We start from the raw sequence: 56,566 nt of genomic DNA on the forward strand, positions 1-56,566 counted from the left end.
CTCGTCAGGCAGCAGCCCGGCTTTCGCCTGCGCATAGGTCCGCGCCATCTGGTCCATGGAAGGGGCGAGATGAACATACGCAAAGCGTTTGAGTTCAGGCGCAGTCCAATTCGGAAGTGCTTCCATCGCCACGTGGATCATCATTGTCCCCGGGGCATGTTGGAACGTGTTCAGCTTCTGATCGTAGCCCACATCGCCGGTGCCACCGGTCAGCCGGACCAACGCTCCGGGGGACACGTTGGCAATCACGGCACGGCTGGCACGGACCTCTCTGCCATCGGCGAGGCGAATGCCGGTGGCAGAGCCGCCCTCATGCAGGATTTCGGCGACATCTGCGTTGCAATGCACCTTGCCCCCATGCGCTTCGATCATGCTCACCATGGCGTTGATCATCGTGTCGGCACCACCAGCGCCGAGAACCATGCCAAAGGCTTGTCCGGCCATGCCTTCGAGATACGGAAACACGGCGCCACCGGCGACATCGGGCGCAAAATCAAGATGCATACCCCAAGCGGCCAGCAACGCCTTTACATGCGGCGACGTGAAGGTCTCGTCGAGCCATGCGCGCGGGGACATCGTCAGAAATCGCGCCAGATCGAGTGCGCCGCTGGTGCCAAGTTTGCGGTGTGCCTTCCAGGAGAAAGATGCAAATGCACGAAACTTCATGGGTGAGCCAAGTAGGCCAAGAATTTGCTCTGCTTGCCCACCGAAAGCTGCGGTCAACTCTGACCAGGCCTTCGCGTCCGCCTCGGAAAAGCCGCGAAGGCGGGCAGTCGTCAGAGCCGCGTTGGCTGACACCCCAAGCCAGCGTCCATCGGGAAATGCAGATGCGAATGGATGGGCCGTTGGTGCGAACTTTAGACCATGCTGGGCCAGTTCGCCTGCATTTGATGTATGAAATTTTGATCCCGCAAAGAGCGAAAGGTTCATTGCCGCCCAGTCATGGCGAAAGCCGGGCACTGTGTATTCACCGGTCTTTACCGCTCCGCCCGGAGTTGCGGCCTGTTCAAACAGCTCGACCGTCCATCCCAGTTTGGCCAGGTGACAAGCACATGCCAGGGCGTTGTGGCCAGTTCCCACAAAAACAGCATCTGGTTGCCTCGTCATACCTTCACCGTCCGATCTCCCTCAAATATAATTGCAAACGCATATAAATTTGTCTAGCTTTGAATCGTTAGGGCCAGGCAGCGTGACGGCTTCGGCATGCAGGGAGATGAAAAATTGAGCGCAACAGACGTAGTAAAGAGCTTGGGCGGGCTGCTTGCCTCGGGCGGCATCAAAGTGGTGGATTGCTCGGGCGTTTTGGGGCCTGAAACGCCGATTTTGCAGCTTCCGCCTGACTTCGCGCGCAACACGCCGAAAGTCGAAATTCACAAGATTTCGGAATATGATGAGGATGGCCCATTCTTTGCGTGGAACTGGATGGTGCTGGGTGAGCATTCAGGCACCCACTTTGACGCGCCGCACCATTGGATCACGGGCAAGGACTATGAGGATGGCTATACAGACAGCCTTGATGTGCAGCGCCTCGTGGCCCCTGTAAACGTGCTCGATTGCTCCAAAGAAGCGGCTGAGAATGAGGATTTCCTATTGACCGCCGACCATGTGAAAGCCTGGGAGGCCGAGCATGGTGAGATTGAGGCGGGTGACTGGGTTGTCATGCGCACCGATTGGGATGCGCGGGTCGGTGATGAGGCGAAGTTCCTGAATGCGGATGACGCCGGGCCGCATTCGCCCGGTCCGACACCTGATTGCATCGAATATCTGTTGAGCAAAAAGATCGTCGGTTGGGGAACGCAGTGCATCGGCACAGATGCCGGGCAGGCCGGGGGCATGGAGCCGCCGTTCCCAGCACACAATCTGCTTCACCGCGACAACTGCTTTGGGCTCGCCTCTTTGGCCAACCTTGACAAGTTGCCCGCCAAAGGCGCGATCCTGATTGCGGCGCCTCTGAAGATCGCAAAGGGCACCGGAAGCCCGATCCGCGCGCTGGCGCTTGTTCCCAAAGGATGACCGAAGACCGTGTTGATCATTTGGTCATCGGGTCGGGCATCAACGGGTTGGTGGCCGCCGCCATGCTGGCCAAGTCCGGTGCGCGGGTTCTGGTGATCGAGCGTGAGGACCGTATCGGAGGGTGTCTTTACACCTCCGATGAGGTGACCTTGCCGGGCTTTCATCATGACGTGATGGCGGCGACCTTTGTGCTGTTCCTGACTGGGCCGGCGCAGGCTGCTCTGGGGGATGATCTGGCCGCCCATGGCATGGCCTATTGCAACGGCGCGCACCCAACGGCCGTACTGCGCCCGGACGGGTCCATGCTGGTGCTGACGACAGATCGCGCCGCAAATGTGGCGGCGTTCAATGCGCGTGCAGACGGCGATGGGGACCGGCATGCGCAGGATGTCGGCGCCGTTGAACAGGATGCCGAATTCCTGTTCGCGCTGTTGGGTCAGCCTTTGTGGTCGCGGCGCATCGCGTGGTTGATGGCGCGCAGGGCATGGAAGGTCGGACTTGGCCCTATGAAGGCGTGGTTTGGTCAGGCATTGCAACCCGCACGCGGATGGTTGGAGGCCAGCTATCGCAGTACGGATGTGCAGGCACTCTGGGCACCCTGGGTTCTGCACACCGGTCTCACGCCAGAGGCGACTTACTCCGGACAGATGGGGCGAGTGATTGCCTTCGCGTTGGAGGCAGCGGGGGCACCGGTCATTAAGGGCGGGGCGGGGCAGGCCGCGGAAGCGCTTCGCAAGGTGATCGAAACCCAGGGCGGAGAGGTCCGAACCGGCGTCGAAGCCCGCCGCGCGATTATCGAGGCGGGCCGCTGTGTGGGTGTCGAGACCGCAGCAGGAGATACGCTGCGTGCGACCAACGTCATTGCCAGCACGTCCCCCGCCCAGCTGTACGATGGCCTTATCTCCCGAGAGGAAGGCGCGCCATCGGCGCGAACATATCGCTATGGCCGCGGGAATTTCCAACTTCACTTCGCCTTAGACGGTCCGATTGACTGGGCAGCCGAGGGTTTGGAGGACGTCGCACTCATCCATCTGGCTGACGGGATCGATTCAGTGTCGAAGTCAGCGAATGAAGCGGAGCGCGGCATGCTGCCCGTAACGCCAACGCTTTGCGTGGGGCAGCCACATAGGCTGGACCCCACTCGGTGCCCCGAGGGTAAGGCAATCCTGTGGGTGCAAGTCCCTGACGCGCCGCGCATGATCAAAGGGGACGCAGCAGACCTCATAGAAACGACGCCCGATTGGACAGATGAACTACGCGAGGCATTTGCGGATCGCGTGGAAGACATGCTCGCGCGGCATATTCGCAACTGGAATGCGATCCGCCTCAAGCGGCGCGCCTATTCTCCGGCGGATCTGGCCAAGATGAATGTCAATCTGGTTGGAGGCGATCCTTACGGCGGGGCGTGCACTCTGGACCAGTCTTTTGTATGGCGCCCTCATGCAGGGCAGTCGAATTACAACACGGGCGTGAAGAACCTTTATCACATAGGCGCGTCCACTCATCCCGGGCCTGGCCTGGGCGGCGGCTCTGGCTTTAATGTGGCAAAGGAGCTGGGCGCGTGAGCAAACAAGATGATACGGATCAATTGGACCTTCCGCTTGGGGAAATCGGTCTTGGCAACTATGCGCCCTATCTGATGAACCGGATCATGGGCCGGTACAACGCATCCCTGCGTGACGAGATGTCGGCCATGGGCCTCACCACGGTCAAGATGCGGACGATCGCCGTTCTGGCCGTAATCGATGGCCCCTTGATCCGCGATCTTGCGGTATATGCTGTTGCCGAGCAATCCACGCTCAGTCGCGCGTTGGACACGTTGGAAGAGAGCGGGTTGATCCGCCGCGAAGCGGACAGCACTGACAACCGCAGCACGCGCATCTTTCTCACGAATGAGGGTCGCGAGGCGTTTGAACGCATCTGGCCACGCATGTCGGCCTCGTACGCGGCCATGTTCAAAGGCATCAGCGACGAGGAGCAGCGCGCCTTTGTTTCAACGCTGCAGACATTGTTGCGAAATATCCGAAAGCACAACTTCTAGGAGGACGTATGGCTGAGAGGTCGTTCAAGGCGGAAGTAGAACATCTGCGCAAGGGCGATGGTGATGTGTTCACCGGTGAGGGTATTCTGGCGATCACCAAGGCTCTGCTGGAAAACGGCGTCGGCTATGTCGGCGGATACCAGGGTGCGCCGATCAGCCATTTGATGGATGTCCTGGCGGATGCCGAGGACCTGATGACCGAACTTGGCGTGCGGTTTGAGGCCAACGCATCGGAGGCCGCTGCGGCGGCGATGCTGGCGGCAAGCGTGCATTATCCGATCCGCGGCGCGGTCACCTTCAAGGGCCCGGTGGGGGTGAATGTCGCCTCGGATGCTTTGGCGAACCTGTGTTCGTCAGGTGTGAACGGCGGGGCGCTGATCATTGTGGGCGAGGATTATGGCGAAGGCTCGTCAATCATGCAGGAGCGCAGCCACGGGTTCGCCATGAAGTCACAGTTCTGGCTGCTCGACCCGCGTCCGAACCTGCCCAGCATCACGAAGGCGGTGAAGGACGGCTTCGAGCTGTCCGAGGCCAGCAATACACCCGTGATGCTGATGATGCGCATCCGGTCCTGCCACGTGACCGGTAGTTTCATGACAAAGGATAACGTGTCCCCGCCGTTGACGGTGAAAGAGGCTATCGCCAACCCGCAATCGGACTTCAAGCGTGTGGTCTTGCCCCCGGCCAGCTACACCCACGAAGTTGAAAAGATCGAAGAGCGCTGGCCTGCAGCAGAAAAGTTCATTGTCGAAAACGAGCTGAACGAAATGTTCGGGCCGCAGGATGCCAAGGTTGGCATCGTGGTGCAGGGCGGGATGTACAACGGGGTGATCCGGGCGCTGCAGCGTCTTGGCCTTGCGGATGTCTTCGGCAGCACGGATATAGCAATCTATTGCCTGAACGTCACCTACCCGCTGGTGCGGTCAGAGTTCGACACCTTTTGCGAGGGCAAGGACCATATTCTGGTGGTCGAGGAAGGTCAGCCCGAGCATATTGAGCAGGCCCTTGGTAACTTCCTCTACAAGGCCGGGCAAACGCTCAAACTGTACGGCAAGGGTGTTCTGCCGATGGCGGGGGAGTACACCGGCCAGGTGATGCTGGATGGGATCACCGATTTTCTGAAAGAGGCGGCACCCGATCTTCTGCCCAGTCAGGTGCGCGCGCCAAATCAGGACGCGCCGCTTATCCCGGATCTGTCACAAACCGTGCCCGGGCGTCCGCCAGGTTTTTGCACAGGCTGCCCAGAGCGTCCGATCTTTGCCGGGCTAAAGCTTGTCGAGCAGGAACTGGGCAAAAGTCAGATCACTGCTGATATCGGCTGCCACCTCTTTGGTTCTCTGCCTCCGTTCGAAATCGGCGGCGCGACCATGGGCTATGGCCTGGGCCCAGCAGCGAATGGCGCCTTTGACGGTGGCGGCGACCGGCGCGCCATCTCGATCCTTGGTGATGGCGGTTTTTGGCACAACGGGTTGAGCTCCTCCATCGGCAACATGGTGTTCAACAAATCCGACAATGTCGTGGTGATCGTGGACAATTACTATTCTGCGGCGACCGGGGGGCAGGACATCCTGTCGTCGCGCGCACAGAACAAGACCAAGGCGACAAACAATCCGATCGGTGATGCGCTCAAAGGCGTTGGTGTCGAATGGATACGTCAGATCGACAACACCTATGACGTTGGTCACGTGCGCGACACGGTGCGGGAGGCGCTGACCACCGATTTCAAGGGCCCCAAAGTCATCGTGGCGTCCTCGGAGTGTATGTTGAACAAGCAGCGCCGTGAGAAACCGATCCGTAACAAGGCGATCAAGGATGGCAGGCGCGTCGAGATCCCGCGCTTTGGCGTAGATGCGGATGTGTGTACGGGCGATCACGCCTGTATTCGTTTGTCGGGCTGCCCTTCGTTATCGCTGAAAAAGCTCGATGATCCGCTGCGCGATGATCCGATTGCGCATATCGACCAGACCTGTGTCGGGTGTGGCAATTGCGGCGAGGTGGCGGATGCCGCGGTTCTCTGTCCATCGTTTTATCGTGCCGATGTGGTCCACAACCCGACCGGATTTGAAAACTGGCGCGCGAGGATGCGCAGCCGTTTGATTGGCTGGCTGCAAACCAGACGGGATGGCAAAAGACTGCGGTTCGAGGATGCGCCCGCATGAACCTCGCTCTTGCTCCGAAACCGTCAGATCCGGCCGTCGATCGTATTCTGAAGATCGCCATCATCGCTGTGGGCGGACAGGGCGGCGGTGTGCTGACCAATTGGATCGAAAGTCTGGCCCGTGCCGAAGGCTATGCCTGTCAGGCGACCTCGGTCGCTGGCGTGGCACAGCGGACAGGTGCCACAATCTATTACATTGAGATGATGCCCGCATCAGATCGGACGCCTGTATTCTCACTCGCCCCGGCGCAGGGTGATGTGGACGTCGTGATTGCCGCAGAAATGATGGAGGTCGGTCGCGCGGTCATGCGCGGTTTCGTGACCCCTGATCGTACTGTTCTCATCGGATCGACGCACAGGGCGCTTGCAGTATCGGAGAAAACCGCACCGGGTGACGGTATTGCAAAATCTGACGAGGTCCGGGCCGCCGCTGAGGTCGCTGCGCAGACATTGATTTTGGCGGATATGGACCGGTTGGCGGTCGAGCAAGGATCAGTTATTTCCTCCAGCCTTTTCGGGGCTTTGGCAGGGGCAGGCGTGTTGCCTTTTGCGCGTGACGCTTTTGAGGAAGCGATCCGGAGAAGCGGTAAGGGTGTGGATGCTTCCTTGCGGGCGTTCAGCGCAGGATTTGACGCGGCAGTTACCGGCGTGCCTGCGGCGGAGGTGCCCTATGCGCCGCCTAAAAGGAAAATGATTGGCCCGCCAGCGCTGATCCGTGAATGGCAGGGTCTCGAAAAACGTCTCGAAAACATGCCAGCGTCAGTACAGTCTATTGCGCAGGCTGGGCTCAAGAAAGTGATCGACTTTCAGGACGTGGCCTACGGCGCGCTTTATCTGGACCGGCTGTCCGAGGTTCACGCGCAAGATAGCTCGGATCACATGTGGGAGCTGACCCAGACAGCCGCCAAATACATCGCCAACGCGATGGTCTACGACGATATTTTTCGTGTTGCCGATCTGAAAACAAGAAGCTCTCGCTTTCAGCGCATTCACGAGGAGATGGGGACGTCTGACGACAAAGTGCTGGAGTTGACGGAGTTCTTTCACCCGCGTGCCGAAGAAGTCGTTAGCCTCTTTCCCGCCAAAATGGGCGCGCGGTGGGAGGCGAGCGCAAGACGGATGGCACTGCTGAACCGTCTCTTTTCCAAGGGGCGTCGATTGAGAACACACAGTCTACGTGCTTTTCTCATGCTGCATATCCTGGGCGGCATGAAGCGCTATCGTTTGCGAACGCTGCGGCACTCGGTTGAAGTGAAACACCTGGAAGATTGGTTTAAGGCTTGCATGCAGGTGCGCGCAGAAGACTACGCGCTCGCGGTCGAATTATTCAAAAACCGGCGGCTGATCAAAGGGTACTCCGACACCCACGCGCGCAGTATTACAAAGTTCGCCAAAGTCATGTCCACCGCGGAGCTTCTTAAAGGTCGCGACGACGCTGCCGAGTGGGTCGCGCGTCTGCGCGAGGCCGCGCTACAGGATCCGGATGAGAAAGCGCTCGACGGGGCGATTGCTACGGTAAAGAGCTTTGTGTGATGGGCGACGACACTGCGGTGGATATGCGCGTCCAACCGAGCAATATCCGTATGTCCGATCTGCTCCGGGCACCGTGCTCGCGACGTCACTTTACATGGTACTGAGAACACTTGCACATTTTCGTTGAATGTAGCCCGATAGGTTTCAATGCTGCAAGCCAGACACTTGATGCCCCGGTTGGGTGTTCGGGTGCGGCTAACGCAGTTATCTCAACACTCGGATACGGAAGCGCTTGAGTTTTTTGGCGTCAGACTGGACCGCGCGGCGGAGCATATCGCCGGCTGGTAAAAGGAGAACTGGGCATGCCCAGCATCACATATGTTTACGATCCCTTGTGCGGGTGGTGCTTCTGCCTTGTGCCTACATTGCGAGCCTTTGCAAAGGCACATCCGGAAATCGAGATCAACGTGTTGCCCGGCGGTCTTGTGACTGGCAGTCGGGTCGGCCCGTACGGGCATATGCTGGATTAGATTACCAACGCCGCGCCGCGCATCACTGCGATCACCGGCCAGGCTTTGGGATAACCGTTCTTTGAGATGATGCTACGAGACCCGAGCCCATTGAGCATTGCCGATTGCGGTGGGCTGGTTGGGTGCGGCTATGATCAGCGCGGCGGTCTCTTTCCTTGTTGGCGCGCTGACATTGCGATTGCGGGCCAACTACCTCGCTATTACCACCTTTGGCATCGCGATTGCCTTGCAGCTGTGTTTCCAGAATGTCGAGGTCCTGACCGGTGGCGTGTTTGGGGTGGGTTTCGTCCCCCGTGCCTTCGGGGACGTGCAGTCCAATGCGCTGCTTTTCAATTATGCAAATCTGGCGCTCGCCGCGACGCTGGTTGTCGCGCTTTATCTGTTGCTTGAGCATCTTGCGTCTTCGCCCTGGGGGCGCGCGATGCGCGAGGACGAGACGGCGGCGCAGTCGTTGGGTAAGAATCCGGCTGCGCTGCGCCTGTAGGCCTTTACGTTGGGTGGTGGCATCATGGGCCTCGCCGGTGCAGTTCAGGCGCATTTCGTTGGCTTCATCTCACCACCAAATTACCTGCCCATGCTGACCTTTCAGGTCTGGGCGATGCTGATCGTGGGCGGATCAGGCAACAACAAGGGCGCGATCCTCGGGGCAGTGCTCGTATGGGCGATCTGGGCGCTGTCAGGCAGCCTGATTTCAGAAGTCTTTCCGGCAGACCAGCAGGCCCGTGCGGCCTCGCTTCAGATCGTAGTGATCGGTGTGATGCTCTGCCTGCTGCTGCTTTGGCGGCCACAGGGGCTGCTGCCCGAACGCCAGACAATCTCGAAACATCTGGGAGCGCGTCATGACACCTGACCGAACGGATTTGACCCAAGAGCTGACGATCTCGCGTGTTCTCACCGGGCTCTGGTAGGTCGCGGATCAGGAGAAAGAGGGTCAGACCTCTGACCTCACCGCCGCTGCTGACGCCTTGCAGGACTATGCCAAGGCGGGCTTTGATACCTTTGACACGGCCGATCACTATGGCAGTGCAGAACTCATTGCCGGTGAGGTTCTCAAACGGGAGCCGGAGGCGCGTGCCTTCACCAAATGGTGCCCGGAGCCCGGCCAGATGACAGCGGATGTCGTGCGGGCAGGCATTCAGGAGCGTTTGGATCGCCTCGGGGTGCAGTCTATCGACCTGCTGCAGTTCCATTAGTGGAGCTTTGAACATCCCGCCTGGCTGGACGCGCTGCAGGAGATGAAAAAGCTGCAGGACGCGGGGTTGATCAAAGCCATCGGCGTGACAGACTTCGACGCGGCTCATCTGGAGCTTGCGCTGGCCGAAGGCATCCCGCTCGTTTCCAACCAAGTGTCATTTTCCCTCATGGATCGCCGCGCCGCCGGTGAAATGGCCGATCTGTGCATGGCAAAGGGGATTAAGCTTCTGGCCTACGGGACGCTTTGCGGTGGCTTTTTGACGGATAAATCGCTGGGTCAGCCGCAGCCTGCGGACATCGCTGACTGGAACCCCACGAAATATATGCGCTTTATCGAAACCGCTGGCGGATGGGACGCCTTTCAGACTGTGCTGCAGGCGGCCGCCCAGGTGGCGCGCAGGCATGGTGTATCGCTTTCGAACGTTGCCTCTCGCTGGGTGCTTGAGCAGCCCCATGTGGCCGGTGTGATCATCGGCGCCCGGCTGGGCGAGGCAGAGCATCGTGCGGACAATCTCAAGCTCTTTCAATTCAGCCTTGATTCCGACGACCACGCGCTGCTCGACGCGGCCTTTGCCCAAACCAAGCCGATCCCCCGGAGATTGCTGCGATGAATACCGCCAGCCACCCTTTCTGACGGCAAGCGGTGATCTGTCCCATCACCTGGAACAGATCCCATCCGTGCTGAAGGTGCAGACAGACGCACGGGGCCGACAATGGGCTTTCTCCGGTTCGAAGTGGGAGCCTATTGCGGGCTACTGTCGTGGAATGCGTGACGGCAACCGCATCGTCGTCTCGGGAACGACTGCGACCCACGCTCATGATCACGATATCGCCCCCGGCAATGCCAGGGCACAAACGACCTATATCCTTGACAAGATCGCGGCCACGCTCACAGCCCTTGGTGCCGGGCTTGAAGATGTGATCCGAACACGAACCTACCTGACCGGGGAAGAAGACGCAGAAGCCGTCAGCCGTGCGCATTGCCGTGTCTTTGGAACGTATCCGCCCACAAATACCACCTATGTCGTTGGCAAGCTGGTTGGCGACTTCCGCGTCGAGATCGAGGCAGAAGCCCTGGTGGCCGACACAGGAGAGACTTGAGATGATCGAGAACCAAGACGAAATGAACGCCGCGCGCGCCACCCTGACTGCATGGTTGGCCGCGTTCAATGGCAAGGACCTCGACGCGCTCTTTGCGCTTTATACACAGGACAGCGTCTACGCGAATGCCAAGGCACCGCTGAAACTGGGGTTGGACGCCGTGAAGCCCTGGTATGCGGGGTCGATCCCGAACCTCAAGGGACGGCTTTTGCACAAGGAAGAAGCGGCCTGGCAGTCCGGCAATCTCGCCGGAATTCTGGGGTCCTACTATTTTGAGCCGCCCACCGCAGAAGCAGGCACTGGCAAGGAAGGGTCCACAGGCCGCGTTTTCCTGCTGTTCCGCAAGGAAGACGGTGCATGGCGCATGGCATTTGACATGGATAACACGCCCGAAGACGTGTCACCTGATTGGTTGAAAGGCGCCTAGCGAACGCTATGTCAGCGCCCTGTCGCGGCGCTGACAGTCTCGCGTGCCTCAGGTTACACGCGCTTTGCGCTTGTATTCGGGTGTATCCCAACGGCGGTTTTTCAGCACGTCCTCAAGCACATCGACTGCCGCAACGACATCATCATCGTCGATATAGAGTGGCGTAAAACCAAACCGCATGATGTTGGGTGCGCGGAAATCTCCGACAACACCGCGTGCGATAAGCGCCTGCATGGCGGCATAGCCATTCCCGAACGCGAAGGACACTTGGCTGCCACGCTCATTCGCGTTGCGTGGGCTGACCAGCGTAAGGTCGGGGCAGCGCGCCTCAACCTCTTTTATGAACAGATCACAAAGCCGGATCGACGCTGCGCGGATGTCGGTCATATCTACGTTGTCCCAAACAGACAGCGCGTGTTCCAGCGCGGTCATTTGCATCACAGGCGGTGTCCCCACACGCATGCGTCCGATCCCGGGGGCAGGGCGGTAGTCGGGTTCGAACGCAAAAGGCGCATCGTGGCCCAGCCAACCGGCAAGGGCTGCGTCCATCGTCTTTGCCACGTCGGTGCTTGCATAGATAAACGCCGGGGCACCCGGGCCGCCGTTGAGATACTTATAGGTGCATCCCACCGCAAATTCGCAGTTTGAGCCGACCAGGTCGACCGGAACCGCGCCTGCACTGTGGGCGAGGTCCCACAGCATCACCGCACCAGCATCGTGTGCTGCCTTGGTGATGGCGTTCATGTCGTGCATGCGGCCCGTGCGGTAGTCAACTTGTGTGATCATGGCGACGGCCACGGTGTCATCCATCGACATCGCGACATCCTCTGGGGCGACCACGCGCAGTTCATAGCCTTGGCCAAGTTGCTGGATGAGCCCTTGCGCCATGTAGAGGTCAGATGGGAAATTGCCGCTGTCGGAAAGGATCACCCGGCGGTTTGGGCGCATCTTCAGCGCGGCAGACAGCGCCTGGTACACCTTGACGGAAAGCGTATCACCCATGGTCACGCTCCCCTCCGGCGCACCGATGAGACGTCCCACCATATTCCCGACCCGTTCTGGCTGCGCCATCCAGCCATCCCGGTTCCAGCCGGTGATCAGGTGACTGCCCCATTCCTCGGAAACCATGGCGGCCAAACGCTCGTTTGTTCCTTTTGGCAGAGGGCCAAGCGAGTTGCCGTCGAGATAGATCATACCCTCGGGCAGGTGGAACTTCTCCTTCACGGGAAGGGTATAAACCGCGTCTTTCATAGCTGACCTCTCAGGTGCCAGAGTTCGGGGAACAGCTCGACCTCGAGCATTTTGCGAAGATATTTGACGCCGGACGTGCCGCCGGTCCCGCGTTTGAAGCCGATGATCCGTTCCACTGTTGTGACGTGGTTAAAGCGCCAACGGCGAAAGTAATCCTCGATATCGACCAGCTTTTCGGCCAGTTCGTAGAGTGACCAATACGTCTCCGGGTTCTCATAGACCGTCGTCCAGGCATCAATGACAGCCTGGTCCGCCTTATGCGGCTGATCCATTTTGTAGATGCCCGGATCAAGGGTTATGCCAAGACCGTTGGCCAGTTGATCGAGTGCCACATGGTACATGGATTTGCGCCGCATCTCTTGACCCAGCATGGTGTACAACTCCGGCCGGTGTTCATGAACCTTCATCATTGCAGCATTGCGGTTGCCGAAGATGAATTCGATCAGTCGGTACTGGTGTGACTGAAAGCCCGACGATTTGCCCAACTCATCGCGGAAGGCGGTGTATTCGCTTGGCGTCATGGTGCGCAGCACGTCCCACGCGCTGTTCAGCTGCTCAAAGATCCGTGCCACGCGTGCGAGTTTTTTGAAGGTGGGCGCGAATTGTCCGGCGGCGAGCTCTTCCCGCGCTATTGCTAACTCATGCAGGGCCAGTCGCATCCACAGCTCCGACGTCTGATGCTGGATGATAAAAAGCATCTCATCGTGGGCATTCGACTGGCGGTGCTGGGCCCCGAGGATCGGATCAAGCGCAAGGTAGTCGATATAAGACATGTCCTTGGCGAAAGACATCTGCGCGCCGTCGGAAGAGGGGTCATAGGCGGTCATAGCTGCATCTCCGGATCTGGGTGTCGCAGGATTTCGGCAACATGTGTGTTGGCGGGGACAAGTGTGCTCAGCTTTTGGAAGGCGTCGATCGACAAATTCACGTGGCGTTCCATGACCCTACGCGCTGACGCGAGATCGCGGGCCATGGCTACGTCATACAGCGTGGTGTGGGGCGCGGCGGCAAGCGCGGCTGCGTAGATCTCGGCCGCTTGCGGTGCAGAGTCGGGATGGCTTTGCGACAGATCGCGCAGTCCGGTCTGGATGAAGGTCTGGTAGCGCAAAAGCTGATCGGTCAGTTGCCTGTGGAAATGTAGCATCCAAGGCGCATCCACATGGGCTATGAGTGCCATGTGGAATGCGGCATGGCGGCGGTTCCAAAGCGCAAGCTCCGCATCAGTGCCAAGAAGGGAAACCGGCTGCAGGGCGGAGAGCTGGTGATAGGCCCCTATGACACCCGCCTCCCACACATCGCTGCCTTGTTCCATGGCGCGCAGGAAAAGATCGCCCTCAATGGTACTTCGGCTCCGCTCCAGATCGAGAAGGTCCGTCAAAGACAATGCCGCGACGCGGAAGCCCTTGTTGTGTTCCATCTCCACGAGTTTCTCGGTGGTGAGCCGGTTGAGGCAGTCACGGATCGGGGTCACCCCGGTATTGTAGCGTTCCGACAAGCCGGGCAGGCGCAGCGCACTTCCCGGTGGTAGTGACAAAGCCAGGATGTCGCCTCGCATTTGCGCATAGAGCGCGTCTGACTTCGATGGTCGCTGATTCATGGCCATGTCTTTCTTCAGTGACACTAGCATCCATGTGTAATTCTGTAAATCATATATGATTATTTGTTTCGTGTTTAAGTTTGACTCTCTTCCAAAACCGTCCGCTACCCGCCTGAGGTCACGGGGTGTGTTAGATCAAAAGGGGTAGCTTGCTAGCGCGATTATAGGCACTGCCGGACCGGCGGAGCGCTTTCGTCTACCCGACAAAGGTTCTCGTCAGATCGCTATCCGGGTCCTTGAGGGCATCCAGCACGGAGAAATGATTATGCTCACCGTCGATCACCAGAGCGGTTTTGACGTCAAGACCTTCCCAAATCAGCGCCAGCAGGCGCGATTGACGCAAGAATTCCGGCCGTTCGCCGCCGCCGACCCAGGCGGTGACATTCGCCTCAGCCCATGGGCGCAGCAGGGCAGGGCTCTCGCGCAGCGCTTCTGCCTCGTCGATCCTGAGATCGTCGTTCATTGCGGTCCACATCAGCGGGCGCAGATCATAAAGACCACTGATCGACAGCACATGTTGCAACCAGTCTAGCGCATCGGGGGAAAGCTGGCTGTCCGCGCAGACCATCCGGGTCACAAGATGTCCGCCCGCCGAGTGACCAGACAACCGGATCGGACCCGAAATCAATATGGCTGCTTTGGAGACGGCCGCCGCCACCTGCCGCGTGATCTGATGTAGACGCGCTTTGGGCGCCAGCGTGTATTGGACAAGTGCGACAGCCCACCCTTTGGAACGCGCGCCTTCGGCGAGATCGGTCCAGTAGCTTTTGTCCATCGTGCGCCAGTATGCGCGGTGAAAAGTTTGCCCGTCGCTATCATCTGTAAAGCCGCCTCCGCAGCAATCAGACGTGTCAGACGAACCGTACCGCCTGCGCCGGGGATGAGGCCCAGTGTCACTTCCGGCAGTCCGAGCTTAGCGTCGGCAAGCGCGATGCAGTGACTACAGCCCAACGCAATTTCAAGCCCGCCGCCAAGCGCTGCTCAATGGATTGCGGTGATCCAGGGTTTCGCCGCGCGTTCCAGTGCCAAGATCACATCCGGAAGATGCGGTTCTACGGGCGGTTTGCCGAATTCTCGCACATCTGCACCCGCCACAAATGTGCGGCCTGCACAGGTCAGTACGACCGCTTGAACCGTTGGATCTGCTTCGGTCGCCGCGACAGCATCCCAAAGACCTTGCGTCACGGCATGCCCGGCGGCGTTCACGGGCGGGTTGTCGACGGTGACTGTTGCAATCCCGGCCGAGACAGTTGTTGTGATAGCAATCAGGCGAAAGCCTGAAGTCCTGTAATACCGCGTCCGAGTATAAGTGCATGAACGTCGTGGGTGCCTTCGTAGGTGTTCACGGCCTCCAGGTTCATAACGTGGCGGATCACGCCGTACTCGTCGCTGATACCGTTGCCGCCATGCATGTCACGCGCGTCTCGGGCCATGGTGAGCGCCTTACCGCAGTTATTGCGCTTCATCAGGCTGATGAGTTCCGCAGGCGCTGTGTGGTCGTCGAGCATCCGGCCAAGTTGCAGGGCACCCTGAAGGCCAAGGGCGATTTCAGTTTGCATATCGGCCAGCTTTTTCTGGATCAGTTGGGTTTGTGCCAGCGGCTTGCCAAACTGCTTGCGGTCAAGAGTATACTGTCGCGCCGCATGGAAACACGCTTCTGCTGCACCCATCGCGCCCCAGGCGATGCCATAGCGCGCCCGGTTCAGACAGCCGAAAGGACCGGCAAGGCCGGACACCTGGGGAAGAAGGTTCTCTTCGGGTACAAAGACGTCATCCATCTGGATCATGCCAGTGATCGAAGCGCGGAGGGAGAATTTGCCTTCGATCTTTGGCGCGTTGAGGCCCTTCATACCTTTTTCAAGAATGAAACCTTTGATTTTGCCATCATGTGCCTCGGACTTCGCCCACACCACGAACACGTCCGCAATCGGCGAATTGGTGATCCAGTTCTTGGCGCCAGAGATGCTGTAACCCCCATCCACGACTTTCGCGCGGGTGTTCATGCTTGCGGGGTCCGAACCGGCATCGGGTTCGGTCAGGCCGAAACAACCAATCCACTCGCCGCTTGCGAGTTTGGGAAGGTATTTCTTGCGCTGGCCCTCGGTCCCGTAAGCATAGATTGGATGCATGACCAAAGAGCTTTGCACCGACATTGCAGAGCGGTAGCCGCTGTCGACGCGCTCCACCTCACGCGCGATCAGGCCGTAGGACACATAGTTGGCGCCGACACCGCCGTACTCCTCCGGGATCGTGGCCCCAAGCATTCCAATTGCGCCCATCTCAGCCATGATGTCGCGATCGAAAACTTCGTGGCGGTTCCCTTCAACCACCCTGCGCATCAGGCCATCCTGCGCGTAGGCATAGGCTGTGTCGCGGATCATACGCTCTTCTTCGGTCAGCTGCTGGTCCAGCAGAAAAGGGTCATCCCATGAAAGCGGCGCGGGCTTGGCGCGGGCCATTTCGGGACCAGTTTTCATAAGTGTCGGCGCATTCATCGGTGCAACTCCTATCCTTGTCTGCGCGCAAACTATCGGCCCACCCATTTATTTCAAGTATAAAATATTTGACCTTGAAATGTTTGGCGCTGAAACATATCGTCCGGATATGACTTCGAACGAGAGGCGTTTGGGATGAGAATAGCTTGTCTTGGTGGCGGTCCGGCCGGGCTCTACTTTGGAATTTCGATGAAGTTGCGCAACCCGTCCGCCGAGGTCGTCGTGTTCGAGCGCAACCGCGCCGACGATACGTTCGGCTGGGGCGTCGTTCTTTCGGACGAAACACTCGATAACCTGGCGCAAAATGACGCGGTGAGTGCGGCGTCCATCCGCAAGCACTTTGCATATTGGGACGATGTCGCATTGATCCATCAGGGCAAGCGCACGGTATCCGGCGGGCACGGCTTCTGTGGCATTGGTCGCAAACGTCTTCTTCTTCTGTTGCAGGAGCGGGCGCTTGAGCTTGGCGTTGAGGTGCGCTTCGAGACTGAAGTCGAAAGCGCCAGCGCCTACAAAGACGACTTTGACGTTGTCATTGCGTCTGATGGCCTGAATTCAAAGACCCGCATCGAGTTTGAAGATGTCTTTAAGCCCGATATCGACCGCCGTCTTTGTCAGTTCGTCTGGCTGGGCACACATCAGAAATTCGACGACGCCTTCACCTTTATTTTTGAGAACACTGAGAAGGGCTGGGTCTGGGCGCATGCCTATCAGTTCGACGATGAGACCGCGACATTCATCGTGGAGTGCACGCAAGAGACGTTCGATGCCTATGGTTTTGGTGAGTTGAGCCAGCAAGAGAGCATCGCGACCTGCGAGGACATCTTCAAGGATCACCTGGGGGGGCATCCCCTGATGACCAATGCCAATCACATCCGTGGTTCTGCCTGGCTGCGCTTTCCGCGTGTGTTGTGCGAACAGTGGCATCACGAAAACATCGTGCTTCTGGGCGACGCCGCCGCGACGGCGCATTTTTCCATCGGTTCGGGGACAAAGCTCGCACTGGAAAGCGCGATCACTCTGGCCGACCTGATCCACACCGAAGACACGCTTGAGGCCGCATTCAAGCGCTACGAAGAGGAGCGTCGCCTCGAAGTGCTTCGCCTTCAGTCGGCCGCACGAAACTCGGTCGAGTGGTTCGAGGATGTGGAGCGTTACCTTGATCTCGATCCCGTGCAGCTTAATTACTCGCTGCTGACGCGCAGCCAGCGGATCAGCCACGAAAACCTGCGCGAGCGTGACGCCAACTGGCTGGGCGAGGCCGAGGCGTGGTTCATGGCTCAAGCAGGGGCAGGCAGCAACACACCGGCACGCGCGCCGATGTTCGCACCATTGCGCTTGCGCGACATGGATTTAAAAAACCGTATCGTCGTCTCGCCTATGGCCCAGTACAAGGCGGTGGATGGCTGCCCTAAAGACTGGCATCTGATCCACTATGGTGAGCGGGCCAAGGGGGGAGCGGGCCTCGTCTATACGGAAATGACCTGCACGTCGCCCGAGGGACGTATCACTCCGGGATGTCCGGGCCTCTATGCACCTGAACATGAAGCGGCGTGGAAGCGGCTGACAGATTTTGTGCATGCTGAGACAGAAGCCAAGATATGCTGCCAGATCGGCCATTCGGGGCGCAAGGGGTCCACGCGCCTCGGGTGGGACGGGATGGACCAGCCGCTGAAAGAGGGGAACTGGCCGCTCGTGTCCGCCTCTGCGATCCCGTGGTCGGATGAAAATGCAACGCCTACTGCGCTCGACCGTGCAGGCATGGACAGGGTGCGCGATGAATTCGTAGCTGCCGCTGAAATGGCTGACCGCGCCGGTTTCGACATGATCGAACTGCATGCGGCCCATGGCTATCTGATCTCTTCCTTCATCTCGCCGCTGTCGAACACCCGGGATGATGACTACGGCGGCCGCCTGGAAAACCGGCTGCGCTTCCCCCTTGAGGTGTTCCGCGCCATGCGTGCCGTTTGGCCTGAGCAAAAGCCGATGTCAGTGCGCATCTCTGCCAGCGACTGGGCCGGTGATGATGGGGTGACGGCGGAAGAGGCGGTTGAAATTGCAGCCAGGTTCGAAGCCGCAGGGGCAGACATCATTGATGTGTCTGCTGGCCAGACCTCGACACAGGCCAAACCGGTCTATGGCCGCATGTTCCAAACGCCGTTTTCTGACCGCATCCGCAACGAACGCGGCATCAAGACAATGGCCGTGGGTAATATCTATGAGCCGGATCACGTCAATTCGATCCTTATGGCCGGACGCGCGGACCTCGTCTGCTTGGCCCGTCCGCATCTGTCTGACCCTTACTGGACATTGCGTGCCGGCGCTGAGATTGGCGACCGTCAGGAAGCTTGGCCCAAGCCCTATGAGGCTGGACGGGATCAGGCCTGGCGCCTTGCCGACCGGGCGGCGGAAGCGGCAGGCAGGGTCTGATCATGCATGTGATTGTCACCGGCGGCGGAACGGGCGTGGGGGCCGAGATCGCGCAGACCCTGTCACGCGAGGGCCATACCGTAACGATCATGGGTCGAACACAAGCGCCTCTGGAAGCGCAAGGTTTGCCATATCAGATCTGCGACGTCACAGATCCGGGCGCCGTCCATGCTGCATTCGAAGCGGCGCGGGCGGATGCTGGGCCCATAGACGCCGTTGTGGCAAATGCCGGGGCCGCTACTTCTGTCCCGTTTCACAAGATGACGGCCGCCGATCTTACCGCCATGACCGACGTCAATCTTGGCGGTGTTTTCAACGTCTGGCAGGCTGGCTTGCTCGATATGCAAGAGGCCAAAGGCGGGCGCTTGGTGGCTGTCGCCTCAACAGCTGGTCTCAAGGGATACCCTTATGTGTCGGGATACTGCGCGGCCAAGCATGGTGTCATCGGATTGACCCGCGCCTTGGCGCTGGAGCTTGCACGTAGCGGGATCACCGTGAATGCCGTTTGTCCGGGTTTTGTCGAAACGCCGATGCTCGACCGCTCCATAGACAACATCGTTGAGAAGACCGGGATGAGCCGAGATGACGCCGCGAAATCACTGGCGGCGAATAACCCGCAAAAACGTTTCGTGCAAACAGGTGAAGTGGCGGACGCCGTGCATTGGCTGCTGTCTGATGCCGCGAAGTCCGTCAACGGTCATGCGCTGAGCCTGTCGGGAGGTGAGATATGACATCGACACCCGCGACAACACCGCTTGAGAGTGCATCAAAAGAGCGTTTGCGCCTGTGGCTGCGCTTTTTGAAAACCAGCCGCGCGATCGAAGCGACGCTGCGCGAAAACTTCAAGACAGAGTTCGATAGCACATTGCCGCGCTTCGATGTACTCGCAGCACTCTCGCGCTACGAAGGTGGGCTGAAGATGAGCCAGATTTCAGGGGTGCTGAAGGTCTCCAATGGCAATGTGACGGGCATCGTGGACCGTTTGGCCGAAGAAGGGCTTCTGGTGCGGGTGCCTGTGCCCGGTGATCGTCGCGCATCATTGGTCCGGCTTACCAAAAATGGGCGAGAAGAATTCGCGCGGCAGGCCGATGCGCATGAGGCGTGGATCGACGAGATGCTCTTAGGCTTTGACGCGCGCGCGGCGCGTGCCTTTGCAGACGACCTTCAGGCCCTGGAAGCAAGCCTACCCGAGGAGCGGAATACCAATGTCTGACACCCCAAAACACTTCTTGTGCCGCATGGAAGGACGTATCGCCCACGTGGCCCTTGATCGGCCAGACCGGAAGAACCCTCTGACATTCGAAAGCTACGCGGAAATGCGCGACTGGTTCCGGGGCCTTGTCTATCGCGATGATTTGGATGTGGTGGTCTTCGGCTCGAATGGCGGCAACTTTTCGTCCGGCGGTGACGTGCACGACATCATCGGGCCGCTGACGCGGATGAATATGAAGGAGCTTCTGACCTTCACCCGCATGACCGGTGACCTTGTGAAAGCCATCGTCAATTGCGGCAAGCCCGTGATTGCGGCGGTTGACGGGGTTTGCGTGGGGGCCGGGGCGATCATTGCCATGGCCTCAGACCTGCGCATTGCCACGCCTGAGGCCAAATGCGCATTCCTGTTTACCCGAGTGGGCCTTGCGGGCTGTGACATGGGGGCCTGCGCAATCTTGCCCCGGATCATCGGTCAGGGGCGGGCGGCTGAGCTACTCTATACCGGGCGCTCAATGTCCGCGGATGAGGGCGAGAGGTGGGGGTTTTACAACAAAATCGTTGCGCCAGACGCGCTGGAAAGCACCGCCAACGAGATGGCAGAGCGCATCGCGGCAGGACCAAACTTTGCCCATATGATGACGAAAACGATGCTGGCGCAGGAATGGTCCATGTCGATTGAGCAAGCGATTGAGGCTGAAGCGCAGGCGCAGGCGATTTGCATGCAGACCGGTGATTTTGAGCGCGCATACAACGCCTTTGTCGCCAAAGAAAAAACTGTCTTCGAGGGAAACTGATGGCAGATCAGAGCTTTCTTTCCTGGCCCTTTTTCTCTCCCGAACACGCGGCTCTTGCAGCCCGCGTTGAAAACGTTGCGCAAAGCCTCACCATCGATCACAGCGACACTAACCGCGCCTGCAAGTCATTGGTCAAGGCACTTGGTGAAGCGGGTCTTCTTGAACATACGGCGAGCATTGAGGGCAGACTGGATGTGCGCAGCCTGTGCCTTTGCCGCGAAATCCTGGCGCGTCATGACGGGCTCGCGGACTTCAGCTTTGCCATGCAAGGGCTTGGAACCGGTGCGATTTCCCTGTTTGGATCGCCAGAGCAGCGGCAGGACTGGCTGCCGAAAACCCGTGCGGGTGACGCCATCTCGGCGTTTGCTCTGACAGAACCCGGTTCGGGGTCGGACGTGGCCAACAACACAATGACCGCGGTGCTCGACGGCAACCATTTTGTTCTGAACGGTGAAAAGACCTGGATCTCGAACGGTGGGATCGCCGATCTTTACACGGTGTTTGCCCGCAGCGAAGACGCGCCCGGCGCTAAGGGCATGTCGGCTTTCATCGTGACGCCGGATTTGCCGGGTTTTGAGGTGGTGGAACGGCTTGATACGATTGCACCGCATCCGCTTGCCACACTTCGGTTTTCGGATGTCCGCGTTCCTGCCACATCCATGATCGGCGCGCCCGGGCAGGGCTTCAAAATCGCGATGTCCGTGCTTGATGTCTTTCGGTCCACCGTTGCTGCAGCCGCGCTGGGGTTTGCCCGCCGCGCGCTCGATGAGGCCCTTGCACGTGTAACCTCCCGACACGTGCAAGGTGCGCCTCTGGCGGATTTGCAACTCGTGCAGGGACACATCGCTGACATGGCACTTGATATCGATGCGAGTGCGCTGCTGATTTACCGGGCTGCCTGGGCCAAGGACAGTGGCGCCCCCCGCGTCACACGCGAAGCCGCGATGGCCAAGCTCTTTGCGACGGATCAGGCCCAACAGGTCATTGACAAGGCCGTGCAGCTTTTTGGTGGAGACGGAGTGCGTGCCGGCAGCACCGTCGAAACGCTCTACCGGGAGATCCGTGCCTTGCGCATCTATGAAGGTGCCTCTGACGTTCAGAAAGTCATCATCGCACGCCAGGCCCTGGCGGCCTATGGGGGAGGTTCCTGATGCTTGGACATACTGCGCATGTAGACACTTTCGCGCGGGACAACCTGCCGCCTGAGACGTTGCAACCTGACTTTCTGCTTGACGGATTTGACTACCCGGAAACGCTGAACGCGGGTTATGAGCTGACCGATGCCATGGTCGAAAGAGGCTTTGGCGACAACACGGCCCTCGTCGGAAACGGCCGGATACGCACCTACAAAGAGTTGAGTGACTGGACCAACCGCATAGCCCATGTGCTGGTAGAGGATATGGGCGTCGTGCCGGGCAATCGTGTGATGGTACGTTCCGCCAACAACCCGGCCATGGTCGCCTGCTGGCTTGCTGCGACGAAGGTTGGTGCGGTGGTGATCAACACGATGCCGATGCTCCGCGCCATTGAGCTTCAGAAATACGTCGAGGTGGCAGAGATTGATTTCGCGCTCTGCGACACACGGCTGATGGAAGAAATGGAGGACTGCGCGGCGCAATGCCCGAACCTGAAAGTCCTCGCATTTGACGGCACCTCAAATCACGATGCCGAACTTGACCGGCTCGCACTGGAAAAACCTGTGAGGTTCGGTGCCGTGGCCACGGGACGCGACGACGTGGCCTTGCTTGGGTTTACCAGCGGTTCAACGGGTGAGCCGAAGGCCACGATGCACTTCCATCGTGATCTGATGATCATCGCAGACGGCTATGCCAAGGAAATTCTGGGTGTGACGCCCGACGACGTCTTTGTCGGCTCGCCTCCGCTGGCCTTCACGTTCGGGTTGGGTGGTCTCGCGCTTTTTCCCCTGCGCTTCGGGGCAACAGCCACGTTGCTTGAGCAGGCAACACCACTCAAAATGGTTGAGATCATTGAGAAATACGGAGCAACGGTCTGCTTCACCGCACCCACCGCTTACCGCGTCATGTTGCGCGCAATGGACGAGGGGGCCGATCTGTCCAGCCTGCGCGCTGCGGTATCGGCGGGGGAAACGCTGCCGCAACCGGTCTACGATGACTGGATGTCAAAGACCGGCAAGCCGATGCTGGATGGCATTGGTGCGACCGAGATGCTGCACATCTTCATCTCCAACCGCTTTGATGATCATCGTCCGGCGTGTACGGGCAAGACGGTAAGTGGGTACGAAGCGAGAGTTCTGGCCGATGATGGATCGGAAGCACCGCGGGGCGAGATTGGGCGGCTCGCTGTGCGCGGGCCCACGGGCTGTCGCTATCTCAGAGGTGATCGGCAGAAGGGCTACGTGATCGATGGCTGGAACATCACTGGCGATACGTTCATGCAGGACGAAGATGGCTATTTCCACTTCGCAGCACGCAATGACGATATGATCGTATCGGCTGGCTACAACATTGCAGGACCCGAGGTCGAGGCAGCGCTGCTGAGCCATGAGGTCGTTGCCGAATGCGCCGTCATTGGCACACCGGATGAGGAGCGGGGGCACATCGTTCAGGCCCATATCGTGCTCGCCGAAGGCGCCGCCCGGGATGACGCGCAGGTCAAGGCGCTGCAGGATCACGTCAAGCTCACTATTGCGCCGTACAAATACCCGCGTTCCATCATTTTCACCGACGCATTGCCAAAGACCCAAACGGGTAAGATCCAGCGCTTCAAGCTCAAAGAGGCGCAGCCGTCATGAGCATCCGCCATCTTGTTCAGGCTTTATGGATCCCGGTCACAATCACGCTCAATGTGTTTTAGGAGAACGGATGCCATGGCGTTCGAGGTTCATCAACGGGTGCTTTTTCGGCACTGCGATCCAGCCGGGATAGTGTTCTATCCGCGATATTTTGAGATGATCAATGACGCGTTGGAGAGCTTTTTTGATCAAGCCATCGGCGCGCCATGGGATCAGATGCACCAAAATGCCGGTGTACCGACAGCGGAAATCAGCGCACGCTTTACCGCGCCAAGCCGTCAGGGGGACGAACTGACCATGCGGCTTGAGGTCAACAGAGTCGGGCGGTCATCCATGGACTACACCATGGGCGCGTCGGCGGCAGGAGAGCTGCGCTTCGAAGCAAAGGGCACCATGGTTTTCGTCAATCACGCCGGTAAGTCGACACCATGGCCGGACAAGATGCGTGCAAAACTGCAAGAACAGAAGGAATTGGCGGCATGAGCCACACGACAATCCATCCAGAAGGTTGGCTGCCGGCAAAGGGCTATGCCAACGGAATGCTCACCAAGGACGGCACGCTCCATATCGGCGGACAGATCGGATGGGATGGGAACAAGAAATTTGTCTCTTCTGACTTTATCGGTCAGATGCGCCAGGCGCTGCAAAACATCAGGGACATCGTCGAAGCCGCGGGTGGGCAGGTCAGTGATGTGACCCGCTTGACTTGGTTTGTCACGGACAAGGAAGAATACGCGCGCAGACAGGCCGAGGTTGGCGCTGCATATCGCGAGGTTTTTGGCCGCCACTTCCCGGCCATGTCTATGGTCGTTGTCTCCGCTCTTGTCGAAGACGAAGCAGTGGTTGAAATCGAAGCGACCGCGCATCTTGCATGAGCCTTTCGCGCGTTTTTATCTGCGATTACTAGCGCACACCCATCGGACGCTACGGAGGCGCGTTGTCGTCGGTCCGCACGGATGATCTGGCCGCTTTGCCGATCACGGCGCTGATGGACCGAAACGCCAGTATAGATTGGTCAGCACTCGATGAGGTTGTACTTGGCTGCGCCAACCAAGCTGGAGAGGACAATCGCAACGTCGCGCGCATGGCGGTGCTTTTGTCCGGCTTGCCGGATACGGTCCCGCCGGTCACGGTTAATCGGCGCTGCGCCAGCGGCATGGACGCGGTGATCGCTGCGGCGCGACGCATCCAGGTGGGCGAGGCCGAGCTTGTCATCGCGGGTGGGATCGAAAGCATGTCCCGTTCGCCGTTGGTGATGCCCAAGGCTGATACCCCGTTCTCGCGCCGGGCAGAGATCTTTGACACGACCATCGGGTGGCGCTTTGTGAACCCAAGGATCGAAGCCGACTTTGGCACTGACTCGATGCCCGAAACCGCAGAAAATGTCGCAGCGCAGTGGGATGTGACGCGCGAGGACCAAGATGCGCTTGCATTGTCCAGCCAAACTCGCGCCTTTGCCGCGCGTGCCGCGGGGCGGTTTGCCCAGGAAATCACGCCTGTCACGGTACGAAACGGGCGAAGAGGCGAGGCTGTGATCTCTGACGATGAGCATATCCGACACACGACGATTGAAACGCTCGCTTCGCTTCCCACGCCCTTCCGAGAGAACGGAACGGTTACCGCCGGCAATGCGTCTGGCGTCAACGACGGTGCCGCCGCATTGCTGTTGGCAAGCGAACGAGCCGTCGAAAGATGTGGCCTGACACCGTTGGCGGAGTATGAATGTGCAGCCCATGTTGGCGTTGCCCCGTGTGTCATGGGGATTGGCCCGGTGGATGCCATGCGCCAGGCTGCTGCGCGTGCCGGGCGTGATCTCAACGACTACCACCTCATCGAGTTGAACGAGGCCTTTGCCGCGCAGGCAATTGCAGTATGCAGGGAACTCTCCCTTGACCCAATGGATGCTCATATCAACCCCAATGGCGGCGCGATTGCCTTGGGCCATCCTCTGGGAATGACTGGCGCGCGTCTCATCGGAACCGCTGCGCGCGAGCTTAAGATCACAGGCAAAGACAGCGCTCTTTGTTCACTCTGCGTTGGCGTGGGGCAAGGCGTGGCTGTGTCACTGCGTTGCGCATAGGCTTCGGTTCAGCGCCTCATAGAGCTTTAAACTGCTGTTCAGTTCGACACATCTAAATGCTCTAAACAAAGATCCCAGCTGCACCTGATGCCAATAGGTGTCTGATCTCATGCACTCTGGCAGCGCATGCAAAATGACCATGTCCTTATGACACGCTCTTTTTCCGATTGACCTTCGACGCGGCACCGACACGGTAGGGCAGCAGGTACAACGTGACATGAGCGATGAAGACTGACCTTTCCTTCCCCAAGATGAACCGGGCTTACAATGCCACGTTCCAACCCGGTCGCCTGAGTATCGGGCTGTTTCTGCCCATTGAGGAATACGGACCCGAAGACGTCCCCACCTTGCAGCGGCACATCGAGCGGGTGCAATTGGCAGAGAGCCTTGGCTTTTCTGCTGTCTGGCTGCGCGATGTTCCATTCAACGTGCCTGCATTTGGGGATGTCGGCCAGATCTTTGATCCGTTTGTCTATCTCGGGGCATTAGCGGCATGTACGTCATGGATTGGCCTGGGCGTGGGCAGCGTCATCCTGCCCTTGCGCCACCCTGCGCATGTGGCGAAAGCTGCCGCTTCTGCGGACGTTTTGTCCGGAGGGCGGGTCATGTTGGGCATCGCCTCCGGGGACCGGCCCGAGGAATACCCGGCGCTCAACATGAGCTATGACAACCGCGGGGCGCGGTTCCGGGACAGTGTGAGCTACATTCGGACGTGTTTTGAGCATTTCCCCAAACTTGATGCAGCTCAGGGGAGGTTGAACGGGCACTTAGATATGTTGCCGAAGCCCATCGCGGGCCAGGTGCCGTTGCTGATCACTGGGGGCAGCCAACAAACGCCGGAATGGGGGGCGGAACACGGGGACGGCTGGATCACCTATCCTCGAAATGCCGAGAACCAAAGGGATCTGATAAGCTCATATCGCCGCCACGTGGCGGCGGTGTGTGGCGCGGACAAGCCTGTAATGCAATCGCTCTATGTCGATGTGGTAGACAGGCCCGCTGCCCCCACGCGCCCCATTGTTCTGGGGTATCAAACGGGCACGCCCTTTCTGCGGGACCATCTACACAGTTTGCAAGAGATGGGCGTGAACCACGTGGCTCTCAACCTGCGCTACAATTTCGATGATGTCGAAGATACGTTGAAGCGGATCGCGGACGATCTGCTCCCGCATTTCCACACGACCTAGCCGTCGGGTTTGATCAGACCAAGACCGCGTAAATAAATCCCGATCCCGGTTTCCAAAAGATCATCCGGCGGGAAGGGGGACGCCTTTCCGGGTGAGTTGCGCGCGAACAGTTCCACCACGCCGTGGCTCAATGCCCAGATATGTGCCGAGAACATGGACGCCGGTGGCCGTTTGTCTTCCGGAATATGCTCGGACAAGTCGCCGGCTGCCTTTTCCAAAACCACGTTGGCGCGGCTGACCACATCGGCAAGTTCAGGCGTCCGGTTGGTGGAAATGCCGCTTTCGAACATAGCGATGTAATGACCCGGGAAGCGACGGGCAAATGCGAGATAGGCCCGCCCCGTGGCCTCGAACGCCGCGAGGGCCGAAGGTTGCCCGGATTCGTAGGCATGCTCCATCAGATCCGCAAAGATACCGTAGCCTTGCCGCGCGCATTCTGCGATCAGGTCCTCGCGCCCCTCGTAGTGCCGGTAGACCGCCGCAGGGGTCACGCCCGCCTGCTTGGCCGCTTCGGACAGGGTGAACCCTGTCGGGCCCTTTTCCTCGATCAGCTTCAGCGCGGCTTCGATGAGGGCCTGACGCAGATTGCCGTGGTGGTAGCCGCGTTTAGGCATCCCAGATATCCGGTCCGCCACAGATGGATTTGCTTATTTTGCCAATGGCTTGCGGGTCTTTGTTCGTGTAATCAAGCCCGTGCAGCAGCGTGCGGATGGCGTTCAGACGCGCACGTCTTTTGTCGTCCGAGCGCACGATTGTCCACGGCGCATGGGGGGAATGGGTCCGATCCAGGGTTTCGCGGATTGCATCGGTGTAGGCGTCCCACCTCTTTAAGCCTTCAACGTCGATCCAACTCAGCTTCCACTGTTTCAGGGGATCGTTCTCGCGGGCGAGGATGCGGCGCAGCTGTTCCGCCCGGCAGACGTTCAGCCAGAATTTGAATACGTGCACGCCATCGTCGATTAACATAGATTCAAATGGGTTCACCTGGACAAAAAAGTGCTCGCGCTGTTGCGGTTTGCAAAATCCGAACACATGCTCGACCACACCACGGTTATACCAACTTCGGTCAAAGAACGTGATCTGACCGGCTGTCGGCAAATGCCTGATATAGCGTTGAAAATACCACTCAGCGGCCTCTTTCTCCGTAGGCTTCGAAAGAGCGACAACACGTGCGCCGCGCGGGTTCAGGTTCTCGCGGAACCGCTTGATCGTGCCGCCTTTGCCAGCCGCATCGCGCCCCTCGAAGACGCAGACAATGCGCGCGCCGGTCTCGGCCGCCCATTTCTGCATTTTGACCAGCTCGATCTGCAGCGCCTCAATCTGCGGCTCATAGTCCTTGCGCCGCATCCGCTCGGCATAAGGGTATGTCGGGGTCAGGATATCACCCTTGTCTGCGCTGCTGATCTTGTCACGAATATCATCCGGCGCGCCGGTCTCGTAGAATTCCGTGATCGCGCCGTCAAAGGGAAGGCTCATGGTCTTAGCCTCAAGTTACTGCTCTTAACATCAATATGGGTCAGAGAAGCGCTTAACGCAAACCCGCACGTGCAGCGACACGGTCGATCGCTTCAATAACGTCCTGAGGATGCGTGTGTTGTGGCATATGACCAACGCCCGGTAGCACGGTTACGTTGGCGCCCTCGATCTGGCCCGGCAGTTTGGCCGAATGCACGTCGAGCGGCACAATGGTGTCTGCATCCCCATGCACGACTTCAACCGGGACGGTGATATTGCCGTAACTCTTTGACATCTCGACCACATGAGGACGCAGCCAGTTTACCTGCCGCGCATTGGCCCGCATGGACGCCCGGCGCAGGATCAGGGCAGGGCCGACGTGATCGGTGTAGCCTTGGGGTGCCGTCTGCGGGGCAAAGATGCTGGACACCGCGTTGTCGATGTAGCTGTCCGGGACAAAGGCGGCCAGAACCGGCACCATCAGCCCGCCACCCCAGGCCGAGCCATTGACCTGATAGGTCCAATCAAGCTCTCCCGGCCACGGATTGGCAACACCAGCGACGGACACGATCCCGGCAAGCTCATCGAATTCCAGCGCCCATGCCAGCGCAACAATGCCGCCAAAGGAATGGCCCAATACTATAGGCCGCTTGACCCCCAGCTGATCCGTCGCCGACTTGAGCAGGCGGGCCTGCTCGGTTGGATTAGCGTGTGTCGTGGTCCAGGCTGATCGGTGCTGCGGCAAGATCTGGTCCGTCCAGCCCAGCCCGGGCCGATCAAGGATCGTCACCCGGTAGCGGTCCTTGACACGGTCGGCAAAGGCAAAGGTGAAATCGCGTGTGTTGCCGGATGCCCCATGGATCAGCACCAGATCGGGGCCTTCGCCCATCTGCTCGACATGCACGCTAACGCCGTCCACGTCGATGATCTGCCCCGTCGGAGGAAAGGCGGCAGCCGCGTCCCGCTCGCGCTTGGCTGCCAGAACCTGCACTACCACAAGGCCCAGGGCAACGAGGCCCAGAACCACGTAAAACGCTGTTTTCATTCCCTTACCCCCGAAGGTCGGTGCGGTCCTGCCCGATCCGTTCCATGTCGTACGGGGTGGTGAGATAAATCTCGCTCAGCCAATTGCCATAGAGAAGATGCGCATGGCTGCGCCACCGGTTGGTGGGGGTCTGCGTCGGATCGTCGCTTGGGAAGTAGCCGACGGGCAGAGCAATCTCGGCCCCTTCGACCTGCACCGAGGCGAGGTCGCGGTCATATTCCTGTTTCAGCGTGTCGCTGTCGTATTCAAAGTGGTTGAGGATGTAGAGCGCGCGGTGGTCCGGGTCTTCGATCAGGCAGGGCCCGGTTACGTCCGAGCCCAAGAGGATCGGTAGACCCGCCGCTTCGACCTCGGGCGCGCGCACTTCTGTCCAGCGAGAAACAGGCACCACGCAGTCGTCCGAAAACCCGCGCAGATAGGGCGATGCGGGTGACAGGTTTGCGTGCCGATACGTACCAAATTGCTTCGATTCCAGAAGATGTTTGGGCACCTTATGGAAGTGGTGCAGCATCGCCATGCCGCCCCAGCACACGCCAAAGGTCGAATGCACGTTGGTCTGGGTCCAGTCCATGACCTCCTGCAGCTCACCCCAATAGTAAACGTCTTCGAAATCGAGATGTTCGATGGGCGCACCGGTGATGATCAAGCCGTCGAACTTCTCGGCCTTCACGTCCTGAAACGGACGGTAGAAGCTCTCCATGTGCTCGGCGGCAGTGTTCTTGGTCTCATGCTCTGACATGCGGATCAGGCTCAGCTCGATCTGCAAGGGCGTCGCACCGATCAGCCGGGCAAACTGAGTTTCGGTCTGTATCTTCTTGGGCATCAGATTGAGCAGCCCGATCTTGAGCGGGCGGATGTCCTGATGCGCGGCCAGTTCCTCGTCCATGACCATCACACCCTCGTTCGTCAGAACGTCATAGGCGGGCAGGGTGGATGGCAATTTGATGGGCATAGGTCTGGTCCGAATGAAGTTTGAAGGCCGGACTTAGGCCGACACAGCCCGACGCTCAAGGGCCGTGGCAACAAGTTGGATGAAATCCGCTTCACCTTTGAGCGAGGCAACCCCGTCCGCTGTGACCGTCACGCCCCAGCGCGCCATCGCCTCGTATCGCGGTTGGCGGTGCGCGAGCGCGCGGGCATAGGTCCAGCGCACAAAGGCATCGGGGTCGACCTTGCCCTCGGCCAAACCTGTTTCGGCCAAATAGTCGGTCCAGCAGGACAGCAGGAATTCCGGCTGATAGGCCATCGGCTTCGGCGCTTTGTCGAACCGTGCGATCAGGGCTGCCGTGTGCGCCTCATCTCCCTTGATCCAGATCGGTAGTGCAACGGCGCTGAGCGTTGTCATGAGCGGATCGTGGTCATTCGCCGGATCAACCCATTCACAGATTGAACCGCCGGTGTCGCAGATGAAATGCGGATAACCGTAAAGCTGTTGCGCCCGCTCCGCGAAATGTCCGGTGTCGTTTAAGGCCGCGATCTCTGATTGGCGGAACTGTTCCTGCCGCTTGCGGTATTCGGCGATGGGCAGACCGCCCTTGGCCGGATCACCGGGCTTTCCAAGATAGGTCGAAACCGGGCTGAGATTGTGGAACGTGATGTTCGAGCCGATGTAGATGCTGTCGGACATCAAAAGGTCGCGTAAAAACGGCACCTTCATCGCCTCAGCCTTGGCGTTGTCGGTGATGCGCTCGCCCATATAGCGGGTGCCGATGCGGTAATCGATCGAGTAGTGAAACCAGTTACCACTGTCGCGCACTGTGGTGGACATATGTGTCTTGCCCAGGCCCGACATGCCAAAGACGAGCACACGCTTGGCTGGTGCTGCGCGCCACGCATCCGCATCGCGATAGAGCAAAGTATTCATGGTCCCCATGTCCCCGTTTTTCGGGCTGTCCTAGCGGCGCCGGGTAGGGCGGTCAACGCTCGCCCGTCTGAGAACTGTCAGGATGCGGCCATCAAGGATGACCAGCCCCAGCGCCAGGAGGGCAAAGCCGACAAAGGCGTTGGGTGACAGGGCCTCGTCCCGAACCAAGGCGCCGAGGACAATGGCAACCGGCGGGATGACAAGTGTGACCAGCATCAGGTTTCCCGAACCCGCCATGGCCAGCACGCGGTAGTACAAGAGATAGGCGCCAGCCGTGGCGACAAGTGCGTAGTAAGCGATGGCAACGATTGTATCGCTTTGGAGGTTAAGGACGATTGGCCCGTCTACAAACCATGCGAGGGGTACCGTGATGATCGTCGATCCGGTCAGCATCCCAGCCGCGGCCACTTGCGGTGGCAAGTCACCTAAAAACCGCCGTGCCCATACGCCGGCCAGCGCATAGCTGATTGTCCCCGCGACCACGGCCAGTTGCGCGAGGCTGCGCAAGTCAAAGGATCGGAAGTTGTCGAGCCCAATTGCTGTTGCGACACCGAAAAAGCCCAACAAGACCCCGAGAGCCTTGCGCAGAGTGATGCGCTCGTCCGCAAAGAACAGAGCTGCCGCAATGACGCCAAAGATGGCGGTCGCCGCATTCAGGATTGAGGTCAGGCCGGTTTCAATATGCAGCTGACCCCAGGCCATCAGGCCAAATGGGATGACGTTGTTCAAAAGCCCCATACCGATGAACGCCGCCCAGATGCGCGGATCGCGTTGGATCGTAAGGCGCGAGGCCAGCACAATAATCCAAAGCGCGCACATGGCCCAGAACGTGCGGTGTGCAACGCTCGTCAGGGGATCGACCTCATCCAGCGCGATGCGAATGGACAGGAACGACGCGCCCCAAATCGTGCCGAGCAGGATCAACTCGACCCAAGCGCGACCGGACAATGTTTTTTGCGATGTCATGCCAGTACCCTGTCAGGCTTGACCGTTCCAAGCCACCCGGAACCTGCGCAAAGAAAAACCCCGCCCGGTGAGGGGCGGGGTTTCCATGATCTGTCCCCGCGGGGACAAAGATCAGAACTTGTATGTGAACTTGATCCCGAAAGACATAGCACTGTTGTCTTCGAATATTGCTGCCGGGCGGCCCCCAGGAGCCGAAAATGCATCACCCAGCATGGTGTAACGAACACCGCCAGAAATGGCGAAGTCATCATTCACATCGTATTGCGCACCCACTGCAACGTGCCGCGATCCATTGTTTGGCCCTAAAGGTGATACGATGTTGTCGTCGCCAACGGTCGAAAAGCCAACAGCTACTGAACCGGACCATTTTTCGTTAAAGCGGCGACCGATACCGATTTCGAAATCATATCCATCTTCAAGATCGGTCAACGCGGACCCATTTGTCAGGAGTGCAAAGCCGGCGGGGCGGACGACGGTGTCGCTATAACGGGCATAACGAAGGCTACCGAAAACGAGCGTGTTGGCAGCGATGCCTGTTTGGAAATCCAGATTGATGGTTTCAGGTGTGTCAACGGTGGTTGTAGTCAGATCAGCAACAGCGCCGCGGGTTGCAAGCGAAATAGGGATACCGCGAATTGTTTCTGTCGTCGGCAAATCGTGTGTTGTTCCTGAGTTGTACGTCAGAGCTACGCGAAGCGCTATCGCCGGGATCTCATAGGCAGCGCCAACCACGTATCCGAAGTCGCCATCGGATGAAAAGTTGCTCTCGTATCCATTTACGCCGCTTGTCGTAAGTGGCGAAGCTGATGAGTTAAAAGCGACACCACCCAGCGTAACATTGGCAGAGACTTCTTGGTAGCGCAGGCCGCCATGTACCGACCAGTTGTCATTGAACTTATACCGAAGCAATGCGGTGACCGCGTTGCTGTCAACAGTTGCACCAGTGCCGCCAAGAATTGTGGTGGCGTTCGAGCCAGGATACAGCACATCAGAACCGTAGGGCTCATCCGATATTACTGCAAAGGACAGCTTGTCTGTCAGATCGTATTTCAGACCCAGATTCCAGATCAGAAAATCTTCGCCGACATTGTCAATCGGTTGGCCTGACAGTGGGCCAAGGGCCGGGCTGGTGATTGCTGCGCCGTCAAGCGACGGTTCGCTGTAGCCAAAGCTTAGCTCAACGCGGTTGCCTTCCTCAAACAGAATGCCAATCCGTTGACCGGAGCGGTCGAGGCCGACTGCGTGTGCGGAGACTGTGGATGCGAGCAAAGCCGCAACCGTCAGTAGACGGGTTTTCATGATGTTTCCTCCCAAAAGCGCGCGGCGTGAATGTCGAGTGGATGCGCCTTGGGCTCTTATAAGCCGGTTTCAAGGGGGGTGCGTCAATATTGACGCTAGGGCACATCAGGTCATGTGACGGAGCGTCATAAGCCTGTGACATTCAGGTCACAGCGCTTTGGACGCCCGCGATTCCGCCCAGATGTTCACATAGTTTCCGGCAAAGATGATCGCCGCACCGACGAAAACCCAGATGTCGATCACTTCTCCGTAGACCAGCATGCCGATCACGGCGATGGTCGGCAACCGTATGAAATCAATGGGCACGACCACTGTCGCAGGCGCAATCGCAAGTGCATTGGTCAGGCAGTAATGTGCCAACAGACCGGCGCATCCGATCAGGAACACCCACGGCCCGGTTTGCCAGTCGGGCAGGGCGATGTCTCCGTCATAGCCTGCCATGACCACCCCCATGACCAACTGCATCGTGGTAAGCCAAAAGAGGATAGAGGCGATTCCCTCGTGCCGCGTCAGCCGCTTGGTCAGCATGATTGTCAGCGCAAAGAAGATTGCCGACGACGCTGCGGTGATGACACCGGCATTCAGGCCCGCCATGTCAGGTCGTGCCACGATCAGGATACCGATGAACCCCATGATCGCCGCGAACGCGCGTACGGCGGTCAGGCGCTCGCCCAGGACAAGCGGGCTTAGAACGATCACCCAGATCGGCGAAGTGAACTCAAGGGCAAAGACCTGCGCCAGCGGGATGACGGTGACCGCGTAGAACCATAGGTTTTGTCCAGTGAAATGCGCCAGGTTGCGCACCACATGAGTGCCCAACCGGTCGGTGCGGATGCTGCGCCATGCGCCCGTCATTGCGACCAGGGCACAGACCACAACCACGCCAACCAGGCTGCGGTACATCATGATTTCAAATGTATCGAGGCTGTCTGACACCTCGCGCCCGGCCACGGCCATGGCCGAGAAGGACGCGATAGAGCCTGTCATCCAAAGGGCCGCCTTCAGAACTGGGCTCATTCCATGCCCTTGATCGTGTAGTCGCGGGCAATCCCGGCGGTCTGTTGCGCCCAATCGGACGCGCCCGCGCGCGCTTGATGTGCCTCGAACGCAGCTTGGTCGGTAAACGCCTCTGACACCGTCCAAACCAGAGGATCATCGGTCGGCACAACGTCGAAGCGGATGCAACCCGGTTCAGCGCGGGTCAGGCGCATATGCTCGGGCAGGGCGGCGCGCACCCGAGCAGCCTCTTCTTCCGACGCGCAGCGCAGAAACCCGTCCAGCGTCACTCCCATTCGATGGTGCCTGGAGGTTTCGAGGTGATATCATAGGTCACGCGATTGATTCCCGGCACCTCGTTGATGATCCGGGTTGCAGTCTCGCCCAGGAACTCATGGCTGAATGGATAGTAGTCGGCCGTCATCCCATCCACAGACGTCACCGCACGCAGGGCGCAGGCATAGTCGTAGGTCCGGCCATCCCCCATCACGCCGACTGTGCGCACGGGCAGGATGGCACAGAAGGCTTGCCAGATGTCGTCATAGAGCCCGTGCTTGCGGATCTGGTCGATATACACTGCGTCGGCTTCGCGCAGAATGTCGAGCTTGGCGCGCGTGATCTCTCCGGGGCAGCGGATGGCAAGGCCCGGGCCAGGGAAGGGGTGACGCCCGATGAAATGGTCCGGTAGACCCAGTTCGCGACCCAAGGCGCGGACCTCATCCTTGAAGAGCTCGCGCAGCGGTTCGACCAGTTTCAGCCCCATTTTTTCCGGTAGGCCGCCGACATTGTGGTGCGACTTGATGGTCACCGACGGTCCGCCGGAAAAGCTGACGCTTTCGATGACATCGGGATAAAGCGTCCCTTGCGCCAGGAACTCCGCCCCTTCGATCTGGTCTGCGTATTTCTGGAACACGTCGATGAAGAGGCGACCTATGATCTTGCGTTTGGTTTCAGGGTCGGATTGGCCCTCAAGCTCGCCTAGGAAGAGTTCCGTTTCATCCGCGTGGATGACTTGCAGGTTCATATTGTCGCGGAACATGCCCACAACTTCTTCCGCCTCATTCTTGCGCAGGAGGCCATGATCCACGAACACGCAAGTCAGCTGATCTCCAACCGCTTCGTGGATCAGGGCAGCAGCGACGGAGCTATCGACACCGCCCGACAGCGCACAGATCACTTTTTTGTCGCCGACCTGCTCACGGATGCGTTGCACCGCTTCTTCGCGATAGGCGCCCATGGTCCAGTCGCCACTGAACCCTGCCAGCCTCACGAAGTTTTCGTAAAGCTTCGCGCCCTTGGGTGTGTGATGCACCTCGGGGTGGAACTGTACCGCGTAGAAGTTGCGCGACGTGTCTGCTGTGATCGCGTATGGCGCATTGGGGGAGGTGCCATAGACCTCGAACCCCGGGGCCAGCTTCGACACGTGGTCGCCGTGGCTCATCCACACTTGCTCGCGCCCGTCGTCAAACCAGCCCTGGAGCAGGTCAAGTTGCCCCTCCGGTGTGACGAAGGCCCGGCCAAATTCGGCCGTCCCGCCGCCGCCCGAGATCTTGCCGCCGTCCACCTGGCCACCGAGCTGCTGCATCATCGCCTGCTGACCGTAGCAGATGCCCAGTACAGGAACGCCCATCTCCCACAGCGCTTCGGGTGCACGGGGTGAGCCAGGGCGCGTCACGCTATCCGGGCCGCCGGACAGGATCACGGCCTTGGGCGCTATTTCTGCAAGGCTTACGCCGGTGATGTTCTGGTAGGGGTGGATTTCGCAATACACATCCAGCTCGCGCAGGCGACGCGCGATGAGCTGCGTTACCTGGCTGCCGAAGTCGATGATGAGGAGGCGGTCGTGGCTCTGATCGGTCATGTCGCTGCAATAGGCGTGCGTGCGGGTGGTGGCAAGCGTTGGACTGGGGCGCTGCCCCAGACCCCGTGGTATTTTTGGTCAGAAGAAACGGACATGTCGCTTTTTTCTCTCGGGGGGCGCTATGAGCCTGCCTGCGATGCTGCGATGCGGTAATCACAGGTGCACCCAGTGATATGAAAAGGGGGATAGGTCATGGCCGAGGCAGCGATACGCAGACGGGGACGCGGGGGCGGTGGAGCCGCGCGCCGGGCCGAGCGCAGTGCGGTGTCCTTCGAGACGGCCCGCTTTATTGAGCGCAATATTCCCAACTTCGAGGTGCTGAATGAAGAGGCGCTCGAGATCATCGAGTACAACGCAGAGACGGTGCTCGAAGAGATCGGTGTGAACTTTCCCGACAATCCGGCAGCCTTGCAACGTTGGCGTGACGCTGGTGCCGATGTGGACGGCGACCGCGTGCGCATCCCGCGTGGTCTGGCGCGCACTTTGTGCAAGACCGCACCTTCATCCTACACCCAGCACGCCCGCAACCCGGCCCGGTCGGTTGAGGTGGGTGGCAAGAACCTTGTCCTCGCACCCGTGTATGGTCCGCCCTTTGTGCGTGATGCTGATGGCGGGCGTCGCTATGCGACGATGGAGGATTTCCGCAACTTCGTTAAGCTTGGCTATATGTCGAAATGGCTGCACCACTCGGGTGGGACCGTTTGCGAGCCGACCGATGTTGCCGTGAACAAGCGACACCTCGACATGCTGCATGCCCATATGACCCTGTCGGACAAGCCTTTTATGGGATCGGTCACCGAACCCAGCCGTGCGAGCGATTCGGTCGAAATGGCCGAGATCGTGTTTGGCAAAGATTTCGTACAGCGCAAGACGGTGATGACATCGCTCATCAACATCAACTCGCCCATGACCTTTGACGATGTGATGATGGGCGCGCTTGAGGTCTATGCCCAGGCGAACCAGGCGTGCATCATCTCTCCGTTCATCGTCGGTGGGGCAATGGCGCCCGTGTCTGTCGCCGGTACGCTGACGCAGGTGCTGGCCGAGGTGCTTGCCGGGATCGCCTATTCCCAACTGTGCCGCGCAGGCGCACCGGTGATCATTGGGGCGTTTGTGACGTCCATCGACATGAATTCGGGTGCGCCGACATTTGGCACGCCGGAAGCGGCACACATCACGTATGGCGCTGGCCAATTGGCACGCCGGTTGGGCTTGCCTTACCGGTCCGCGGGATCGTTCTGTGGATCCAAACTGCCCGACGCGCAAGCGGCCTACGAGACGGCGAACTCGCTCAATATGGGGCTGCTTGCTGGTGTGAACTTCATGTTGCACGCCTGTGGCTGGCTCGAAGGCGGCTTGGTCAGTTCCTATGAGAAGTTCGTGATGGATGCCGACCAGCTGGGCACGCTGCACCATCTGGCGGCAGGCGTGCAGGTGGACGAGAACGCGCAGGCGCTTGATGCCATACGTGAGGTTGGTCCGGGCGGACACTACCTGGGGTGCGCCCATACGCAGGCGAATTTCAAGGAGGCGTTCTGGAAGTCCGACCTGCTCGACTACAAACCGTTCGAGACCTGGGAAGACGAGGGCGCGCGTGACACAACGCAGCTTGCCACGCTTCGGGTCAAAAAGCTGCTGGCGGACTATCAGCAACCGGCCATGGACCCCGCGATACGCGAGGCCCTGGACGCCTACGTGGCCGAAAAGAAGGCGGCAGAGCCCGACAGCTTCATGTGATCAGGTCGCCATTTCGGTCTGTGCCGCGCGTAGGATGCGGGCTTCGCCGACGATGGCGATCAGAATATCGATGTGGCGCAACAGGCTGTAGGACGAATCGTCCGTCATGCGTTGCGCGTTCAGCTCGCCTTCGATCTCGATCAGGCGCATGAGTGCTGCGCCGTGGCGCGGCAGCTGGCCATAGCCCAATAGGCGCGGCAGGTGCGCGCCGCGGCGATAGTCCTCGGCCCCGATTCGTGCCGCGCGCATCAACAGGCGTGGGCGGCGTAGGGTGCTGAGCATGGTCAGAATATCTTGCATTTCCGGTCTCCTTTTTGGCCCGTCGCTCGTTCCCCGAGAGCGGCGTTGCAAGAACCATTGCACAACCTGAAGATGTGTTGCGCGTCTCCGGAGACGCCCGAACGTTCGTTTAGCAACTGTTTATCTTTTAGAAACAATGCTGCTCATCACGACGAATGTTAACGATCCGGTAATCAATGCAGCTTTAGGTTGTGTGGAAAATTCTGTGGACAACCCGCTGCGAATATCACGACACGCGGGGCCCCAAAGGGAAGAAGGACGGACACTACCGATGCGCAACAGCAATGCATTCTGCGCCACGGACCTGAACCTGCCTGCTTGGGTTCCGGACGCGGCCGTACACTATCTGGCTCATACCGAAGCGGGGCTGCCAATTCGCGAACTGGCGCGCAAGTCGGGGTGTCACGCTTCGACTGTGTTGCGTCAGATCAGGCGGTTCGAGACCCGGCGGGACGATCCCCTAGTGGACGCGGTGTTGCGCAAACTGGGTGCCTCTGTGGGTCGTGCGCGTTCGTCGGCTGACCATCGGCCCAAAAAGGATGACGCTGATATGCAAACTGCTTTCGCACTTGATCACGACACGCCCCCCGAAACCGCCGCCATGACCCAGGACATGGTGCGCATCCTGCGCCGTCTTTGCGAAACCGGCGCTGTTCTGGCCGTCGCGGTCGATATGCAAAAGGCGGTCGTGGTGCGCGATGGCGTCACGGGCAGCAGCACCCGAACAGCGGTGGTGGACCGCAAGGTCGCAGAAGCAATGGCGCTGCAGGACTGGATTGCTGCTGACCAGACCGGGCGCATCACCCGTTACAAGATCACTCCGGCAGGGCGTACAGCGCTGGCCGATATGATGGGCGAGGTGGAGCAGGAACAGCCCGGCTTTGCCGAGGCAGCAACGCCGTTCGCCGATCAGCACCGCCAATGGGGCGAACGCACCATACGGGACACCGATACAGGCCAGCCGCGCAAGGTGCGTTACAACCTTGCTGAATCACCACTCACGGCGCTGGCCCGGCGGCGAGACAAGGGCGGGCAGCCCTTTTTGTCGGACGATCTTGTTACCGCAGGGGAACGGCTGCGCGAGGATTTTGAGCTGGCCCAAATGGGCCCGCGTGTCGCCCAGAACTGGGACCGTTTCCTGACCGGTGGCGGACGTGGAAGCTTTGCCATGGACAGTGGTGTCGGCAACGGGCCAGAGGGCGCGCGCAATCGGGTCGCCGCGGCGCTTCGCGATCTGGGACCCGGTCTGTCCGATGTCGTTCTGCGCTGCTGCTGCTACCTTGAAGGGCTCGAAAGCGCCGAAAAGCAACTGGGGTGGTCGGCCAGGTCGGGCAAGATCGTACTGCGCATCGCGCTGATGCGGCTCAAGCAGCACTATGATGAAACAACAGGACCAGGCGGCGGTATGATCGGCTGATTGCCCCGCCTGGTGACTGCGAATGGCGTCGCGCTCCTCCCGCGGCGCCATTTTTTGTGCGGGGTTGACAGAAAGCGGCTCGCATTTGCGCTCGGTCAAAGAGAGCCGCAAATGTGCCGTGCATAAACGGGCAAAGACCAATTCCATTTGAATCAGGCTTTGTTCAAGATGCAGCATTTTCAAGTGCTCACGCGCATGGTTTCAACTGCCTGCCTGCTGATTTGCCAAGCGCCTACCGCTAATGCTGAATGGATCACGCATAGGTCTGTCGTGGTTGGCACGATGACCGAGGGCAGTTGGCACGAAACCGTAAGCCCTGATCGCTTGAGTTTCGCAGGATCACATCTGGTTGGTGTGGCTGTGGGCACCGACCAACCACTCGGCCACAGCCAGTTCAGCCTGGGTGCCGAAGCGCAACTGGTGGCTCATTTCGGTCGGCAGGATCACCTGGAATTGAGCGTACCCATTGTCCTGCGCTACCATCTTGGGAGGCCGACGGGCGTGGCGTCGCTGGCTGCGGGTCTGGGGCTGTCCTACGCCACAAAGGTGCCGCAAGTCGAAATTGACCGCAATGGCGCATCCCAGCGGTGGTTCATACACTGGATGGCAGAGGTTGAATTCGACTTGCCCGATCCGGCGGTTACATCCTTTCTCCGGCTTCATCATCGCTCAGACGGGTATGGCATATTTGAAGTCGATGCCGGATCAACCGGCTTTGTTTTTGGCGTGCGACGGCGGTTTTGATCGGGCGGGATCACCCGAATAACGCCATGTCCGACATGGCGTGTGCATAGCGGCCATGCGCCACGTGGTGTTTTTTGCAGTATCGCTTATGTTAGAAACAAGTTTAACGCTGAACCAATTGGCAGAGACCCATGCGCGACCTGAAGATCCCCGAGCAGAGGCACCCGGAAAAGGCGCGGCGGCCCGACAACCCGCAGCCCAAGAAGCCTGATTGGATTCGGGTCAAGGCACCAGTGAGCGCGGGCTACAAAGACACCCACAAGATCATGCGTGACAACGGCCTTGTCACCGTGTGCGAAGAGGCCGGGTGCCCCAATGTCGGCGAATGCTGGAGCCAGGGGCACGCCACCATGATGATCATGGGCGAAGTCTGCACCCGCGCCTGCACCTTCTGCAACATCGCGACTGGCAAACCACCTGAGGCGCTGGATGCATTCGAGCCTGGCCGCGTGGCTCACGCCGTTGAAAAGCTGGGCCTGAACCACGTTGTGGTGACGTCCGTAGACCGCGATGACATCGAAGATGGCGGGGCGGAGCACTTTGCCCAGACCATCCGCGCCATCCGCCACCGCAGTCCAGGCACGACGATCGAGATCCTGACGCCCGACTTCATCCGTTGCGACCCGTCCGTGCTGGAGGTGGTGGTCGAGGCGCGACCGGATGTGTTCAACCACAACCTTGAAACCGTCCCGGGCCTTTATCCCGAAGTGCGACCGGGCGCGCGCTACTTCCACAGCCTGCGTCTTTTGCAGCGGGTCAAAGAGCTGGACCCGACCATGTTCACCAAGTCAGGGATCATGGTGGGCCTAGGCGAGGATCGCCAATCCGTCATCCAGGTGATGGAAGATATGCGTGCGGCCGACATCGACTTCCTGACTATTGGCCAGTACCTGCAGCCCACACCAAAGCACCACCGCGTCGACCGGTTTGTGCATCCGGATGAATTCGCCTCCTACGAAAAGGCGGCTTATGGCAAAGGGTTCCTGATGGTATCAGCGACGCCGCTGACGCGGTCATCCTACCATGCAGGCGACGATTTCGCGCGTTTGCGAGCGGCCCGCCAGGCAAAATTCGGATAAGAAATCAGTATTCGGTATCGCGCGGTGTCGGGCATTGAGCCTTCGGCCTCTAGATCTTGACCGTGGGTGGCGCAACCTTTGGGTCTTGCATACAAATTCGCGCTGCGCGCTTGCCAGGGGCGCAGATATTTGTCACGAAAACAGTGATCCCGAAAACTGCTAAACCCTTCCTGACTAAAGTTTTAGTACCGTTTTTCGTGTGGCTTTACAAAGGGATACCACCCTAGGGAGAGGCAATTCCGCTTGACAGTCTTGGCACCCGCGGCGCATAGCGAGAATGCGGGATAGACACCAAGGAGTGCGCCCCATGACCGACCCGGCGGAGACCATCACCCTGCTCGAAGCGCTAATTGCAGGGCTTGATCCGCGCAAGAACGAGGTGGCGATTGCGCATCTGCAGGACGCCATCGACGCACTTGATGCAACGTCTCAGGGCGGCGAAACACGCTATGCCAAATCGGGGCGTATCGTGGATGGGCAGGTACAGAAAAAGGGCAAAGTCCGCCTGTTCAAGTGAACCGAACCTTTCCGATAAAAGGCAGGTTGCGATTGCGCTGCGCGTAGTCGATGCCGTAGCCCACGACAAATTCATCCGGTATTTCAAAACCCGTCCAGTCCGCCTTGACCTCGACCTCACGGCGGCTGGGTTTGTCGAGCAACGCAATGGTGCGCAGCTTGGATGGTTTGCGGCCTTTCAGCAGGCGAATGACGTGCCGCATGGTGAACCCGGTATCGACGATGTCTTCGACCACCAACACGTCGCGCCCTTCGATGGCACCGCGCAAGTCCTTGAGAATACGCACTTCCCGGCTACTCTCCATCCCATCGCCATAGGAAGAGGCCTCGAGGAAATCGACCTCGATCGGCAGGTCCAGCTCGCGTACCAGATCGGCAATGAACACGAATGACCCGCGCAGCAGGCCTACGACAACCAGCTTGTCCGTGCCCGCAAACTCGGTCTGGATCTCGCCGCACAAATCCTCGATCCGCGCCGCGATGGCCTTGGCCGAGATCATCTGGTCTATGACATATGGCCGCTCTGACATCTGCGTCCCCTTGATTTCATTGGGCGTTCGGGACACATGCCAGCAACACGTGTTCCTAGGTCACCTCTATCGCAATGCCGACCCACTCCGAAACCCGCTTCCTGCCTTACAGCCCGCAACAGATGTATGATCTGGTGGCGGATGTGGGAAAATACCCTGAATTCCTGCCTTGGTGCGCGGCCGCCCGCGTGCGCAAGGTTACGCCCAAGGGCGACCAAGAGGTGATGGAGGCCGATCTGGTGATCAGCTTCAAAGTGTTTCGCGAACGCTTTGGATCCTGCGTGGTGCTGTACCCTGAGGCGAAGAAGATCGACACGGAGTATCTCGACGGTCCATTTCGTTACATGAAATCCAACTGGTCCTTTGCCGAAGCAGATGGTGGCTGCGATGTGTCGTTTTTCGTGGACTTCGAGTTCAAGAATGCGATCCTGCAGGGCATTATCGGTGTGGTGTTTAACGAGGCTATGCAGCGCATCGTGCGGGCCTTTGAGCGGCGGGCGGCAGCGCTTTACGGATAAAGTGTAGGCTTCGCTGCCAACCGGCCCTTCGGGGAGGATTTTTTGAAACAGGGAAGCATGGACATCACCGCGTTGGTTTTGGCCTATGCGCATGCAGAACCGCCAGAGGATGTGTGCGCCGTCATGCGGCTGTCGGTGCTGGATTGGGCCGCGTGCGGTATTGCGGGGCATCAGGACGGTGCTTTTGACAGTTGGGCCGCGACGCTGACGGGGCAAGGCGCCGCGACGCGATTTGATGGGCGTGGTAGTGCACTGGCCGAAGCGGCGCTCGTCAACGGCACGCTGTCTCATGCGTTGGACTACGACGACACGCACTTTGCCCATATTGGGCACCCCTCTGTCGTTGTCATTCCGGCGGCCTTGGCGGTTGCCGAGGCGCGGGGCCTGCCCCTTGAGCAGATGGTTGACGCGGCGCTTGTTGGCGCAGAAGCATCGGTGGCCGTTGGGCTTTGGCTGGGGCGCGATCACTATCAGGTCGGGTTTCATCAAACTGCGACCGCCGGTGCCTTTGGGGCAACGGTGGCCGCCGGTCGGCTGCTTGGTCTATCGGCAAAGCACATGCGCGCGGCGCTTGGCCTGTGCTCGACCATAGCGTCAGGTTTGAAGTCCCAATTCGGAACCATGGGAAAGCCGCTAAACGCTGGACTTGCGGCACGGACGGGTGTCGAGGCTGCGCTTTGGGCGCAAGCCGGTCTGACATCGGCAGAGGATGGCTTGGCAGGCCCGCTGGCCTTTGGCGCAACGCATCACGGCGCGGGGGCGGATGTGCCATTTGCCTGGCGCATGGGATCGGTCAGCCACAAGTTCCACGCCTGCTGCCACGGTCTGCATGCGGTTTTGGAGGCTGTGCGTGACGTTGACCTGTCTGGTGCGGCGCAGATCACGGTGCACACCCACCCACGCTGGATGACGGTGTGCAACCAGCCCTCCCCAGACACAGGGCTGGGTGCGAAGTTTTCCTACCGGCATGTATTGGCCATGGCGGCGCATGGCCATGACACGGGCGACATCACCGCGTTCTCGGACGCAAATGCGCAGGATGCGGCGCTTGTAGCTTGGCGGGACAGAGTGGGGGTCGAGGCTGATGACACCCTGACCGAAATGCAGGCGCGTGTCGTCGTTGATGGCGTGGTCTACACCCATGATCTCGATGCCCCTTTGCCGTTTGATATGCGACAAGATCGCATCCACGTAAAAGCCCGCGCGCTGGTCGGCGCACGGGCGGATGAGATTGCGCAAGCCATCGAAGACGACGACTTGCCGCGTTTCGCTCAGCTGCTGACGTCGTAGGCGCGCTCGCCATGAACGGCGAGGTCGAGACCGTTGACTTCCGTCTCTTCGTCCACGCGCATCGGTGTCACAGCCCTTACGATCAGGACCAGCACAACCGTGACCACGGTGGTGAAGACGCCAACGATCACCAGTGAACCTAGCTGTGCGGCCCATGACCCAGCACCGAAGGCGGCGATCATGATCGTGCCAAAAATGCCGCCGACGCCGTGCACGGCAAAGACGTCCAGCGTGTCGTCGATTTTCAGCACGTTCCGGATCAGCGTGACCGCTTCCTGGCAGAGCACACCGGCTACCGCACCGATGATCAGTGCTTCAACCGGGCCGACAAAGCCGGAGGCCGGCGTGATCGACGCAAGGCCTGCAATTGTGCCGGTGACCATGCCCACAAGCGACGCCTTGCCGAATTTGATCCGCTCCCACAGCGCCCAGGTCAGCGATGCGGTCGCGGCCGAAATATGCGTGACTGTCAGCGCCATCGCGGCGCCGCCGTCGGCAGCCAGCTGCGATCCGCCATTGAAGCCGAACCAACCGACCCACAGCAAAGCCGCGCCCATCATCACCATGCCGGGATTGTGCGGCGGCGTGGTCTGGTTGTTCCGCGCGCCCAGAAACACAGCAAGGATGAGGGCCGCGATACCCGCGGTCTCGTGCACCACGATGCCGCCCGCGAAATCGCGCACGCCCGTCTCGCCAAAGATACCGCCATCGGCCAGCATCCCGCCGCCCCAGACCCAGTGCACGACCGGCGCGTAGCACAAGAGCATCCACAGGGCCGAGAACAGCAGGACAAAGCCAAAGCCGATCCGTTCGACATATGCGCCGACGATCAGCGCAGGCGTGATGATGGCGAATGTCATCTGAAAGGCGAAGAACAGCACCTCGGGCAACGTGCCCGACAGGCTGTCTGTGTCCACACCGCTCAGCAGCAGCTTGTCCAGACCACCCCAATAGCCCGAGCCGCCGCTGCCAAAAGCGATGGAATAACCTGCCACGAACCACAGCACGCTCATCAGGCAGGCGATGGCATAGCAGTGCATGAAAACGCTCAACACGTTTCGGGCGCGCACCAGGCCCCCGTAAAAAAGTGCAAGGCCCGGCAATGTCATCAGCAGCACCAGTGCGGTTGCCACGATGATCCAGGCGGTATCGGCTCCGTTCATTGTCCCCTCCGGATTTTTATGTGGGTGGGGCTGTGACGGAGGAGGGCTGCCGAAAAAAGAGGCAAGTTACGTCAATACCGCTGATTTGTGCAGCATTTCTGTAAGTGACTAAAAAGTGTGCAGATTTGGGATGTGATTGATCAATTTAAGTGCAAATCGTAAAGCGTTCTATTGCGCCGTTAGGGCCTGTTTCAGCAATTCCAGCGCATGATCCCGGGCCGCTAAACGGACTTTATCGCGGCCCATCGCGCCAAACTCGACGGTTTCGGTGCGTACACCGTGCCCGTCCGCGATGCCAAAACAAACCCGCCCTTCGGGCTTGAACTCCGACCCGCCCGGACCTGCGATGCCAGTGATCGACACGGCAAGCTGAACGGGTGCGTGGTTGAGAGCCCCGCGCGCCATCTCAGCCGCGACCTCTTCGCTGACCGCGCCAAATGCGCCAAGCGTATCCGAACTTACGCCCAGCATCTCCATCTTGGCGCGGTTCGTGTAGGTGACAAAGCCCCGTTCAACGACCGCGGATGATCCCGGTATGTCGGTCAATGCAGCAGCAACCATGCCGCCCGTGCAGCTTTCCGCTGTGGCGATCGTGATCCCGTGTTTTTTCGCGTAATCAAGTACATCCACGGCGAGGTTCATCTCATCAACACCCCATGCGCAAATGCGGCGAGTGCCATAACGCCGACGGCTGCGAACACACCCGCAATCACATCATCCAGCATCACGCCAAGCGCATCTCCGCGTCGGTCCGCCCAGCCCACAAGCCAAGGTTTCCAGATATCGAACAGGCGAAACAGGACAAAGGCAGCCACCCAGCCCGGCCACATGGCTAGGATGTCGATGCCCCGATCCCAAGCCGCGTAGCTGAGGGGGAACAGCGCAATCCACTGACCCACCACCTCATCTGCGACAATCTCTGATGGATCGTGATCAGCGGTGCCAGTTGTCATCTCCTTTGTCGCCCACCACGCGGCGACAAAGTACGCCGCAGCGGCCAGCGCCAGCAGGGGAAAGCCGCCCGCAACATGCAGTACCCAGGCTGCAGGCAGGGCGGCGAGCGATCCCCATGTGCCCGGGGCGGGCCGCAGATAGCCAACAAAACAAGCAGTGCCTAAAACCCGGGCAATCATGGCTTGATCAGCGCCGCAGTCGCGATGCATGCGATCCCTTCGCCGCGCCCGGTAAAGCCCAAACGCTCCGAGGTCGTCGCCTTGACCGACACCCGATCTTGCTCCAGCCCTATAATACTCGCCATCACGGTGCGCATCTCCGTCGCGTGCGGCCCGATCTTGGGTGTTTCGCAAATCAATGTGCAATCCACGTTCGAAATCTCAAACCCCATCTCGGCGGCCAGCGCCACGGCATGACGCAAGAAGATGTCGCTTGCGGCACCCTTCCACTGCGGGTCGCTCGGCGGAAAATGCTGGCCAATATCGCCGCGCGCCAAGGCGCCATAGATGGCGTCGGTCACTGTGTGCATCCCCACATCCGCATCCGAATGGCCCACAAGACCCCTGTCGTGGGGCACGCGCACGCCGCACAGGGTCACATGATCGCCGGGGCCAAAGGCGTGTACGTCAAACCCATTGCCCAGTCTAATGTCCATCGCGCCCTCGCAAGATTCTCTCTGCCCGCGCAAAATCGGCAGGCAGGGTGATTTTGAGATTGTCTTCATCGCCGGGGACGATGGCAACAGCAAGCCCATGGGCGCGGGCGACTTCGACGTCATCGGCCGCACCGCCGGGATGGGCGGCATGAGCCGCGCGGATCGGAGCCAGGTGAAAGCCCTGCGGTGTCTGTGCGCGGTATAGCCCCGTGCGATCCCGTGTGCCGGTCACCTGACCATCTGCGCCCGTCCACAAGGCATCCGTCACAGGCAGGGCGGGCGCGGCGCCTGGTGTTGCGTCCAACGCTGCAATGACCGCGGAAATGGTGGCAGAGGTCACAAGCGGGCGCGCCACATCATGCACCAGCACCCGGTCAGAACCTCGGACTGCAGCCAGCCCGTTGCGCACCGATCCAGCACGATCTTCGCCGCCCTCGACAAGCTTCACACCTTCCGTTCCAAGCTGGTCAATACGGTCGCTGTCGTTGCGATTGATGACCAGCACAATCTCCGCAATTTCTGTATGGCGGGCAAAGACATCCAGCGTATGCGCGATAACGGGCCGCCCCGCCAGCAGTTGCCACTGCTTCGGCACATCTCCACCGGCACGCACCCCGCGCCCTGCGGCCACGATCACGGCAGCGGCACGTCTCATCGCAGTTCATTTCCACTCATGCCCGATCTCTAGGCGCAGATGACCATCCTGTCCATGGCCTGCGGTTGTGCCTATTTTTTGGGCGGATGGTCGCCGTAATCAGCGCAAACCGCTCTGAGAGAATTGAGAAAACTCCTGCGGTGCAGTACCAGAAAGAAACGCACAAGTATTAGGCAACGCGCATGGCCGCTGGCCCCCTCGACATGACTGCTCCTGTGATGCTGGCCCCGATGGCCGGAATCACAGACCTGCCGTTCCGGTCTCTCGTCGCCCGGTTTGGGGCAGGTATGGTGGTGTCCGAAATGGTGGCGAGCCACGATATGCTCAACGCGCGCCCCGGCAGCCGCGAAAAGGCGGAGTTGGGACTTAGCGCAGACGGCACGGCCGTTCAACTCGCGGGTCGGGAAGCGGCCCCGATGGCCGAAGCGGCACGCATGGTCGCGGGGCAGGGCGCGCAGGTGATCGACATCAACATGGGATGTCCGGCAAAGAAAGTCGTGAACGGCTATTCCGGCTCTGCCCTCATGCGTGACCCGGACCACGCGCTGACCCTGATCGAAGCGGTCGTGAACGCTGTCGATATTCCGGTGACATTGAAAACCCGGCTCGGCTGGGACGACGCGATGATGAATGCACCAGACATTGCCGCACGGGCCGAAGCGGCGGGCATTCAGCAGATCGTGATCCACGGTCGCACGCGCTGTCAGTTCTACAAGGGGCAGGCGGACTGGGCGGCGATCCGGGCCGTTGTGGATGCCATCGATATACCCGTGATTGCGAATGGCGACATCGTTGACAGTGCCACCGCGCGCAAAGCGCTCGACCAGTCGGGTGCGCATGGCGTGATGATCGGGCGGGGTGCGCAGGGCAAACCTTGGCTGCTCGCCGACGTAGCGCACGCGCTTTACGGCACGCCTGCACCACATGTGCCGCGCGGCGATGCCTTTGCCGAGATGGTGATGGGGCACTATGACCACATGCTGCGCTTCTATGGCGATGTGCTTGGCCTGCGGGTCGCGCGCAAGCATCTGGGCTGGTTCATGGACACCGCAGGCACGCCCGCTGACCTGCGCCGCGCTGTGCTGACCGCGAAGACGCCCAATGCCACGATGGCGCTTTTGCTGCGCGCCTTGTGCCCGGAAACTGGGATGGCTGCGGCATGACGGGGGCAGGGGATCTCTGGGCGTCGTTGCCCGTACCGGTCATCATTATCGGACCGCAGGACGAGATTGTGGACATCAATTCCGCTGCCGAAGGGTTCTTCAACTCCTCGGTCAAGACGATGAAGGGCCTGCCGCTCTGGGACGAGCTCGCGGTCGATGCTCCGCTCGAAGACAACCTCGCCCGCGCCCGCAAGAACGGCACGCCGCTGTTCGTCAATGACGTGGATGTGGGCCACGGCCAGCGCGCGCCGCTGCAATGCGCGCTGCAGATCGCACCGCTGATCGGCGCGCCGGATCACATGGTCCTGATGATCTCACCCCGCGAGTTGTCGGGCCGCATGACCCAGAACCACTCGGTCAAATCCGCCGCCAAGTCGGCCATCGGCATGGCCGAAATGCTGGCGCATGAGATCAAGAACCCGCTTGCCGGCATCACGGGTGCCGCCCAGTTGCTCAGCATGAACCTCAAGCCCGAGGATCTGGAACTGACCGACCTGATCGTGGAAGAAGGGCGGCGCATCGTCAAACTGCTGGAACAGGTCGAACAGTTCGGCAACTTGTCCCCACCGGACCTCAAAGCCGTGAACATCCACGACGTGCTTGACCGCGCCCGCCGCTCCGCGCTGTTGGGCTTCGGCGCACAGATGAAGATCATTGAGGATTACGACCCCTCCCTGCCGCTGGCCTATGGCGATCCAGACAAGCTGCTGCAAGTCGTCCTCAACCTGCTCAAGAACGCCTCGGAGGCGGCGGGCGACAATGGCGGTTCGATCCGCCTGCACAGCTATTTCGAACACTCCTTCCGCCTGCGCCGCGCCGACGGGTCTGGCCAATCCTTGCCGCTACAGATCGAAATCATAGATAATGGCCCCGGTCTGCCCGAGGCCATCGCCGCCGACATCTTCGATCCGTTTGTCTCGGGCAAGGAGAATGGCACCGGCCTTGGCCTTGCCCTCGTGTCTAAGATCATTTCCGACCATGGCGGTTGGATCTCCGTCACCTCCGCCCCAGGCAAAACCGTTTTCCGTCTTTCACTGCCACGCGCACCAAAATCAGCGCAACTTCATTCCGACCAATCAAAGGACTAGCACATGGATGGCACCGTTCTTGTCGCCGATGACGACCGCACGATCCGCACCGTTCTGACACAGGCGCTCACACGGGCGGGCTGCAAGGTCCACGCCACCTCCAGCCTGACAACGCTCATGCGCTGGGTGGGCGAGGGCAAAGGCGATGTGGTCATCTCGGACGTGATGATGCCCGACGGCAACGGGCTCGAAATGCTGCCCAAAATCTCCGAAGATCGCCCCGGCCTGCCGGTGATCGTCATCAGCGCCCAGAACACCATCATGACGGCCATCCAGGCGGCGGAGGCCGAGGCCTACGACTACTTACCCAAGCCCTTCGATCTGCCCGACCTGATGAAGCGCACGGCCAAGGCGCTGGAACAGAAGGCCCACGCCCCTGCGCGCGAGGAAGAGGTGGACCGCCCCGACGAGCTGCCGCTGGTGGGCCGTACTGCGATCATGCAGGCGCTCTACCGTGTCGTCGCACGGGTGATGAACACCGACCTGCCGGTCTTGATCTGGGGCGAAAGCGGCACCGGCAAGTCGCTGATCGCGCGCGCCATCCACGATTTCTCTGACCGCCGAACGCTGCCGTTTGTCACCGTCACCGCGTCCGAACTCCAAGACCTCGAAGGGCCCGCGCGCGTGCTTGCACGGGTCAAGGGTGGCACACTTCTGATCGACGAAATCGGCGACATCCCCGAGGAAATCCAGGCCCGCATCGTGCGTATGATGGACACACCCGGCGAATACGTCCCACGCTTCCTCGCCACCTCGCAAACCGACCTCACAGCCGCGATGGAGGCGGGGCAGGTGCGCAAGGACCTCTACTACCGCCTGTCCGGCGCCACGCTCAACGTGCCAGCCCTGCGCGAACGGGTGGATGACATCCCGCTGCTCGCCGAACACTTCCTGCTTAAGGGCGAAAAGACAGGCCAGCAGCGTCGCGTGCTTTCGGACGCGGCAGCAGAGATTTTCCGCACCTATTCGTGGCCGGGCAATGTCCGCCAACTTGAAAACGCGGTGCGCCGCCTTGGCCTCACCAGCAGAGCGGTGGAAATCTCCGCCTCCGAAGTCGAACAGGTGCTGGGCAGCCAGCCGGAACTGGAACCGATCCGCAGCGCAGGCGATACCGAAAAGCTGGGTGCCTCCGTCGCCCGCCACCTCAAGCGTTACTTCGACTTGCACGGCAACATGCTGCCGCCCCCGGGCCTCTACCAGCGCATCCTGCGCGAAGTCGAAGCGCCGCTGATCGAGATTGCCCTCGATGCCACCGGCGGGAACCAAGCGAAATGCGCGGACCTGCTGGGCATCAATCGCAATACTTTGCGCAAGAAAATCACCGATCTGGATATTGAGGTGACACGCCGCCGCAAGTTGATGTAATACTGCCACACAACCCGTGGCATCTGCGCCTCAACGGTGCCGAAGATCACGGGATATGGCGGTAAGGCACAGACGTGCCACATCATCGAGGGCGCACTAAAGTGGCATCCGGAACACGCACCAGCTGGTGGATGACGCTGGGTCGATTGCGAAGACGCAGGCGCGTGCGCAACCTTGCGACGCTGGGATTGGTTCTGTTGGCGCCTATTCTGGCGCTTGCAACCTCCCTTGTCCTCGGCCCGCTGGATCAGGGCGCAAACACGCTGTCCCTGCGGCTCGTTTTGCTGGCCGATCTGGTCTATGTGCTGCTGCTTGTCGCGCTGATCCTGTCCCAAATTGCACGGCTGATTGCGGCACGGCGCGCCAAATCTGCGGGCTCCCGCTTGCACCTGAGGCTGACCGGAGTTTTCGCGCTCCTCGCCCTGATTCCTACGGTGACGGTCGCTGTCTTTGCAGGTCTCACGGTGAATATCGGGCTCGAAGGCTGGTTCTCTGACCGCGTCAGCCGCGTGGTGGGCGCGTCACTTGCCGCGGCTGAGGCCTACGAATCCGAACAGCGCGAGGATCTGATCACTGATGCTCGGGCGCTGGCGCGGTACATTGACACCGTCCGGGGTGCCCAGATCGTCAGTGACCGCGAGGTGCTGACCGATGGCCAGTTGCAGGTCCAGCGTGGCCTGCGCGAGGCATACATCATCGACGGCACCGGGGATATCCGGGCGCGCGGCGACCGATCCTATCTCTTTGATTTCGAACAGCCTTCGGCGGATCAAATCAAACAATCCCGCGACATCGGCGGGCTTGTGATCCAGGACTGGGACAACAACGAATTCCGCGCGCTGGTGCCACTCGCCAGCTATGTGGATCGGTTTGTCTATGTCAGCCGCGATGTGGATGGCGAGATTCTGTCACTTCTGGACGAAACCAAGGAAACCGTGCGCCTCTACCAGCAGCTTGAAAGCGAACGCGGCACCGTGCTGTTCCAGTTCGGTCTGCTCTATCTTGGCTTCGCCGTGATCCTGATCCTTGCCGCCATCTGGCTGGGTCTGTGGTTTGCTGAACGCTTGTCAGGCCCCGTCGGGCGTTTGACGGGTGCCGCACAGCGCGTCGGTGCGGGTGACCTCGACGTGCAGGTGCGCGAAGAGGAAGGCGATGATGAAATCGCCATGCTTGGGCGGTACTTCAATCAGATGACCAAGCAGCTCAAGGGCCAGCGCCAGACGTTGCTGGCCAACACCGAACAAATCGAACGCCGCCGTCGCCTGTTCGATTCCGTGCTCAGCTCTGTCACTTCCGGCGTTGTGGGCGTGGACGCGCAGGGCCGTGTCACATTCGCGAACCCTTCTGCCGCGCGTCTGCTCGATTGGCAGGAAGGGCGCGAGGCCGTGCCGCTTGCTGTTGCCGTCCCCGAATTTGCCGCGCTCTTCGCGCTTCTCAAGGCCGGACCGCAAGAGGTGGCAACGGGCGAGGTTAAAGTCACACGCGGCGGTCGCCTTGAAAACCTGCTGGTCCGGATGTCCACCCGCCGCAGCGTCGAAGGTACGCTTGAAGGGTACGTGGTTGCCTTTGACGACGTGACTGACCTTGTGTCGGCACAACGGATGGCCGCGTGGGGCGATGTTGCCCGACGCATCGCGCACGAGATCAAGAACCCGCTCACCCCGATCCAGCTCAGCGCGGAGCGGATCAAGCGCAAATTCAGCCCGAAACTTGGGGAAGAAAGCGACAGCCTCGAACAGATGACCGATGTCATCGTGCGCCAGACAGGCGATCTGCGCCGGATTGTGGACGAGTTTTCAAAGTTCGCGCGCATGCCAGAACCGGAGCGCAAGAGCGAGGACCTGACCCAGCTTGTTCAGGATGCCGTCGTATTGCAGCAGTCAGGCCAGCCTGATGTGCAGATCGTGGCGGATCTGCCAGACATGGCCATACATGCCGAAGTCGATGCGACCATGATCTCCCAAGCGCTCACAAACTTGGTGAAGAACGGTGGCGAAGCCATTGAAACCTTGCAGAAGAAAGGCGCTCCGGAGGGTCATGTACCCCGCATCGAAGTGGCCATGAAGACGGACCCGACCGGCGCAGTGATCGCAATCTCGGACAACGGCATCGGCCTGCCCGAAGATCGTGCGCGCCTGTTCGAACCATACGTGACGACCCGTGACGAGGGCACAGGCCTTGGCCTGCCCATCGTCAAAAAGATCATCGAAGAACACGGGGGCACTTTGACCCTCGAAGACGCGGCCCCGTTCGAGGGCCAGACACATAGCGGCGCCAAGGCGGTCATCACGTTGCCCGTCCTGGCAGTCGCACAGGCAATTGAGGAAGAGGAAGCAGTATGAGCGATATCCTGATCGTAGATGACGAGCGCGACATCCGGGAACTGATCTCGGACATTCTCAAGGACGAGGGGTATGCGACCCGGCTTGCCGGGAACTCCGACGATGCGATGTCGGCCATCAATGATGCCGAACCGGCGCTGATGATCCTCGACATCTGGCTCAAGGACAGCCGAATGGATGGGATCGACATCCTAAAAGCGGTCAAGCGCGACAATCCGGGCGTGCCCGTGGTGATCATCTCGGGACATGGTAACATTGAGATTGCGGTCGCGGCGATCAAGCAGGGTGCCTACGACTTCATTGAAAAGCCGTTCAATATCGACCAGCTGCTGGTCGTCATTCGTCGCGCCATGGAAACCTCTCGCTTGCGACGCGAGAACCAGAGCCTCCGCCGCCCGGAAGTGGCTGAGGCCAAGATGATCGGCGCCTCCGCCAGCTTCCGCGCGCTGATCTCGCAGCTCGATAAGGTCACCAAATCCAACGGTCGGGTGATGCTGACTGGTCCCGCGGGCTGCGGGAAGGAGGTCGCTGCGCGTTACATTCATGCCAATTCGAACCGTTCTGACGCGCCCTTTGTCACCGTGAATTGTGCCGGTGTTGCGCCTGAGAACATGGAAGAGGTTCTGTTCGGCAAGGAAACCGCCGACCGTGGGATTGAGCCAGGGCTGCTGGAGCAGGCCCATGGTGGTGTGATCTATTTCGATGAGGTTGCCGACATGCCCATCGGCACGCAATCCAAGATCCTGCGCGTGCTGGTGGATCAGCAATTCCAGCGGGTTGGCGGGACGGATAAGGTGCGTGTGGATCTGCGTGTCATCTCGTCCACCAACCGCAATCTGGAAGAGGCTATTGCGGCCGAGACCTTCCGGCAGGAATTGTATCACCGCCTCAATGTCGTGCCGATCGCGGTGCCGAGCCTTGAGGATCGGCGCGAGGATATTCCGGTTCTGGCCTCGCATTTCATCTTGGAATGCAACACGGCGCAGGGCTTACCGAAGCGGGAGTTGACCGAGGATGCGGCGGCTTTGATGCAGACGATGGTGTGGCCGGGGAATGTGCGGCAGCTCAAGAATATGGTGGAGCGGGTGCTGATCCTGGGCGACGGGACCGGGCCGATTGATGCCAAGGAATTGCCGGGCTCAGAGGAGCCTGCCAGTGAGGAAGGGCGCGTGGTTCTTTCGGGGGCGCTGGCGACCCTGCCGCTGCGGGAGGCGCGCGAGGCGTTTGAGCGGGAATATTTGCTGACCCAGATCAATCGTTTTGGGGGAAATATCAGCCGGACGGCCAATTTTGTGGGGATGGAGCGGTCGGCTTTGCACCGCAAATTGAAATCTCTGGGGGTGGTGACCTCTTCTAAATCGGGGGCGCGGGTGGCGCATCTGGATGAGGAAGAGGTGGAGGCGTCCTGACGTGTCCCAGCGTGGGACACTTTCCAAAACGCCGCAATCACAAGGGCTTAGCGGGCGCTCAAATCCTTAATTTTGTTAACCTTTGCGCACGTCAAGCTGTGCCAGCACGTCGAGACCTTGCATGTTCAGAAAGTGCAGCATGTCGATGAACACCCAGTTCTCGGCCAGCTTGTCGCCATCGCGGCGATAGATGTCGACCACGCGCAGGTCGGCCTTGCGACCCGAGGGCGGCAGGCCGAGATAGGGACCTGTGCACTCCATCGTCAGGTTCGGCCAGCCGAAGAAGCCGCCATAGGTCCCTTCGGCCATGCGGCAGATATGGCCATTGAACGTCCGCGCGCCCAGTTGGGTGCGGAAGGGGCGCTGGTGCTGTTCGATGTAGCGGTCGATGGTGTAGGTGGCACCGATGCCCGTCGGCCCCCACCACAGCATATCGTCGTGCCAGTGCTGGCGCAGCTCTTCGCGCGGGTCGGGCGGTGTTTCGGTCGCGTTCACGGTCGAGATCATGCCGATCATCGCGTTGATCAGATCAAGCGTCGCGGCACTCTGTGCCGGGTCCTGCGCATCTGACAGCACGCCATCCTGCGTCATCGGACCGGGCTGCACCAGTTGTGCGCCGGTCATGCCAGGCAGCGGATACTGACCGGCCTGTGCCATCAGGTGCAAGAGATCGCAGAAGAAGGCCTGTTCGATGATGCGCCCCTCGGACACGCGGCTGAACTCGGCAAAGCGCAGCATCACGATCTTGCCCGTGGGCTGAATGCCCAGAAACGGCGCGTCAAAGAGCGCGAGGATGTGGCCCATGGCGCAGACCCATGTACCGGGCGCGCCATCAAGGCTGTTGTCCCCGGCAAAGAGCACGTCCACCCGCCGCTGCGGGCTGCGCAGCGCCGCTGTCAAAGGGGTCCAGAACCGGTCTGCCACGGCGGCGATGCCGCGCTGGTCGTGCCAGGGGTGCATGCCGCGCCAATGCACGTCGGGCTCCATGTGCAGGGCGAGGGCCTTGCGCATGTCGCCACCGCGTGCGGCATCACTGATGGCGGCGTGATGGGCCAGCACGATGCTTTTGGCGTCTTGCAGGCGGGTGGCGTTCTCCGACAGGGGGCCTGCGTCGGCCGTGTGTGGTTTGGTTGTGTGGGGCATCGGGGTCTCTTTGAGGGGCCGGGTGGCCCTGGGGCCTGAATTATCCTTGGGTGACAACGCGGAATCTGCCATCGCCGGTGCGGATGGCGCAGCTGCGGGCGTTGAGCCGGGGCAGGGTGGCTGACGGGCCGGGGGGCGCTGCCTTGGACACGCCTTGGGGGCAGGCGGGGATTTCGACGGGCCGGTAGCCCAGATCGCCCATGCATTGCCCTTTGACCCGCGCGCGCAGGTTGGCGTTTACATCGACGGTATAAAC

At 60.0% G+C, this 56,566-nt stretch carries 55 protein-coding genes and 3 pseudogenes (2 of these 58 running past the window's edge); 32 read left to right on the forward strand and 26 right to left on the reverse strand.

Annotated elements, in window-relative coordinates; all coding sequences use genetic code 11:
• A protein-coding gene (locus RA29_RS13195) for an NAD(P)/FAD-dependent oxidoreductase (protein ID WP_039686660.1) crosses the window boundary here: on the reverse strand, nt 1-1,107 show its 5' portion. 462 nt of this gene lie to the left of the window's left edge; the window shows 1,107 of its 1,569 coding nt (coding positions 1-1,107); the start codon lies at nt 1,105-1,107; its stop codon lies off the left edge, out of view.
• Between the two features lie 114 nt (nt 1,108-1,221).
• Here RA29_RS13195 and RA29_RS13200 point away from each other — a divergent pair, with 114 nt between their 5' ends.
• The 10 genes and pseudogenes from RA29_RS13200 (at nt 1,222) to RA29_RS13235 (ending at nt 10,937) form a co-directional block, all read left to right on the forward strand.
• A complete protein-coding gene (locus RA29_RS13200) occupies nt 1,222-2,013 on the forward strand; it encodes a cyclase family protein (protein ID WP_241462609.1) in 792 nt (263 codons plus the stop codon).
• Nucleotides 2,010-3,578: an NAD(P)/FAD-dependent oxidoreductase gene (locus tag RA29_RS13205; protein ID WP_039686664.1), complete on the forward strand. Its 1,569-nt coding sequence runs from the start codon at nt 2,010-2,012 to the stop codon at nt 3,576-3,578. Before RA29_RS13200 ends, RA29_RS13205 begins: the two co-directional genes overlap by 4 nt.
• A complete protein-coding gene (locus tag RA29_RS13210; RefSeq protein ID WP_052249652.1) occupies nt 3,575-4,054 on the forward strand; it encodes a MarR family transcriptional regulator in 480 nt (159 codons plus the stop codon). Before RA29_RS13205 ends, RA29_RS13210 begins: the two co-directional genes overlap by 4 nt.
• An 8-nt stretch (nt 4,055-4,062) precedes the next feature.
• Nucleotides 4,063-6,213: an indolepyruvate ferredoxin oxidoreductase subunit alpha gene (locus RA29_RS13215; protein WP_039686666.1), complete on the forward strand. Its 2,151-nt coding sequence runs from the start codon at nt 4,063-4,065 to the stop codon at nt 6,211-6,213.
• Nucleotides 6,210-7,745, forward strand: a complete 1,536-nt coding sequence (locus RA29_RS13220) for an indolepyruvate oxidoreductase subunit beta family protein (protein WP_039686668.1) — start codon at nt 6,210-6,212, stop codon at nt 7,743-7,745. Before RA29_RS13215 ends, RA29_RS13220 begins: the two co-directional genes overlap by 4 nt.
• A gap of 302 nt (nt 7,746-8,047) precedes the next feature.
• Nucleotides 8,048-8,215 carry a hypothetical protein gene (locus tag RA29_RS23235; protein ID WP_193743528.1) on the forward strand — a complete coding sequence of 56 codons (168 nt, stop codon included), beginning with the start codon at nt 8,048-8,050 and terminating at the stop codon, nt 8,213-8,215.
• Nucleotides 8,216-8,324: 109 nt separating this feature from the next.
• Nucleotides 8,325-9,065: pseudogene (locus RA29_RS23590) on the forward strand (branched-chain amino acid ABC transporter permease).
• Nucleotides 9,066-9,180: 115 nt separating this feature from the next.
• Nucleotides 9,181-10,020, forward strand: a pseudogene (locus RA29_RS23595) (aldo/keto reductase).
• 154 nt (nt 10,021-10,174) lie between these two features.
• Nucleotides 10,175-10,510 carry a Rid family hydrolase gene (locus RA29_RS23600; protein ID WP_241462610.1) on the forward strand — a complete coding sequence of 112 codons (336 nt, stop codon included), beginning with the start codon at nt 10,175-10,177 and terminating at the stop codon, nt 10,508-10,510.
• Between the two features lies 1 nt (nt 10,511).
• The gene (locus RA29_RS13235; protein WP_039686669.1) at nt 10,512-10,937 is read left to right on the forward strand and encodes a nuclear transport factor 2 family protein; all 426 of its coding nucleotides are present in this window, start codon (nt 10,512-10,514) and stop codon (nt 10,935-10,937) included.
• Between the two features lie 48 nt (nt 10,938-10,985).
• Here the strand turns inward: RA29_RS13235 and kynU are convergent, their stop codons facing one another.
• From kynU to RA29_RS13265, 6 genes and pseudogenes are all read right to left on the reverse strand, one after another.
• A complete protein-coding gene (kynU, locus tag RA29_RS13240) occupies nt 10,986-12,188 on the reverse strand; it encodes a kynureninase (protein WP_193743529.1) in 1,203 nt (400 codons plus the stop codon).
• Nucleotides 12,185-13,015 carry a tryptophan 2,3-dioxygenase family protein gene (locus tag RA29_RS13245; protein WP_039686671.1) on the reverse strand — a complete coding sequence of 277 codons (831 nt, stop codon included), beginning with the start codon at nt 13,013-13,015 and terminating at the stop codon, nt 12,185-12,187. Before RA29_RS13245 ends, kynU begins: the two co-directional genes overlap by 4 nt.
• Nucleotides 13,012-13,785 (reverse strand): GntR family transcriptional regulator, encoded by a 774-nt coding sequence (locus RA29_RS13250; RefSeq protein ID WP_052249699.1) that lies wholly within the window; start codon nt 13,783-13,785, stop codon nt 13,012-13,014. Before RA29_RS13250 ends, RA29_RS13245 begins: the two co-directional genes overlap by 4 nt.
• A 196-nt stretch (nt 13,786-13,981) precedes the next feature.
• Nucleotides 13,982-14,560, reverse strand: coding sequence for an alpha/beta hydrolase fold domain-containing protein (locus tag RA29_RS23605; RefSeq protein ID WP_052249655.1), 579 nt, complete (start codon nt 14,558-14,560; stop codon nt 13,982-13,984).
• A gap of 26 nt (nt 14,561-14,586) precedes the next feature.
• A pseudogene (locus tag RA29_RS22450) lies at nt 14,587-15,051 on the reverse strand (enoyl-CoA hydratase-related protein); the annotation flags it as partial.
• Entirely contained in the window at nt 15,051-16,262 is a 1,212-nt protein-coding gene (locus RA29_RS13265) for an acyl-CoA dehydrogenase (RefSeq protein ID WP_052249700.1), read from the reverse strand. The gene RA29_RS13265 and the pseudogene RA29_RS22450, both read right to left, overlap by 1 nt.
• A gap of 153 nt (nt 16,263-16,415) precedes the next feature.
• On the opposite strand from RA29_RS13265, the gene RA29_RS13270 reads away from it, so the two are divergent.
• The 10 genes from RA29_RS13270 to RA29_RS13315 all read left to right on the forward strand — a co-directional run bounded on the left by RA29_RS13270 (nt 16,416) and on the right by RA29_RS13315 (nt 26,756).
• Nucleotides 16,416-18,710, forward strand: a complete 2,295-nt coding sequence (locus tag RA29_RS13270; protein WP_039686674.1) for a bifunctional salicylyl-CoA 5-hydroxylase/oxidoreductase — start codon at nt 16,416-16,418, stop codon at nt 18,708-18,710.
• Between the two features lie 2 nt (nt 18,711-18,712).
• Nucleotides 18,713-19,441 (forward strand): SDR family oxidoreductase, encoded by a 729-nt coding sequence (locus tag RA29_RS13275; RefSeq protein WP_039686676.1) that lies wholly within the window; start codon nt 18,713-18,715, stop codon nt 19,439-19,441.
• Nucleotides 19,438-19,923: a MarR family transcriptional regulator gene (locus RA29_RS13280; RefSeq protein WP_039686678.1), complete on the forward strand. Its 486-nt coding sequence runs from the start codon at nt 19,438-19,440 to the stop codon at nt 19,921-19,923. The genes RA29_RS13275 and RA29_RS13280 overlap by 4 nt, the downstream gene beginning before the upstream one ends.
• Entirely contained in the window at nt 19,916-20,716 is an 801-nt protein-coding gene (locus RA29_RS13285) for an enoyl-CoA hydratase family protein (RefSeq protein WP_039686680.1), read from the forward strand. The genes RA29_RS13280 and RA29_RS13285 overlap by 8 nt, the downstream gene beginning before the upstream one ends.
• Nucleotides 20,716-21,867, forward strand: a complete 1,152-nt coding sequence (locus RA29_RS13290) for an acyl-CoA dehydrogenase family protein (RefSeq protein ID WP_039686681.1) — start codon at nt 20,716-20,718, stop codon at nt 21,865-21,867. The genes RA29_RS13285 and RA29_RS13290 overlap by 1 nt, the downstream gene beginning before the upstream one ends.
• Nucleotides 21,867-23,489: an AMP-binding protein gene (locus tag RA29_RS13295; protein WP_039686684.1), complete on the forward strand. Its 1,623-nt coding sequence runs from the start codon at nt 21,867-21,869 to the stop codon at nt 23,487-23,489. Before RA29_RS13290 ends, RA29_RS13295 begins: the two co-directional genes overlap by 1 nt.
• A 75-nt stretch (nt 23,490-23,564) precedes the next feature.
• The gene (locus tag RA29_RS13300; protein ID WP_039686686.1) at nt 23,565-23,972 is read left to right on the forward strand and encodes an acyl-CoA thioesterase; all 408 of its coding nucleotides are present in this window, start codon (nt 23,565-23,567) and stop codon (nt 23,970-23,972) included.
• A complete protein-coding gene (locus RA29_RS13305) occupies nt 23,969-24,364 on the forward strand; it encodes a RidA family protein (protein WP_039686688.1) in 396 nt (131 codons plus the stop codon). The genes RA29_RS13300 and RA29_RS13305 overlap by 4 nt, the downstream gene beginning before the upstream one ends.
• 41 nt (nt 24,365-24,405) lie before the next feature.
• Nucleotides 24,406-25,569 (forward strand): acetyl-CoA C-acyltransferase, encoded by a 1,164-nt coding sequence (locus RA29_RS13310; protein ID WP_241462625.1) that lies wholly within the window; start codon nt 24,406-24,408, stop codon nt 25,567-25,569.
• 224 nt (nt 25,570-25,793) lie between these two features.
• Nucleotides 25,794-26,756, forward strand: a complete 963-nt coding sequence (locus RA29_RS13315) for an LLM class oxidoreductase (protein ID WP_039686690.1) — start codon at nt 25,794-25,796, stop codon at nt 26,754-26,756.
• Here the strand turns inward: RA29_RS13315 and RA29_RS13320 are convergent.
• From RA29_RS13320 to guaA, 10 genes are all read right to left on the reverse strand, one after another.
• Nucleotides 26,753-27,370, reverse strand: a complete 618-nt coding sequence (locus RA29_RS13320; RefSeq protein ID WP_039686692.1) for a TetR/AcrR family transcriptional regulator — start codon at nt 27,368-27,370, stop codon at nt 26,753-26,755. The two genes, RA29_RS13315 and RA29_RS13320, sit on opposite strands and share 4 nt — an antisense overlap.
• A complete protein-coding gene (gene ppk2, locus RA29_RS13325; RefSeq protein ID WP_039686694.1) occupies nt 27,363-28,232 on the reverse strand; it encodes a polyphosphate kinase 2 in 870 nt (289 codons plus the stop codon). The genes RA29_RS13320 and ppk2 overlap by 8 nt, the downstream gene beginning before the upstream one ends.
• Before the next feature lie 52 nt (nt 28,233-28,284).
• Complete coding sequence (locus RA29_RS13330; RefSeq protein ID WP_039686696.1) at nt 28,285-29,256, reverse strand: alpha/beta hydrolase; 972 nt, start codon at nt 29,254-29,256, stop codon at nt 28,285-28,287.
• A 4-nt stretch (nt 29,257-29,260) separates the two neighbouring features.
• Nucleotides 29,261-30,208, reverse strand: coding sequence for a homoserine O-succinyltransferase (gene metA / locus RA29_RS13335; RefSeq protein ID WP_039686698.1), 948 nt, complete (start codon nt 30,206-30,208; stop codon nt 29,261-29,263).
• Nucleotides 30,209-30,241: 33 nt separating this feature from the next.
• Entirely contained in the window at nt 30,242-31,111 is an 870-nt protein-coding gene (locus tag RA29_RS13340; RefSeq protein WP_039687786.1) for a hypothetical protein, read from the reverse strand.
• A gap of 39 nt (nt 31,112-31,150) precedes the next feature.
• Nucleotides 31,151-32,086, reverse strand: a complete 936-nt coding sequence (locus tag RA29_RS13345; protein WP_039686700.1) for a DMT family transporter — start codon at nt 32,084-32,086, stop codon at nt 31,151-31,153.
• 111 nt (nt 32,087-32,197) lie between these two features.
• A complete protein-coding gene (locus tag RA29_RS13350) occupies nt 32,198-33,385 on the reverse strand; it encodes an outer membrane protein transport protein (RefSeq protein ID WP_039686702.1) in 1,188 nt (395 codons plus the stop codon).
• A 147-nt stretch (nt 33,386-33,532) separates the two neighbouring features.
• Nucleotides 33,533-34,402 (reverse strand): DMT family transporter, encoded by an 870-nt coding sequence (locus RA29_RS13355; RefSeq protein WP_039686705.1) that lies wholly within the window; start codon nt 34,400-34,402, stop codon nt 33,533-33,535.
• Nucleotides 34,399-34,677: a putative quinol monooxygenase gene (locus RA29_RS13360; protein WP_039686707.1), complete on the reverse strand. Its 279-nt coding sequence runs from the start codon at nt 34,675-34,677 to the stop codon at nt 34,399-34,401. The genes RA29_RS13355 and RA29_RS13360 overlap by 4 nt, the downstream gene beginning before the upstream one ends.
• Nucleotides 34,668-36,242: a glutamine-hydrolyzing GMP synthase gene (gene guaA / locus RA29_RS13365; RefSeq protein ID WP_039686709.1), complete on the reverse strand. Its 1,575-nt coding sequence runs from the start codon at nt 36,240-36,242 to the stop codon at nt 34,668-34,670. Before guaA ends, RA29_RS13360 begins: the two co-directional genes overlap by 10 nt.
• Before the next feature lie 192 nt (nt 36,243-36,434).
• On the opposite strand from guaA, the gene RA29_RS13370 reads away from it, so the two are divergent.
• Nucleotides 36,435-37,979 carry a trimethylamine methyltransferase family protein gene (locus RA29_RS13370; protein WP_039686711.1) on the forward strand — a complete coding sequence of 515 codons (1,545 nt, stop codon included), beginning with the start codon at nt 36,435-36,437 and terminating at the stop codon, nt 37,977-37,979.
• Here the strand turns inward: RA29_RS13370 and RA29_RS13375 are convergent, their stop codons facing one another.
• Nucleotides 37,980-38,279, reverse strand: a complete 300-nt coding sequence (locus tag RA29_RS13375; RefSeq protein ID WP_039686712.1) for a DUF6477 family protein — start codon at nt 38,277-38,279, stop codon at nt 37,980-37,982.
• Between the two features lie 271 nt (nt 38,280-38,550).
• Between RA29_RS13375 and RA29_RS13380 the strand changes: the two genes are divergently transcribed.
• From RA29_RS13380 to RA29_RS13395, 4 genes are all read left to right on the forward strand, one after another.
• Entirely contained in the window at nt 38,551-39,696 is a 1,146-nt protein-coding gene (locus RA29_RS13380; protein WP_039686714.1) for a DUF6456 domain-containing protein, read from the forward strand.
• A 282-nt stretch (nt 39,697-39,978) separates the two neighbouring features.
• Nucleotides 39,979-40,440, forward strand: a complete 462-nt coding sequence (locus RA29_RS13385) for a hypothetical protein (RefSeq protein ID WP_193743530.1) — start codon at nt 39,979-39,981, stop codon at nt 40,438-40,440.
• A 131-nt stretch (nt 40,441-40,571) separates the two neighbouring features.
• Entirely contained in the window at nt 40,572-41,519 is a 948-nt protein-coding gene (lipA, locus tag RA29_RS13390; protein ID WP_039686716.1) for a lipoyl synthase, read from the forward strand.
• A gap of 307 nt (nt 41,520-41,826) precedes the next feature.
• Entirely contained in the window at nt 41,827-42,036 is a 210-nt protein-coding gene (locus RA29_RS13395; protein ID WP_039686718.1) for a hypothetical protein, read from the forward strand.
• On the opposite strand, the gene hpt is transcribed toward RA29_RS13395, so the two are convergent.
• Nucleotides 42,029-42,565: a hypoxanthine phosphoribosyltransferase gene (gene hpt / locus RA29_RS13400; protein ID WP_039686721.1), complete on the reverse strand. Its 537-nt coding sequence runs from the start codon at nt 42,563-42,565 to the stop codon at nt 42,029-42,031. The genes RA29_RS13395 and hpt overlap by 8 nt on opposite strands.
• 74 nt (nt 42,566-42,639) lie before the next feature.
• Here hpt and RA29_RS13405 point away from each other — a divergent pair, with 74 nt between their 5' ends.
• Nucleotides 42,640-43,083 carry a type II toxin-antitoxin system RatA family toxin gene (locus RA29_RS13405; RefSeq protein ID WP_039686722.1) on the forward strand — a complete coding sequence of 148 codons (444 nt, stop codon included), beginning with the start codon at nt 42,640-42,642 and terminating at the stop codon, nt 43,081-43,083.
• 42 nt (nt 43,084-43,125) lie between these two features.
• A complete protein-coding gene (locus tag RA29_RS13410; RefSeq protein WP_241462611.1) occupies nt 43,126-44,373 on the forward strand; it encodes an MmgE/PrpD family protein in 1,248 nt (415 codons plus the stop codon).
• On the opposite strand, the gene RA29_RS13415 is transcribed toward RA29_RS13410, so the two are convergent.
• From RA29_RS13415 to ispD, 5 genes are all read right to left on the reverse strand, one after another.
• Entirely contained in the window at nt 44,355-45,536 is a 1,182-nt protein-coding gene (locus tag RA29_RS13415; protein WP_039686726.1) for an ammonium transporter, read from the reverse strand. The two genes, RA29_RS13410 and RA29_RS13415, sit on opposite strands and share 19 nt — an antisense overlap.
• 168 nt (nt 45,537-45,704) lie before the next feature.
• Nucleotides 45,705-46,178, reverse strand: a complete 474-nt coding sequence (locus RA29_RS13420) for a CinA family protein (RefSeq protein ID WP_039686728.1) — start codon at nt 46,176-46,178, stop codon at nt 45,705-45,707.
• Complete coding sequence (locus RA29_RS13425) at nt 46,175-46,669, reverse strand: phosphatidylglycerophosphatase A (protein WP_039687788.1); 495 nt, start codon at nt 46,667-46,669, stop codon at nt 46,175-46,177. Before RA29_RS13425 ends, RA29_RS13420 begins: the two co-directional genes overlap by 4 nt.
• The gene (gene ispF / locus RA29_RS13430) at nt 46,666-47,145 is read right to left on the reverse strand and encodes a 2-C-methyl-D-erythritol 2,4-cyclodiphosphate synthase (RefSeq protein ID WP_039686730.1); all 480 of its coding nucleotides are present in this window, start codon (nt 47,143-47,145) and stop codon (nt 46,666-46,668) included. Before ispF ends, RA29_RS13425 begins: the two co-directional genes overlap by 4 nt.
• On the reverse strand, nt 47,135-47,800 hold the full coding sequence (gene ispD, locus RA29_RS13435) for a 2-C-methyl-D-erythritol 4-phosphate cytidylyltransferase (RefSeq protein WP_039686732.1): 666 nt from the start codon (nt 47,798-47,800) through the stop codon (nt 47,135-47,137). The genes ispF and ispD overlap by 11 nt, the downstream gene beginning before the upstream one ends.
• Before the next feature lie 182 nt (nt 47,801-47,982).
• On the opposite strand from ispD, the gene dusB reads away from it, so the two are divergent.
• From dusB to RA29_RS13460, 5 genes are all read left to right on the forward strand, one after another.
• Nucleotides 47,983-48,963 carry a tRNA dihydrouridine synthase DusB gene (dusB, locus tag RA29_RS13440; protein ID WP_039686734.1) on the forward strand — a complete coding sequence of 327 codons (981 nt, stop codon included), beginning with the start codon at nt 47,983-47,985 and terminating at the stop codon, nt 48,961-48,963.
• Nucleotides 48,960-50,051 carry an ATP-binding protein gene (locus tag RA29_RS13445; protein WP_039686736.1) on the forward strand — a complete coding sequence of 364 codons (1,092 nt, stop codon included), beginning with the start codon at nt 48,960-48,962 and terminating at the stop codon, nt 50,049-50,051. Before dusB ends, RA29_RS13445 begins: the two co-directional genes overlap by 4 nt.
• A gap of 3 nt (nt 50,052-50,054) precedes the next feature.
• Nucleotides 50,055-51,416: a sigma-54-dependent Fis family transcriptional regulator gene (locus RA29_RS13450; protein ID WP_039686738.1), complete on the forward strand. Its 1,362-nt coding sequence runs from the start codon at nt 50,055-50,057 to the stop codon at nt 51,414-51,416.
• Nucleotides 51,417-51,547: 131 nt separating this feature from the next.
• The gene (locus tag RA29_RS13455) at nt 51,548-53,758 is read left to right on the forward strand and encodes a PAS domain-containing sensor histidine kinase (RefSeq protein WP_039686740.1); all 2,211 of its coding nucleotides are present in this window, start codon (nt 51,548-51,550) and stop codon (nt 53,756-53,758) included.
• Nucleotides 53,755-55,167, forward strand: coding sequence for a sigma-54 dependent transcriptional regulator (locus RA29_RS13460; RefSeq protein ID WP_039686742.1), 1,413 nt, complete (start codon nt 53,755-53,757; stop codon nt 55,165-55,167). The genes RA29_RS13455 and RA29_RS13460 overlap by 4 nt, the downstream gene beginning before the upstream one ends.
• A 75-nt stretch (nt 55,168-55,242) precedes the next feature.
• On the opposite strand, the gene RA29_RS13465 is transcribed toward RA29_RS13460, so the two are convergent.
• Both RA29_RS13465 and RA29_RS13470 read right to left on the reverse strand, forming a co-directional pair.
• Nucleotides 55,243-56,310 (reverse strand): ester cyclase, encoded by a 1,068-nt coding sequence (locus RA29_RS13465; RefSeq protein ID WP_082029537.1) that lies wholly within the window; start codon nt 56,308-56,310, stop codon nt 55,243-55,245.
• A gap of 40 nt (nt 56,311-56,350) precedes the next feature.
• Nucleotides 56,351-56,566, reverse strand: partial view of a hypothetical protein gene (locus tag RA29_RS13470; protein WP_039686744.1) — the 3' portion only. The gene runs 249 nt beyond the window's last position; only the last 216 of its 465 coding nucleotides appear in the window; its start codon lies beyond the right edge, outside the window — the gene reads right to left on this strand; its stop codon occupies nt 56,351-56,353.

This window comes from Tateyamaria sp. ANG-S1 (genome assembly GCF_000814025.1).
Classification (GTDB): domain Bacteria; phylum Pseudomonadota; class Alphaproteobacteria; order Rhodobacterales; family Rhodobacteraceae; genus Tateyamaria.

What these genes read in the sequence shown, in the direction of transcription:
- RA29_RS13205 (WP_039686664.1), top strand. Translation starts at nt 2,010, where the DNA reads ATGACCGAAGACCGTGTTGATCATTTGGTCATCGGGTCGGGCATCAAC.
- RA29_RS13215 (WP_039686666.1), top strand. Translation starts at nt 4,063, where the DNA reads ATGGCTGAGAGGTCGTTCAAGGCGGAAGTAGAACATCTGCGCAAGGGC.
- RA29_RS13220 (WP_039686668.1), top strand. Translation starts at nt 6,210, where the DNA reads ATGAACCTCGCTCTTGCTCCGAAACCGTCAGATCCGGCCGTCGATCGT.
- RA29_RS23235 (WP_193743528.1), top strand. Translation starts at nt 8,048, where the DNA reads ATGCCCAGCATCACATATGTTTACGATCCCTTGTGCGGGTGGTGCTTC.
- RA29_RS23600 (WP_241462610.1), top strand. Translation starts at nt 10,175, where the DNA reads ATGCGTGACGGCAACCGCATCGTCGTCTCGGGAACGACTGCGACCCAC.
- RA29_RS13235 (WP_039686669.1), top strand. Translation starts at nt 10,512, where the DNA reads ATGATCGAGAACCAAGACGAAATGAACGCCGCGCGCGCCACCCTGACT.
- kynU (WP_193743529.1), bottom strand. Translation starts at nt 12,188, where the DNA reads ATGAAAGACGCGGTTTATACCCTTCCCGTGAAGGAGAAGTTCCACCTG.
- RA29_RS13245 (WP_039686671.1), bottom strand. Translation starts at nt 13,015, where the DNA reads ATGACCGCCTATGACCCCTCTTCCGACGGCGCGCAGATGTCTTTCGCC.
- RA29_RS13250 (WP_052249699.1), bottom strand. Translation starts at nt 13,785, where the DNA reads ATGAATCAGCGACCATCGAAGTCAGACGCGCTCTATGCGCAAATGCGA.
- RA29_RS23605 (WP_052249655.1), bottom strand. Translation starts at nt 14,560, where the DNA reads ATGGACAAAAGCTACTGGACCGATCTCGCCGAAGGCGCGCGTTCCAAA.
- RA29_RS13265 (WP_052249700.1), bottom strand. Translation starts at nt 16,262, where the DNA reads ATGAAAACTGGTCCCGAAATGGCCCGCGCCAAGCCCGCGCCGCTTTCA.
- RA29_RS13270 (WP_039686674.1), top strand. Translation starts at nt 16,416, where the DNA reads ATGAGAATAGCTTGTCTTGGTGGCGGTCCGGCCGGGCTCTACTTTGGA.
- RA29_RS13275 (WP_039686676.1), top strand. Translation starts at nt 18,713, where the DNA reads ATGCATGTGATTGTCACCGGCGGCGGAACGGGCGTGGGGGCCGAGATC.
- RA29_RS13280 (WP_039686678.1), top strand. Translation starts at nt 19,438, where the DNA reads ATGACATCGACACCCGCGACAACACCGCTTGAGAGTGCATCAAAAGAG.
- RA29_RS13285 (WP_039686680.1), top strand. Translation starts at nt 19,916, where the DNA reads ATGTCTGACACCCCAAAACACTTCTTGTGCCGCATGGAAGGACGTATC.
- RA29_RS13290 (WP_039686681.1), top strand. Translation starts at nt 20,716, where the DNA reads ATGGCAGATCAGAGCTTTCTTTCCTGGCCCTTTTTCTCTCCCGAACAC.
- RA29_RS13295 (WP_039686684.1), top strand. Translation starts at nt 21,867, where the DNA reads ATGCTTGGACATACTGCGCATGTAGACACTTTCGCGCGGGACAACCTG.
- RA29_RS13300 (WP_039686686.1), top strand. Translation starts at nt 23,565, where the DNA reads ATGGCGTTCGAGGTTCATCAACGGGTGCTTTTTCGGCACTGCGATCCA.
- RA29_RS13305 (WP_039686688.1), top strand. Translation starts at nt 23,969, where the DNA reads ATGAGCCACACGACAATCCATCCAGAAGGTTGGCTGCCGGCAAAGGGC.
- RA29_RS13315 (WP_039686690.1), top strand. Translation starts at nt 25,794, where the DNA reads ATGAAGACTGACCTTTCCTTCCCCAAGATGAACCGGGCTTACAATGCC.
- RA29_RS13320 (WP_039686692.1), bottom strand. Translation starts at nt 27,370, where the DNA reads ATGCCTAAACGCGGCTACCACCACGGCAATCTGCGTCAGGCCCTCATC.
- ppk2 (WP_039686694.1), bottom strand. Translation starts at nt 28,232, where the DNA reads ATGAGCCTTCCCTTTGACGGCGCGATCACGGAATTCTACGAGACCGGC.
- RA29_RS13330 (WP_039686696.1), bottom strand. Translation starts at nt 29,256, where the DNA reads ATGAAAACAGCGTTTTACGTGGTTCTGGGCCTCGTTGCCCTGGGCCTT.
- metA (WP_039686698.1), bottom strand. Translation starts at nt 30,208, where the DNA reads ATGCCCATCAAATTGCCATCCACCCTGCCCGCCTATGACGTTCTGACG.
- RA29_RS13345 (WP_039686700.1), bottom strand. Translation starts at nt 32,086, where the DNA reads ATGACATCGCAAAAAACATTGTCCGGTCGCGCTTGGGTCGAGTTGATC.
- RA29_RS13350 (WP_039686702.1), bottom strand. Translation starts at nt 33,385, where the DNA reads ATGAAAACCCGTCTACTGACGGTTGCGGCTTTGCTCGCATCCACAGTC.
- RA29_RS13355 (WP_039686705.1), bottom strand. Translation starts at nt 34,402, where the DNA reads ATGAGCCCAGTTCTGAAGGCGGCCCTTTGGATGACAGGCTCTATCGCG.
- RA29_RS13360 (WP_039686707.1), bottom strand. Translation starts at nt 34,677, where the DNA reads ATGGGAGTGACGCTGGACGGGTTTCTGCGCTGCGCGTCGGAAGAAGAG.
- guaA (WP_039686709.1), bottom strand. Translation starts at nt 36,242, where the DNA reads ATGACCGATCAGAGCCACGACCGCCTCCTCATCATCGACTTCGGCAGC.
- RA29_RS13370 (WP_039686711.1), top strand. Translation starts at nt 36,435, where the DNA reads ATGGCCGAGGCAGCGATACGCAGACGGGGACGCGGGGGCGGTGGAGCC.
- RA29_RS13375 (WP_039686712.1), bottom strand. Translation starts at nt 38,279, where the DNA reads ATGCAAGATATTCTGACCATGCTCAGCACCCTACGCCGCCCACGCCTG.
- RA29_RS13380 (WP_039686714.1), top strand. Translation starts at nt 38,551, where the DNA reads ATGCGCAACAGCAATGCATTCTGCGCCACGGACCTGAACCTGCCTGCT.
- RA29_RS13385 (WP_193743530.1), top strand. Translation starts at nt 39,979, where the DNA reads ATGACCGAGGGCAGTTGGCACGAAACCGTAAGCCCTGATCGCTTGAGT.
- lipA (WP_039686716.1), top strand. Translation starts at nt 40,572, where the DNA reads ATGCGCGACCTGAAGATCCCCGAGCAGAGGCACCCGGAAAAGGCGCGG.
- RA29_RS13395 (WP_039686718.1), top strand. Translation starts at nt 41,827, where the DNA reads ATGACCGACCCGGCGGAGACCATCACCCTGCTCGAAGCGCTAATTGCA.
- hpt (WP_039686721.1), bottom strand. Translation starts at nt 42,565, where the DNA reads ATGTCAGAGCGGCCATATGTCATAGACCAGATGATCTCGGCCAAGGCC.
- RA29_RS13405 (WP_039686722.1), top strand. Translation starts at nt 42,640, where the DNA reads ATGCCGACCCACTCCGAAACCCGCTTCCTGCCTTACAGCCCGCAACAG.
- RA29_RS13415 (WP_039686726.1), bottom strand. Translation starts at nt 45,536, where the DNA reads ATGAACGGAGCCGATACCGCCTGGATCATCGTGGCAACCGCACTGGTG.
- RA29_RS13420 (WP_039686728.1), bottom strand. Translation starts at nt 46,178, where the DNA reads ATGAACCTCGCCGTGGATGTACTTGATTACGCGAAAAAACACGGGATC.
- RA29_RS13425 (WP_039687788.1), bottom strand. Translation starts at nt 46,669, where the DNA reads ATGATTGCCCGGGTTTTAGGCACTGCTTGTTTTGTTGGCTATCTGCGG.
- ispF (WP_039686730.1), bottom strand. Translation starts at nt 47,145, where the DNA reads ATGGACATTAGACTGGGCAATGGGTTTGACGTACACGCCTTTGGCCCC.
- ispD (WP_039686732.1), bottom strand. Translation starts at nt 47,800, where the DNA reads ATGAGACGTGCCGCTGCCGTGATCGTGGCCGCAGGGCGCGGGGTGCGT.
- dusB (WP_039686734.1), top strand. Translation starts at nt 47,983, where the DNA reads ATGGCCGCTGGCCCCCTCGACATGACTGCTCCTGTGATGCTGGCCCCG.
- RA29_RS13445 (WP_039686736.1), top strand. Translation starts at nt 48,960, where the DNA reads ATGACGGGGGCAGGGGATCTCTGGGCGTCGTTGCCCGTACCGGTCATC.
- RA29_RS13450 (WP_039686738.1), top strand. Translation starts at nt 50,055, where the DNA reads ATGGATGGCACCGTTCTTGTCGCCGATGACGACCGCACGATCCGCACC.
- RA29_RS13455 (WP_039686740.1), top strand. Translation starts at nt 51,548, where the DNA reads ATGACGCTGGGTCGATTGCGAAGACGCAGGCGCGTGCGCAACCTTGCG.
- RA29_RS13460 (WP_039686742.1), top strand. Translation starts at nt 53,755, where the DNA reads ATGAGCGATATCCTGATCGTAGATGACGAGCGCGACATCCGGGAACTG.
- RA29_RS13465 (WP_082029537.1), bottom strand. Translation starts at nt 56,310, where the DNA reads ATGCCCCACACAACCAAACCACACACGGCCGACGCAGGCCCCCTGTCG.